This window comes from Streptomyces sp. NPDC034084, from assembly GCF_055575535.1.
Map to the genome: position 1 here is coordinate 1 of NZ_JBVISK010000006.1, position 54,875 is coordinate 54,875.

Annotated in this window: 59 protein-coding genes and 2 pseudogenes (1 of these 61 running past the window's edge); 30 read left to right on the plus strand and 31 right to left on the minus strand. The window is 71.5% G+C overall.

The genetic code is table 11. From position 1 onward, the window contains the following. Window positions 1-129 precede the first annotated feature (129 nt). The 3 genes and pseudogenes from ACZ51I_RS21630 to ACZ51I_RS21640 all read left to right on the plus strand — a co-directional run. A complete protein-coding gene (locus ACZ51I_RS21630; RefSeq protein WP_468878248.1) occupies window positions 130-663 on the plus strand; it encodes a hypothetical protein in 534 nt (177 codons plus the stop codon). A gap of 194 nt (window positions 664-857) precedes the next feature. Then, window positions 858-1,409 (plus strand): annotated as a pseudogene (locus tag ACZ51I_RS21635) (GNAT family N-acetyltransferase); the annotation flags it as partial. Between the two features lie 36 nt (window positions 1,410-1,445). After that, window positions 1,446-1,982: pseudogene (locus tag ACZ51I_RS21640) on the plus strand (GNAT family N-acetyltransferase); the annotation flags it as partial. A 22-nt stretch (window positions 1,983-2,004) separates the two neighbouring features. Here the strand turns inward: ACZ51I_RS21640 and ACZ51I_RS21645 are convergent. The 6 genes from ACZ51I_RS21645 to ACZ51I_RS21670 all read right to left on the minus strand — a co-directional run bounded on the left by ACZ51I_RS21645 (window position 2,005) and on the right by ACZ51I_RS21670 (window position 9,062). After that, window positions 2,005-3,528, minus strand: coding sequence for a type IV secretory system conjugative DNA transfer family protein (locus ACZ51I_RS21645; protein WP_468878251.1), 1,524 nt, complete (start codon window positions 3,526-3,528; stop codon window positions 2,005-2,007). Beyond that, complete coding sequence (locus tag ACZ51I_RS21650) at window positions 3,529-4,923, minus strand: ATP-binding protein (RefSeq protein WP_468878254.1); 1,395 nt, start codon at window positions 4,921-4,923, stop codon at window positions 3,529-3,531. 20 nt (window positions 4,924-4,943) lie between these two features. Next, a complete protein-coding gene (locus tag ACZ51I_RS21655; protein WP_468878256.1) occupies window positions 4,944-6,497 on the minus strand; it encodes an SCO6880 family protein in 1,554 nt (517 codons plus the stop codon). Next, a complete protein-coding gene (locus tag ACZ51I_RS21660; protein ID WP_468878259.1) occupies window positions 6,494-7,825 on the minus strand; it encodes a hypothetical protein in 1,332 nt (443 codons plus the stop codon). Before ACZ51I_RS21660 ends, ACZ51I_RS21655 begins: the two co-directional genes overlap by 4 nt. Next, window positions 7,815-8,654, minus strand: coding sequence for a DUF8175 domain-containg protein (locus tag ACZ51I_RS21665; RefSeq protein ID WP_468878260.1), 840 nt, complete (start codon window positions 8,652-8,654; stop codon window positions 7,815-7,817). The genes ACZ51I_RS21660 and ACZ51I_RS21665 overlap by 11 nt, the downstream gene beginning before the upstream one ends. Before the next feature lie 99 nt (window positions 8,655-8,753). Next, window positions 8,754-9,062, minus strand: a complete 309-nt coding sequence (locus ACZ51I_RS21670; protein ID WP_024757447.1) for a hypothetical protein — start codon at window positions 9,060-9,062, stop codon at window positions 8,754-8,756. Window positions 9,063-9,417: 355 nt separating this feature from the next. On the opposite strand from ACZ51I_RS21670, the gene ACZ51I_RS21675 reads away from it, so the two are divergent. Then, window positions 9,418-10,443, plus strand: coding sequence for a C40 family peptidase (locus ACZ51I_RS21675; RefSeq protein WP_468878263.1), 1,026 nt, complete (start codon window positions 9,418-9,420; stop codon window positions 10,441-10,443). Window positions 10,444-10,666: 223 nt separating this feature from the next. Continuing rightward, window positions 10,667-11,389: a phosphatase PAP2 family protein gene (locus ACZ51I_RS21680; RefSeq protein WP_468878266.1), complete on the plus strand. Its 723-nt coding sequence runs from the start codon at window positions 10,667-10,669 to the stop codon at window positions 11,387-11,389. Here the strand turns inward: ACZ51I_RS21680 and ACZ51I_RS21685 are convergent. Further along, a complete protein-coding gene (locus tag ACZ51I_RS21685; RefSeq protein ID WP_468878268.1) occupies window positions 11,386-11,541 on the minus strand; it encodes a hypothetical protein in 156 nt (51 codons plus the stop codon). The two genes, ACZ51I_RS21680 and ACZ51I_RS21685, sit on opposite strands and share 4 nt — an antisense overlap. 128 nt (window positions 11,542-11,669) lie before the next feature. On the opposite strand from ACZ51I_RS21685, the gene ACZ51I_RS21690 reads away from it, so the two are divergent. Both ACZ51I_RS21690 and ACZ51I_RS21695 read left to right on the plus strand, forming a co-directional pair. Then, entirely contained in the window at window positions 11,670-12,512 is an 843-nt protein-coding gene (locus tag ACZ51I_RS21690; protein WP_468878271.1) for an SCO4651 family lipoprotein, read from the plus strand. Between the two features lie 118 nt (window positions 12,513-12,630). Further along, a complete protein-coding gene (locus ACZ51I_RS21695; protein WP_468878273.1) occupies window positions 12,631-12,816 on the plus strand; it encodes a hypothetical protein in 186 nt (61 codons plus the stop codon). 24 nt (window positions 12,817-12,840) lie between these two features. Here ACZ51I_RS21695 and ACZ51I_RS21700 read toward each other — a convergent pair whose 3' ends face one another. Then, on the minus strand, window positions 12,841-13,194 hold the full coding sequence (locus ACZ51I_RS21700) for a metal-sensitive transcriptional regulator (protein WP_468878276.1): 354 nt from the start codon (window positions 13,192-13,194) through the stop codon (window positions 12,841-12,843). Between the two features lie 193 nt (window positions 13,195-13,387). Here ACZ51I_RS21700 and ACZ51I_RS21705 point away from each other — a divergent pair, with 193 nt between their 5' ends. Both ACZ51I_RS21705 and ACZ51I_RS21710 read left to right on the plus strand, forming a co-directional pair. Next, window positions 13,388-14,008 carry a DUF47 domain-containing protein gene (locus ACZ51I_RS21705; RefSeq protein WP_468878279.1) on the plus strand — a complete coding sequence of 207 codons (621 nt, stop codon included), beginning with the start codon at window positions 13,388-13,390 and terminating at the stop codon, window positions 14,006-14,008. A gap of 5 nt (window positions 14,009-14,013) precedes the next feature. Next, window positions 14,014-15,012 carry an inorganic phosphate transporter gene (locus ACZ51I_RS21710; RefSeq protein WP_468878282.1) on the plus strand — a complete coding sequence of 333 codons (999 nt, stop codon included), beginning with the start codon at window positions 14,014-14,016 and terminating at the stop codon, window positions 15,010-15,012. Window positions 15,013-15,108: 96 nt separating this feature from the next. Here the strand turns inward: ACZ51I_RS21710 and pstB are convergent, their stop codons facing one another. The 11 genes from pstB to mshD form a co-directional block, all read right to left on the minus strand. Beyond that, entirely contained in the window at window positions 15,109-15,885 is a 777-nt protein-coding gene (gene pstB / locus ACZ51I_RS21715) for a phosphate ABC transporter ATP-binding protein PstB (protein WP_468878285.1), read from the minus strand. A 28-nt stretch (window positions 15,886-15,913) separates the two neighbouring features. Next, window positions 15,914-16,987: a phosphate ABC transporter permease PstA gene (gene pstA, locus ACZ51I_RS21720; protein ID WP_468878288.1), complete on the minus strand. Its 1,074-nt coding sequence runs from the start codon at window positions 16,985-16,987 to the stop codon at window positions 15,914-15,916. Continuing rightward, the gene (gene pstC, locus ACZ51I_RS21725) at window positions 16,984-17,958 is read right to left on the minus strand and encodes a phosphate ABC transporter permease subunit PstC (protein ID WP_468878291.1); all 975 of its coding nucleotides are present in this window, start codon (window positions 17,956-17,958) and stop codon (window positions 16,984-16,986) included. Before pstC ends, pstA begins: the two co-directional genes overlap by 4 nt. A gap of 112 nt (window positions 17,959-18,070) precedes the next feature. Beyond that, the gene (gene pstS, locus ACZ51I_RS21730; protein WP_468878294.1) at window positions 18,071-19,213 is read right to left on the minus strand and encodes a phosphate ABC transporter substrate-binding protein PstS; all 1,143 of its coding nucleotides are present in this window, start codon (window positions 19,211-19,213) and stop codon (window positions 18,071-18,073) included. A gap of 225 nt (window positions 19,214-19,438) precedes the next feature. Beyond that, window positions 19,439-19,855, minus strand: coding sequence for an NUDIX hydrolase (locus ACZ51I_RS21735; protein ID WP_468878297.1), 417 nt, complete (start codon window positions 19,853-19,855; stop codon window positions 19,439-19,441). Continuing rightward, entirely contained in the window at window positions 19,852-20,829 is a 978-nt protein-coding gene (locus ACZ51I_RS21740; RefSeq protein ID WP_468878300.1) for a CHAD domain-containing protein, read from the minus strand. Before ACZ51I_RS21740 ends, ACZ51I_RS21735 begins: the two co-directional genes overlap by 4 nt. After that, complete coding sequence (locus ACZ51I_RS21745; RefSeq protein WP_468878303.1) at window positions 20,816-23,125, minus strand: RNA degradosome polyphosphate kinase; 2,310 nt, start codon at window positions 23,123-23,125, stop codon at window positions 20,816-20,818. Before ACZ51I_RS21745 ends, ACZ51I_RS21740 begins: the two co-directional genes overlap by 14 nt. Before the next feature lie 202 nt (window positions 23,126-23,327). Continuing rightward, a complete protein-coding gene (locus tag ACZ51I_RS21750; RefSeq protein WP_468878305.1) occupies window positions 23,328-24,311 on the minus strand; it encodes an ABC transporter permease in 984 nt (327 codons plus the stop codon). Continuing rightward, the gene (locus ACZ51I_RS21755; RefSeq protein ID WP_468878308.1) at window positions 24,308-25,150 is read right to left on the minus strand and encodes an ABC transporter ATP-binding protein; all 843 of its coding nucleotides are present in this window, start codon (window positions 25,148-25,150) and stop codon (window positions 24,308-24,310) included. The genes ACZ51I_RS21750 and ACZ51I_RS21755 overlap by 4 nt, the downstream gene beginning before the upstream one ends. Beyond that, window positions 25,147-25,536, minus strand: coding sequence for a GntR family transcriptional regulator (locus tag ACZ51I_RS21760; protein WP_468878311.1), 390 nt, complete (start codon window positions 25,534-25,536; stop codon window positions 25,147-25,149). Before ACZ51I_RS21760 ends, ACZ51I_RS21755 begins: the two co-directional genes overlap by 4 nt. Before the next feature lie 89 nt (window positions 25,537-25,625). Continuing rightward, entirely contained in the window at window positions 25,626-26,552 is a 927-nt protein-coding gene (gene mshD / locus ACZ51I_RS21765) for a mycothiol synthase (RefSeq protein WP_468878313.1), read from the minus strand. 153 nt (window positions 26,553-26,705) lie between these two features. Here mshD and ACZ51I_RS21770 point away from each other — a divergent pair, with 153 nt between their 5' ends. Continuing rightward, window positions 26,706-28,535, plus strand: coding sequence for a bifunctional metallophosphatase/5'-nucleotidase (locus ACZ51I_RS21770; protein ID WP_468878316.1), 1,830 nt, complete (start codon window positions 26,706-26,708; stop codon window positions 28,533-28,535). Window positions 28,536-28,642: 107 nt separating this feature from the next. Next, window positions 28,643-29,497 (plus strand): phosphatidylinositol-specific phospholipase C, encoded by an 855-nt coding sequence (locus tag ACZ51I_RS21775; RefSeq protein WP_468878317.1) that lies wholly within the window; start codon window positions 28,643-28,645, stop codon window positions 29,495-29,497. Window positions 29,498-29,746: 249 nt separating this feature from the next. On the opposite strand, the gene ACZ51I_RS21780 is transcribed toward ACZ51I_RS21775, so the two are convergent. The 5 genes from ACZ51I_RS21780 to ACZ51I_RS21800 all read right to left on the minus strand — a co-directional run bounded on the left by ACZ51I_RS21780 (window position 29,747) and on the right by ACZ51I_RS21800 (window position 34,949). After that, window positions 29,747-31,150 carry a sensor histidine kinase gene (locus tag ACZ51I_RS21780; protein ID WP_468878320.1) on the minus strand — a complete coding sequence of 468 codons (1,404 nt, stop codon included), beginning with the start codon at window positions 31,148-31,150 and terminating at the stop codon, window positions 29,747-29,749. Continuing rightward, window positions 31,147-31,890 carry a response regulator transcription factor gene (locus ACZ51I_RS21785; RefSeq protein ID WP_468878322.1) on the minus strand — a complete coding sequence of 248 codons (744 nt, stop codon included), beginning with the start codon at window positions 31,888-31,890 and terminating at the stop codon, window positions 31,147-31,149. Before ACZ51I_RS21785 ends, ACZ51I_RS21780 begins: the two co-directional genes overlap by 4 nt. A gap of 20 nt (window positions 31,891-31,910) precedes the next feature. After that, on the minus strand, window positions 31,911-32,990 hold the full coding sequence (locus ACZ51I_RS21790; protein WP_468878324.1) for a S1C family serine protease: 1,080 nt from the start codon (window positions 32,988-32,990) through the stop codon (window positions 31,911-31,913). A gap of 99 nt (window positions 32,991-33,089) precedes the next feature. After that, window positions 33,090-34,115: a LacI family DNA-binding transcriptional regulator gene (locus tag ACZ51I_RS21795; protein WP_468878326.1), complete on the minus strand. Its 1,026-nt coding sequence runs from the start codon at window positions 34,113-34,115 to the stop codon at window positions 33,090-33,092. 24 nt (window positions 34,116-34,139) lie between these two features. Further along, window positions 34,140-34,949 (minus strand): response regulator transcription factor, encoded by an 810-nt coding sequence (locus ACZ51I_RS21800; protein ID WP_468878328.1) that lies wholly within the window; start codon window positions 34,947-34,949, stop codon window positions 34,140-34,142. Window positions 34,950-35,171: 222 nt separating this feature from the next. On the opposite strand from ACZ51I_RS21800, the gene ACZ51I_RS21805 reads away from it, so the two are divergent. From ACZ51I_RS21805 to ACZ51I_RS21840, 8 genes are all read left to right on the plus strand, one after another. After that, window positions 35,172-35,978, plus strand: coding sequence for an alpha/beta hydrolase (locus tag ACZ51I_RS21805; protein WP_468878331.1), 807 nt, complete (start codon window positions 35,172-35,174; stop codon window positions 35,976-35,978). A gap of 45 nt (window positions 35,979-36,023) precedes the next feature. After that, on the plus strand, window positions 36,024-36,278 hold the full coding sequence (locus ACZ51I_RS21810; RefSeq protein WP_468878333.1) for a MoaD/ThiS family protein: 255 nt from the start codon (window positions 36,024-36,026) through the stop codon (window positions 36,276-36,278). A 10-nt stretch (window positions 36,279-36,288) separates the two neighbouring features. Then, on the plus strand, window positions 36,289-37,563 hold the full coding sequence (locus ACZ51I_RS21815) for a hypothetical protein (RefSeq protein ID WP_468878335.1): 1,275 nt from the start codon (window positions 36,289-36,291) through the stop codon (window positions 37,561-37,563). A 106-nt stretch (window positions 37,564-37,669) separates the two neighbouring features. After that, on the plus strand, window positions 37,670-38,356 hold the full coding sequence (locus ACZ51I_RS21820) for an LmeA family phospholipid-binding protein (protein ID WP_468878338.1): 687 nt from the start codon (window positions 37,670-37,672) through the stop codon (window positions 38,354-38,356). 194 nt (window positions 38,357-38,550) lie between these two features. Beyond that, on the plus strand, window positions 38,551-38,631 hold the full coding sequence (locus tag ACZ51I_RS21825; RefSeq protein ID WP_350497993.1) for a putative leader peptide: 81 nt from the start codon (window positions 38,551-38,553) through the stop codon (window positions 38,629-38,631). Between the two features lie 166 nt (window positions 38,632-38,797). Next, window positions 38,798-39,637: a sulfurtransferase gene (locus ACZ51I_RS21830; protein ID WP_468878341.1), complete on the plus strand. Its 840-nt coding sequence runs from the start codon at window positions 38,798-38,800 to the stop codon at window positions 39,635-39,637. A gap of 44 nt (window positions 39,638-39,681) precedes the next feature. After that, window positions 39,682-39,972, plus strand: a complete 291-nt coding sequence (locus ACZ51I_RS21835) for a DUF1416 domain-containing protein (RefSeq protein WP_468878343.1) — start codon at window positions 39,682-39,684, stop codon at window positions 39,970-39,972. A 161-nt stretch (window positions 39,973-40,133) separates the two neighbouring features. After that, the gene (locus tag ACZ51I_RS21840) at window positions 40,134-40,397 is read left to right on the plus strand and encodes a DUF3099 domain-containing protein (RefSeq protein ID WP_468878345.1); all 264 of its coding nucleotides are present in this window, start codon (window positions 40,134-40,136) and stop codon (window positions 40,395-40,397) included. A gap of 21 nt (window positions 40,398-40,418) precedes the next feature. Here ACZ51I_RS21840 and ACZ51I_RS21845 read toward each other — a convergent pair whose 3' ends face one another. Continuing rightward, entirely contained in the window at window positions 40,419-40,781 is a 363-nt protein-coding gene (locus tag ACZ51I_RS21845; RefSeq protein WP_468878348.1) for a DsrE family protein, read from the minus strand. Between the two features lie 103 nt (window positions 40,782-40,884). Here ACZ51I_RS21845 and ACZ51I_RS21850 point away from each other — a divergent pair, with 103 nt between their 5' ends. From ACZ51I_RS21850 to ygfZ, 6 genes are all read left to right on the plus strand, one after another. Continuing rightward, window positions 40,885-41,700 carry a hypothetical protein gene (locus ACZ51I_RS21850; protein ID WP_468878350.1) on the plus strand — a complete coding sequence of 272 codons (816 nt, stop codon included), beginning with the start codon at window positions 40,885-40,887 and terminating at the stop codon, window positions 41,698-41,700. 17 nt (window positions 41,701-41,717) lie between these two features. Then, window positions 41,718-42,533, plus strand: a complete 816-nt coding sequence (locus ACZ51I_RS21855) for a hypothetical protein (RefSeq protein WP_468878353.1) — start codon at window positions 41,718-41,720, stop codon at window positions 42,531-42,533. Continuing rightward, complete coding sequence (locus ACZ51I_RS21860) at window positions 42,530-43,378, plus strand: hypothetical protein (RefSeq protein ID WP_468878355.1); 849 nt, start codon at window positions 42,530-42,532, stop codon at window positions 43,376-43,378. The genes ACZ51I_RS21855 and ACZ51I_RS21860 overlap by 4 nt, the downstream gene beginning before the upstream one ends. Before the next feature lie 228 nt (window positions 43,379-43,606). Beyond that, window positions 43,607-44,179 carry a heme-binding beta-barrel domain-containing protein gene (locus ACZ51I_RS21865; protein WP_468878358.1) on the plus strand — a complete coding sequence of 191 codons (573 nt, stop codon included), beginning with the start codon at window positions 43,607-43,609 and terminating at the stop codon, window positions 44,177-44,179. Between the two features lie 42 nt (window positions 44,180-44,221). Then, entirely contained in the window at window positions 44,222-44,659 is a 438-nt protein-coding gene (locus ACZ51I_RS21870; RefSeq protein ID WP_468878364.1) for a Fur family transcriptional regulator, read from the plus strand. Between the two features lie 9 nt (window positions 44,660-44,668). Next, a complete protein-coding gene (gene ygfZ, locus ACZ51I_RS21875) occupies window positions 44,669-45,634 on the plus strand; it encodes a CAF17-like 4Fe-4S cluster assembly/insertion protein YgfZ (RefSeq protein ID WP_468878366.1) in 966 nt (321 codons plus the stop codon). A gap of 28 nt (window positions 45,635-45,662) precedes the next feature. On the opposite strand, the gene dtd is transcribed toward ygfZ, so the two are convergent. Next, window positions 45,663-46,088, minus strand: coding sequence for a D-aminoacyl-tRNA deacylase (gene dtd, locus ACZ51I_RS21880; protein ID WP_468878368.1), 426 nt, complete (start codon window positions 46,086-46,088; stop codon window positions 45,663-45,665). 138 nt (window positions 46,089-46,226) lie between these two features. Between dtd and ACZ51I_RS21885 the strand changes: the two genes are divergently transcribed. The 4 genes from ACZ51I_RS21885 to ACZ51I_RS21900 all read left to right on the plus strand — a co-directional run bounded on the left by ACZ51I_RS21885 (window position 46,227) and on the right by ACZ51I_RS21900 (window position 50,903). After that, complete coding sequence (locus tag ACZ51I_RS21885; protein WP_468878370.1) at window positions 46,227-46,871, plus strand: RsiG family protein; 645 nt, start codon at window positions 46,227-46,229, stop codon at window positions 46,869-46,871. 52 nt (window positions 46,872-46,923) lie between these two features. Next, window positions 46,924-48,168, plus strand: a complete 1,245-nt coding sequence (locus ACZ51I_RS21890; protein ID WP_468878372.1) for a GNAT family N-acetyltransferase — start codon at window positions 46,924-46,926, stop codon at window positions 48,166-48,168. A 43-nt stretch (window positions 48,169-48,211) separates the two neighbouring features. Further along, entirely contained in the window at window positions 48,212-48,835 is a 624-nt protein-coding gene (locus ACZ51I_RS21895; protein ID WP_468878374.1) for a TetR/AcrR family transcriptional regulator, read from the plus strand. Window positions 48,836-48,923: 88 nt separating this feature from the next. Beyond that, on the plus strand, window positions 48,924-50,903 hold the full coding sequence (locus tag ACZ51I_RS21900) for a HelD family protein (protein ID WP_468878377.1): 1,980 nt from the start codon (window positions 48,924-48,926) through the stop codon (window positions 50,901-50,903). A 52-nt stretch (window positions 50,904-50,955) separates the two neighbouring features. Here ACZ51I_RS21900 and ACZ51I_RS21905 read toward each other — a convergent pair whose 3' ends face one another. The 5 genes from ACZ51I_RS21905 to ACZ51I_RS21925 form a co-directional block, all read right to left on the minus strand. Next, window positions 50,956-52,389, minus strand: a complete 1,434-nt coding sequence (locus ACZ51I_RS21905) for an MFS transporter (RefSeq protein WP_468878379.1) — start codon at window positions 52,387-52,389, stop codon at window positions 50,956-50,958. An 88-nt stretch (window positions 52,390-52,477) separates the two neighbouring features. Then, a complete protein-coding gene (locus tag ACZ51I_RS21910; protein WP_468878381.1) occupies window positions 52,478-52,963 on the minus strand; it encodes a MarR family winged helix-turn-helix transcriptional regulator in 486 nt (161 codons plus the stop codon). 106 nt (window positions 52,964-53,069) lie between these two features. Next, complete coding sequence (locus ACZ51I_RS21915; protein ID WP_468878383.1) at window positions 53,070-53,648, minus strand: DinB family protein; 579 nt, start codon at window positions 53,646-53,648, stop codon at window positions 53,070-53,072. Between the two features lie 63 nt (window positions 53,649-53,711). Continuing rightward, on the minus strand, window positions 53,712-54,131 hold the full coding sequence (locus tag ACZ51I_RS21920) for a VOC family protein (protein ID WP_468878386.1): 420 nt from the start codon (window positions 54,129-54,131) through the stop codon (window positions 53,712-53,714). A 10-nt stretch (window positions 54,132-54,141) separates the two neighbouring features. After that, entirely contained in the window at window positions 54,142-54,603 is a 462-nt protein-coding gene (locus ACZ51I_RS21925; RefSeq protein WP_468878389.1) for a helix-turn-helix transcriptional regulator, read from the minus strand. A 223-nt stretch (window positions 54,604-54,826) separates the two neighbouring features. Here ACZ51I_RS21925 and ACZ51I_RS21930 point away from each other — a divergent pair, with 223 nt between their 5' ends. Beyond that, a protein-coding gene (locus ACZ51I_RS21930; protein WP_468878392.1) for a helix-turn-helix domain-containing protein crosses the window boundary here: on the plus strand, window positions 54,827-54,875 show its start. 386 nt of this gene lie beyond the right edge of the window; only the first 49 of its 435 coding nucleotides appear in the window; its start codon is at window positions 54,827-54,829; its stop codon lies off the right edge, out of view.

Below are 54,875 nucleotides of genomic sequence, written 5' to 3' on the forward strand. Positions count from 1 at the left end.
GCAGGGGGGACCCTGTGGGAGAGTAGGACACCGCCGAACAATTTTTAGCCTCAACCCCTGGACTCTGTCCGGGGGTTGAGGCATTTTTGCGTTCTCAAGGACGCGACTGAGCAGGACCCGGGGAGAATCGTGAACCGACCCTTGCTGTTTCTCGACGTGGACGGGCCTCTCAATCCCTATGCGGCTCAGCCGGAGAGGCGGCCTCACGGCTACACCACGATCAGGGTGCCCCGGAACGGGGGAACCCCTGAGGAGCACTGGGGGCTTTCTTCCGGCCGGCGACCCCTGCGGGTCTGGCTCAACCCGGGGCACGGGCCCTCCCTGCTCCAGCTCGGATTCGAGCTGTGCTGGGCCACCACGTGGATGGAAGACGCCAACCGGTGGATCGCTCCGGTGCTCGGGCTTCCGGAACTTCCCTTCGTCGACTTCGGCGATGCGCTGTTCCAAGAGCGACCGGACGGGGTCCACTGGAAGACCAGCGCCCTGGTGGACTACGCCAGGGGCCGTTCTTTCGCCTGGGTGGACGATGAACAGAGCGAGCTGGATGCGGCGTACGTGGCCGCCCATCATCGGGGAGCCGGGCTTCTGCACCACGTCAATCCTCGGGTCGGGCTGCGAGAGGACGACTTCCTCGCGCTCGCCGCGTTCGCTCGGATGGTGTAGCGCCCTTCGGACCGGGAGACAACGGTCCCGGGTCAGGCCGGTGTGACCAGATGGGTGTCGTAGGCCAGGATCACTGCTTGGACTCCGACCGGGGGCGGGCGTGCGGCGGCCGGCGTGGTACCCGGGTACGACGGGGGTCGGCGCCCCGGGAAAAGTCCTTGTCTGGGGGTGGGGACCTCGTCAGGATCGGCGGCATGGACTATTCGATACGCACCATCCGGGCCGACGAGTGGGAGCGGACCCGCGAGATCCGGCTGGCCGCGCTCCAGGACCCGATCGCGCACCTCGCCTTCCTCGACACGTACGAGGCGGCCGTCGCGCGCCCCGACGCCTTCTGGCGGGACAGGGCCGAGGCGGCGTCGGAGAGCGGTGACGGTGCGGCGCGGCAGTTCGTGGCCGAGGCCCCCGACGGGAGCTGGGCCGGCACGATCTCGGTCCTGGTGGAGCGGCCCACGGACGAGGTGCGGTTCGGGGAGCCGGCGAAGGTCCCCCAGACGCACATCGTGGGCGTCTACGTGCGCCCCGAGGCCCGTGGGACGGGCGTGATCGACGCCCTGATCCGGGCGGGCGTGGAGTGGTCCTGGTCGGTGGAGCCGGCGGTGGAGCGGGTGCGGCTGTACGTGCACGAGGAGAACGCGCGGGCGGTGGCCTTCTACCGGCGGTTCGGGTTCACGGCCTCGGGCGACCGGGTGCCGGTGCCGGGCGGCACGGGCGCATACGAGATCGAATACGAGCTGTCGCGGCCCGTGGTCCGGCACGGGGCGTACGTGCTCCGCGCGATCCGCTCCGGCGAGTGGGAGCGGGTGCGGGAGCTGCGTCTGGCGGCCCTTCAGGACCCGGTGGCGGCGCTGGCGTTCGTGGAGTCGTACGAGGAGGCTGCTGCCCGGCCGGACTCCTTCTGGCGGGAGCGGGCCGAGGGCGGGTCGGAGGACCGGGGCACGTGGATCCGGCAGTTCGTGGCCGAGGCGGCCGACGGGCGATGGGCCGGCACGGTGACGGTGCTGGTGGAGCGGCCGGAGGACGGGCGGACGGTCTTCGGCGACGAGGTGAGCGTGCCGCAGACCGACGTCGTGGGCGTGTACGTGCGTCCGGAGGCGCGCGGCGGCGGCCTGGTGGACGCGCTGCTGCGGACGGCCGTGCAGTGGTCCTGGTCGTTGGAGCCGGAGGTGGAGCGGGTCCGGCTGTTCGTCCACGAGGAGAACGCGCGGGCCGCGGCCGTCTACCGCCGGTTCGGGTTCGTGCCCACCGGAGGCCGGGCGGACACGGTGGGCTCGGGCGAGGCCCGCGATCTGGAGCACGAGCTGCGCCGGCCGGTCTAGTGCGGTTTGATCGGCAGGACGCCTAGGCGGTCGGCGAGTACTCCGGCCAGCGGGCCCTGGCCTGTTCGCGGGAGCGGAGCAGGGCGAGGGTCGGCAGTCCCTGGGTGCGGCCCGCCGCGAGGAGGTCCGGGAGCTGGGGGAGCGGGGCCACCGCGGCCACGTCGTCGAGGACGAGGGTCAGTGGTGGGTCGAGCCGACCGTCGGATGACCGTGCGGCCATGCGGCGGCCGTGCTCGACCACGCTTGCGGCGAGCGCCGTGAGCAGCGGCATCGCGCCGGGGTGGGTGCGGGGATCCTCGATCGCCTCGCCCACCACGTAGAGCGTGCCCCCTTCGGCGACGAAAGATGCCAGCGCCAGCGAATCAGTTCGATTCGGTACGCACGCTTCCCTGATGTGGATCGACGACAGCGCGCCCAGCGCACGTGCCGTCAGTTCCTGTGCCAGGCGACGGCTTTCCGGGTGCGCGGTGAGCGCCGACTCCAGGAGGCCCGCCAGGCCCGACGCGGCCTTCGGGTGGCTGCGGAGGATCCGTACGGGCTCGTGGGCTCCCGCGCCCTGCGCCCAGCGGTGGACCTGCCGGAAGGGCCGGCCGTCGACGGCGGAGGCGTGCAGCCAGCAGCGCAGCAGCGTTTCGGCGGTGTCGGCGGTGGCCGCGTCCAGGCGGGAGTGCGGGCGTACGGGGGCGAGCAGGGCGATCGCCCGCTCCTGCGCCACCGCGGGGTCCTCGCACTGCTCGGACGGTGACCAGTGGAGCCGGGCCGGGGTGTCGCAGAGGTGACCGGGGTCGTGGACCAGGACCGGGCCGAGTTTGCCGCGGGCGTCCTTGGTGGCGGACCAGACGGCGGGATCGGAGGTGACGACCAGGGCCGGGCCCTCCGCGTCCAGGACCGCCTGCACGGCGGCCGGGCGTCGGGCTTCCGGGGGGCCGTAGAGGGTGTGGGGGGTGTGGGGGGTGTTTATGGGGGCGATCACCGGGCCGGGGGTGGTGGTGGGCGGCGCCGGGGTCGGGGCCGGCGCGGGGGTCGGCGCCGGGGCGTGTTCTTCCGTCGGGCGGCGTGGGGGCGGAGGAGCGGTGGGCGGCTGTTGTACGGCGGCCGGAGACTCCCGTACCCCCGCGTCCTCCCGTACGGCCGCGTCCTGCCGTACCCCAGCGTCCTCACGTACCGGCGCGGTCTCGTACGTCCCCGCCTTCCGGTTCTCGCGGACCGCGCGCCAGCGGACCAGGGTGCCGAGGACGAAGACCGCGAGGACCATCAGGATCATCGCCTCGCCGATCACCAGGCCCCAGAAGAGGCCGTACCCCGAGAGCTGGTCGGGTGGGGTGGCCGGCCAGGCCGCCGGGAGGTCCGTCGGGGCCGTCGCGAGGGAGCGCAGGGCCGACGGGGTGCCCGTGAAGGCGACCCCCTGCGGCCAGGCGCCGTGGGCGAAGAGGCCCGCCAGGCCGGTCGCCGTCCACACCAGGACCGTGAGGCTGAGGAGGAGGGCGAACAGGCTGAGGAGCAGCCCGTCGGAGATCCCTCCGCCTCCTTTTCGTGCCGGTTCCATCTACGCCACCGTCGACTGTGAAGTGCCGTTCATCTGCTGCTCGATGAGGATCGCGCGCTGCTCGGTCTCCCACTCCAGCTCCGGGTCCCTGACGGAGGACTCCGTCATGGCGCGGTCGGTGTAGACGAGCGGGCGTTCCTTCTCGGTGATGAGGTGTTTGACCACCTGTACGTTGCCGTTGACGTCCCAGACGGCGATGCCGGGGGTGAGGGTCGGGATGATCTCGACCGCCCAGCGTGGCAGGCCGAGGACGCGACCCGTGTTGCGTGCCTCGTCGGCCTTCTGGGCGTAGATGGTCCGGGTGGAGGCCATCTTGAGGATTGCCGCCGCCTCCTTCGCCGCCGCTCCGTCGACGACGTCGGAGAGGTGGTGGACGACGGCGACGAAGGAGAGGCCGAGGCGGCGGCCGAACTTCAGGAGCCGCTGGAACAGCTGGGCCACGAACGGGCTGTTGATGATGTGCCAGGCCTCCTCGACGAGGAAGATGCGCTTCTTCCGGTCGGGGCGGATCCAGGTGTGCTCCAGCCAGACGCCGACGATCGCCATGAGGATGGGCATGGCGATGGAGTTGCGGTCGATGTGGGAGAGGTCGAAGACGATCAGGGGCGCGTCGAGGTCGATGCCGACGGTCGTCGGGCCGTCGAACATGCCCCGCAGGTCACCGTCGACGAGGCGGTCCAGGACCAGGGCGACGTCCAGGCCCCAGGCCCGTACGTCGTCTATGTCGACGTTCATCGCCTCGGCGGATTCCGCCTCGGGGTGGCGGAGGCGCTCGACGATGTCGGTGAGGATCGGCTGCCGGTCGGTGGTGTGCTCGGTGACGTAGGCGTGGGCGACCTTGAGCGCGAAGCCGGAGCGCTCGTCGAGGCCGTGGCCCATCGCCACCTCGATGATCGTGCGGAGCAGCGCGAGCTGGCCCGTGGTGGTGATCGAGGGGTCGAGGGGGTTGAGGCGGATCCCGGCGTCGTTGGCGACCATCGGGTCCAGGCGGATGGGGGTTATCCCCAGCTCCTGGGCGATGAGGTTCCATTCGCCGACGCCGTCCTCGCCCTGGGCGTCGAGGACGACGACCTGGCGGTCGCGGAAGCGGAGCTGGCGGAGCACGTACGTCTTCTCCAGCGCCGACTTGCCGTTTCCGGACTCGCCGAGGACCAGCCAGTGGGGGGCGGGGAGCTGCTGCCCGTACAGCTGGAAGGGGTCGTAGATGTAGCCCTTGCCGCTGTAGACCTCGCGGCCGATGATCACGCCGGAGTCGCCGAGGCCCGGCGCGGCGGTCGGCAGGTAGACGGCCTGGGCCTGCCCGGTGGAGGTGCGGACGGGCAGGCGGGTCGTCTCCACCTTCCCGAAGAGGAAGGAGGTGAAGGCTTCGGTGAGGACGGACAGCGGGTCTCGCATGGGTCTGTGCCCCTTCGGCCTTAGCGGCGGATGCCGGTCGCGAACGGCAAGGTGTTCACAAAGGCCCGGTGGTGCTCGCGGTCGCACCACTCCAGCTTCAGGTACGACTTGCCGGCGGAGGCCCTGATCGTGCGCTTGTCCCGGGCGAGGGCCTCGGGCGAACGCGACGACACCGTGATGTACCCGACGAGGTTCACTCCCGCCGCGCCGCTGGCGAGATCTTCACCCCGCTGGTCGAGCCGGCCGTGGGCGGCGATGTCGCGGGGGTCGACCGTGCGGTTCATCTTGGCGGCGCGGCTGGCGTCCGCCTCGTCGTTGGTCTTCTCGGTGAGCATGCGCTCGATGGCGACCTCGGTGGGCTCCAGGTCCATGGTCACGGCGACCGTGCGGATCACGTCCGGGGTGTGGACGAGGAGCGGGGCGAGGAAGTTGACGCCGACCGGGGTCATCGGCCATTCCTTCACCCAGGCCGTGGCGTGGCACCAGGGGGCGCGGGTGGAGGACTCGCGGGTCTTGGCCTGGAGGTAGGTCGGTTCCATCGCGTCGAGTTCGGCGGGCCAGGCGTTTCGCTTCGTCATGGCCTGGATGTGGTCGATGGGGTGGTCCGGGTCGTACATGGAGTGCACGAGGGACGCGAGGCGGGACTGGCCGAGGGGCTGGCGGACGCGGATGTCGGCCTCGGCGAGGCGGGCGCAGATGTCGGTGAGCTCGCGGGCCATGACGACGGCGAGGCCGGCGTCGCGGTCGAGCTTGCGGGCGCCGGAGGCGTGGCGGGCGGCGCGGGCCATGGCGTTGGCCTCGGCGGCGAGCTCGCGGGTGTAGTGCATGCAGGCGACGAGGTAGGCGCGGTGCTGCTCGCTGGAGGTGGAGACCATCGACTGGAGCTGGTCGTACGACTCCTGGAGCCACGCGGGCGCGCGCGGGTCGCCGCGCTGGGCGACGTCCTTGGCGTGCGCGTCGGGGTCGGCGGGGAGCGTGCGGGCGAGCATCTGGAGGCGGGTGACGAAGCCGTCGCCGTTGGCCACGTGCTTGAGGAGGGTGCCGAAGCGGTCGACCAGGGCCTCCTGGTCCTCGCTGTCGCGCAGGCCGACGCCGGGGCCCTCGATCTCGATGGCGGCGGTGACGGTGCGGCGGTCGGCGTGGAGGAGGACGGCGATCTCGTCGGGGCCGAAGGGGGCGGCGAGCCAGCCGATGCGGCCGATGCCGGGGGGCGGGCCGACCTCGACCTCGCGGCCGTCGAGGCGGGTGCCGGCCTCGGAGGCGACGGAACGGTAGGCGGTGCCGCGCTTGAGCATCCGCTTGTAGCTGCGGTTGATCTCGAACCACTTGTAGAACGTGCGGTGCTTGTACGGGAGGTACACGGCGGCGATCGCGAGCATGGGCAGGCCCGCGAGGAGGGCGATCCGCAGGGGGAGGAGGGGGACGAGGAGTCCGCTCATCATGCCGAGGAAGGCGCCGACGATGATCAGGGCGATCTCGCCGGTCTCGCGGTTCTTGCCGACGATCGCGTTCGGCCGGGCGCGGCCGATGAGATACGTGCGGCGGGGCGCGACCGGCTGGGACTGGGTCGTCAACGCCCTGCACCTCCAGAGTTCTTGCGGTTGCTGTGCGGGGTACCCGCGGTGGGACTGCTGCTACGGGGCGGGGGCGTCGCTCCGCCGGTGCCGCCGGTGCCGCCGCCTCCGCCACGGCTGCTGTGCGCGGCCATCCCGCCGGAGACGGGGTTGGCGGGGCGGGGGGCGGAGCCCTGGGAGCCGCCTCCGCCGCTGTCGCGGGTGCTGTGGGTCTTGATGCCCTGGGAGACGAGGGAGGCGGGGGAGGAGATGACGGCGGCGGCCGCGTTCTCGCCGGCGCGGTGGAGGCGGTTGTCGCGGGAGGCGGCGATCTCGTCGCCGAAGCCGGGCACGAAGCGGTAGATCATCGCGGAGGCGAAGATGGCGAGCAGGATGATCGAGAGCCCGGACACGACGGCGGAGACGGAGTCCGCGCCGGTGCCGGAGGAAAGGGCGCCGGCCAGGCCGAGGACGATCACGATCACCGGTTTGACCAGGATGATCGCGATCATGATGCCGGCCCAGCGGCGGACGTGGCCCCACATGTTCTTGTCGACGAGTCCGGAGTAGACGACGACGCCGAGGAGAGCGCCGACGTACAGCAGGACGGCGCGGAGGAACAGCTCCAGGTAGAGCACGCCGGCGGCGAGGACGGTCACCAGGGAGACGATGATCAGCATGATGGGGCCGCCACCGATGCTGTCGCCCTTCTGGAGGGCCTCCTTGAAGCTGCCGAAGAAGATGTCGGTCTGCTGTCCGGTGCCGGAGGCGATGACCTCGGTGATGGCGTCGGTGGCGTTGACGACGGTGTAGAGGATCAGGGGCGTGAACGCGGAGGCGAGGACCGTCAGCCAGAGGAAGCCGATGGCTTCGGAGAGGGCCGTGGTGAGGGGGACGCCGCGGACGGCCCGCTTGGCGACGGCGAGGAGCCAGAGGAGGAGGGTGAGGAAGGTGGCGGCGGCGAAGACGATGGCGTACCGGCCGAGGAACTGCATGTTGGTGAAGTCGACGTCGGCGGTTTCTTTGACGGCCTTGGAGAGTTCGTCGACGACTTTGATGGCGGCGTCGGCGAAGCCGCGGGAGAGGGACGTGAGGGGGTCCAGGGCGGTGGTGGGGTCGGCGACCCCGCTCTTGTCGGCTCCGCCGCCGGTTCCGGCCCGGCCGTTCTCGCAGTAGTCCCGTGCGGGGCCGCGGATCAGGTCGCAGGGGTTGTCGCTGCCGCTCGGGCTCGGGCTCGGCGTGGGCGTGGGTGCGGCGAGGGCGCGGCCGGCGAAGAGTACGACGGCTGTCTGGGCCGCGCCCAGCGCGGCGGCGATCCTGGTGCCGCGCGGGAGGCGCTTACCGGGCATAGGTGAAGCCTCCGAACTGACCGACTGCGTCGCTCATCTCCTCCGCCGTGGACGCCCGCTGGTCCCGGCCGACGGGGACCGGGCCGTCCTTCTGGCTGAAGCCGGTGACCTTCCAGTCTCCGTCGACCCACTCCAGCTCGTACGAGCCGGTGTACCAGGCCTCGGAGACAGGGTTCTTGGATCCCTCACCGGCCATGCCGAACAGCGACGAGTACCAGACCGAGACCGTGGCCTTGTCGTCCGTGTAGTTGTCCACCTTCGAGCCCACGGGGACGACGCGGGAGATGAACGTCAGGCCCTGCGGCGGGGTGCCGTCGTCCTTGAGGCCGATCCGGCTGAGGAAGCCCTTGTCGGCGTAGACCTTGTCGAGATCGCCCTGGCGCGAGGTCACGACGGCGGGCGCGTAGACGGTGTGCACGATCTCGTTCCGCGCCGAGGCGTCGAACATCTCCGCCGACCCCAGCGCCACCGCGTAGTTCGTCGCCGCGCTCTGCGCCCCCTGCTCGTCGTGGGCGTAGCCCGTGGGGATCGCGCCGTTCTTGCCGGTGACCGGGCGGACGCCCGTCGCGGCCGTGGGGGCCGCCTTGCCCGGGGTGCCGGAGGGGGAGCCGGCCGGGTCCGCCGGTTCGCCTCCGCCGCGGTTGGCGAAGGCGATGGCGGCGATGAGGAGGACCACCACGCCCACGACCGTGATGAGGGACCGGGAGCTGCGGGCGGGACGGCGGGCGCCGCCGTAGACGTCGCCGCTGTTGCCCTCGGGCAGGCGGGTCCGGGTCTGGCCCGAGCCGCCCACGCCGCCGAAGCTGTCGTGCTCGTCACCGGGACTCATGCCGGGTACGCCCCCTCACTCGTTCGCGGGTACGGCCGTGCTTCAACATGACTGGGCATCAGGGAACGCAATCTCAGGAGAGTCGGGTCCGAAGGGAGATCAGACGGCCATCCCGTAGACGATGGTGAACAGCGTCCCCAGTGATCCGATGATGAAGACGCCGGTCAGACCGGCGACGATCAGGCCCTTGCCCTGTTCCGCGCTGAACGTGTCGCGGAGGGCGGTCGCGCCGATGCGCTGTTTGGCCGCTCCCCAGATGGCGATGCCGAGGCAGAGCAGGATGGCCACGGCCATCACGACCTCGATCATCACCTTGGCTTCGTTGCCCAGGCTCCCGAAAGGTCCCCAGTTGGGGGCGATTCCACCGATGATGGTGGTGATGTCGCCCTTTTCGGCCGCCAGGTACATGTAACTCACCGCCCCTGTTGGTTACTTGGTCGCCCCTGCCGGACGGCATGGGTCATCGCCCTATCTTCGCTGATGAAACCGCTCACGTGTGACGGCTTGACGGCTCTCTTTACCCGATCCCCGCACACTTGACCGATCTGACCGTCTTGACCTGCGGTGGTGTGGCCGGTTTCCATGCGAAGAAGCGTATGGTCACTCTGTGTATCACGGAGAGTGACTCCGGGCAATGATTGTCGTTGTTCCACTCTTGGGGCGGCGTCAGGCGCGCGAAGCCCCCGGAGCCATCCCCTCGGGGTGACTCGACGCCTAGACTGAGCCCCGGGGCGTACTGCCATGAACCAAGGGGTGGTTGACGGTGCGTAGGGCTGGCAAGGCGTGGCTGGTGGCCGGTGGGGTCCTGGGGGTCTGTCTCGGCTTTGTCGCACTGCTCGTCGTCGGTACGTACTCCGCCGCGGCCGGGATCGCCGGTGGCGCGGGTGCCAGGGGTGGGGCCGTCGCTCTCGCCAAGGGGGCCGTTCCGGCTCTCTACCAGGGGCTCGTGCAGCGGTGGGGGAACCTGTGTCCCGCCATCAACCCGGCGCTGCTCGCCGCCCAGCTGTACCAGGAGAGCGGGTGGAACCCGCGGGCCGTCTCCCCGGCCGACGCGCGGGGCATCGCCCAGTTCATCCCCGGCACCTGGGCCGGGCACGGCATCGACGGTGACGGGGACGGCGACCGGGACATCTGGGACCCGCAGGACGCGATTCCCTCGGCCGCCTCGTACGACTGCGAGCTCGCCGGGTACGTGAAGGACGTGCCCGGGGACCCGGCGAGCAACATGCTGGCCGCGTACAACGCGGGCGCGTACCGGGTGATCCGGCACGGCGGCGTGCCGCCCATCAGCGAGACCCAGAACTACGTCCGCATCATCCGGTCCCTGGAGAAGAGCTTCGCCCGGCCGGTGGGCCGGGTCGCGCCCTCGCAGCAGGCCGCGGCCGCCATCCACTACGCGCAGCAGAAGCTCGGCACCCCGTACCTCTGGGGTGGTACGGGCACGGCCGCGCAGAACGGGCGCTTCGACTGCTCCGGGCTCACCCAGGCCGCGTACGACAGCGTCGGCGTGCGGCTGCCGCGCGTCGCCAACGACCAGTACAACGCCGGCCCGCACCCGGGCCGGGACGAGCTGCTCCCGGGCGACCTCGTGTTCTTCTCGGACGACCTGACCAACTCGCGGGCCATCCGGCACGTCGGCATCTACGTCGGCGGCGGCTACATGATCGACGCCCCGCGCACGGGCGCGGTGATCCGCTTCGACCGGATCGACACCCCGGACTACTTCGGCGCCACCCGGGTCACCAGGGAGGGCGCGGCGGCGCTGCCCACCCATCTCCCGCAGGCCTGACCGGAACAGACGGGCCGTCGGATGCCCTTAGGGGCTTATCGGGCATGGCTGGAACTCTCCGTCATGCACAGGCCCTGAGCTGCGGTGCACCGTCACTCTTCGATAACGTCGGCATGATCCACCGGAGAGAGCGGAACGTGCGCCTCAGGCGGTTCGTTCCCTGATCCGACCGCTCTGACCACGGGGGTTGGAAACCAGACACGAGAGCAAGGGGCCGCAGCAGATGGCTGGACTCGCATCGGACGGCTCGAACCCCGATGTCGGCCTGCTCTACGACATCAACGGACTGGCCAAGGCCGCTCCGCCGTGGTTCGACCGTGTCATGGAATTCGTCGGTGAGTACGGGATCGTGCTCGGGATGGTCCTCGTCGTGCTCTGGTGCTGGTGGAGCGTCCGCCGACGCGGAACCCTCGCCGACTCCGTCTCGGCCGTCGCAGGCCTCGTCTGGGCCCCGTTGGCCGCCGGCATCGCCCTTCTCGTCAACATCCCCATCCGCGGCTTCGTCGAGCGCCCCAGACCCTTCAAGGACCACCAGGGGCTCGAAGTCCTCGTCGACGGGAAGACCGACTTCTCCTTCGTCAGCGACCACGCCACCCTGACGATGGCGCTCGGCGTCGCCCTCTTCGTCGCCCACCGCAGGTTCGGCCTCGCCGCCATCGGCCTCGCCCTCGCCGAGGGCTTCGCCCGGGTCTACATGGGAGTCCACTACCCGACCGACGTCATCGGCGGCTTCGCCCTCGGCACGGCGGTGGCGCTGCTCCTCGCCCCGGTCGCGCTCGCCCTGCTGACGCCCGTCGTCTCCGCCGTCGCCCGCTCCGGCCGCGGCGCCCGGCTCGTCCGCTCCCGCCGGGCCGACGCGGCCCGCCGCCCCGAGGCCGTCGGCATCCCCGAGCCCCGCCTCGGCGGCCCGGCCACCGGAACCGGCCAGAACGACCTCGCCGCCTAGGACCCGTTCGTACGCAGGTGTTCCGCCGCGTCCGTGCGGGCCTTGTCGCGGGATCTGCGGGCCGGGCCGGTCCAGCCGCAGCTGCAGCGTGCCAGCGCGAACGAGCCGCGCTCCGTCGTCGTGGTGGTGTGGGTGGAAGCCTGCGCGTACACCCCACCACCGTACTGCGCGTGACGGCACGCCCCCACCGTCGTTATGCGGATCGGGTGTCCCCGGGCCCGAGGCTCCGGGGAGGGCGGGTCCCGGGCGAACAGCGGTCAGGCGTTGGGGGTTGGCGGCGATGGTGATGCAGCGGTACGGGCGTCCGCGCGGTCTCGGGAGCGGGGCGCTCGCCGTCACCGCCGTCCTGGCCGTCTCCCTCGTCGGGGCCGTGGCGGTCACGGGCTGCGCCGCCCCCGAGGACCCGAAACCGGCGGCCGACCCCGCCCTCGCCGTACGGAACGCCGCCGACGCGCTGGCGACGGCCGGCACCTCCAAGGCGAGCACCTCCATGGAGATGGCCGCCGGCGGGACCCGGGTCACCATCAGGGGCGAGGGCGGCTACGACTTCCGGCGCCGCACCGGACGGCTCGAGGTGCTGCTGCCGAAGGACCCGGCCGGGGCGAGTGAACACCGGCCGATCACCGAACTCCTCGTCCCCGGCGCGCTCTACATGAAGAACCGCGGGGCCGGAGTCCCCGCCGACAAGTGGGTACGGGTCGACACCACGACCCTCGACGACGGCAACCTCGTCACCGGCGGAGCCACCGACCCGGCCGCCGCGGCCGAGCTGCTCCGGGGCGCCCAGGACGTCACGTACCTCGGCGAGGTCGATCTGGCAGGGGTGAAAGTCGGCCACTACCGGGGTGTGACCGACATCGCACACGCCGCCCGGGCCGCCTCACCGCAGCTGCGCGGGGCGCTCACCGCGGCGGCGAAAGGGTTCGCCACGGACACCGTCCCGTTCGACGCGTACCTCGACGTGGAGGGGCGGCTGCGGAAGGTGCGCCACCAGTTCAGCTTCAGCAACCAGGGCCGGACGGTCGCGGTCGCCTCGACGACCCTGCTCTACGGCTTCGGCGTCCCGGTCGAGGTGACGCTGCCGGACCGCCGGGACATCTACGCCGGGAAGATCAAGGCCTGACCTGGGCCGGGGGTGGCGCGGACCATCGGCAAATGGTCCGGACGTGTCATGCGCGGCGCGTGGCGCCGTCCCTACGCTGGGAGACCGCTGGGAGACCGACGCCGGCAGGAAGAGGTGGATGCGCGTGGCCCCGCCCGGTACAGCAACCATGCCCGCAGACCCGGAGTGCGTCGCCCTCGCCGAGATCGAACTCTGCGGCGAACTGATCATCGCGGCGTCGGCCGCGGACGGGGAACGGCTCAGCGCCGACCGGATCGACGAGGTACTGAGAGTGGCGGCGGAGCGGGCCGCGGAGGACCGCTGACGGCACGGACCCGCCCCGGCCGCCTCAGGTGCGCAGCATGCGGGCGATGGCCTTCGTGGCCTCCTCGACCTTCTCGTCGATGCCCGAGCCGGTGGCCGCCGCGTCCGCCACGCAGTGCCGCAGGTGCTCCTCCAGGAGCTGGAGGGCGAAGGACTGGAGCGCCTTCGTCGAGGCGGAGACCTGGGTGAGTATGTCGATGCAGTAGACGTCCTCGTCGACCATCCGCTGGAGGCCGCGGATCTGGCCCTCGATCCGGCGGAGCCGCTTGAGGTGCTCGTCCTTCTGCTTGTGGTAGCCGTGCACGCCGTGTCCGTGGTCGGCCGGCTCGACGGCCGCGACGGCCTCGGGGGTGGCCTGGTCCGTCTCGGTGGTCGTCATCGCGTCCTCCCGCTGTCCAGAAAAGGGGGTGTATACCCCTCGTGGGTATAGGGTACCGATCCCCGCCGGTCAGGGCGGGGGCCCGTGCAGTTCACTGTGCCTGATGGGCGACACTGAGAGACGCCGGTTAGCCGTGGCCGGATGATGCGCCTAGCATCAGCCTGACCGAAACCCAGCACCCCGAGGACCTCACGTGCGATTTCGTCTGACCCCCAGGGAGACGAGCTTCTACGACATGTTCGCCGCTTCCGCGGACAACATCGTCACGGGCTCCAAGCTCCTGATGGAACTGCTCGGCGCGGAGCACTCCGCCCGGGCCGAGATCGCGGAGCGGATGCGGGCAGCGGAGCACGCCGGTGACGACGCCACCCACGCGATCTTCCACCAGCTCAACTCCTCCTTCATCACGCCCTTCGACCGCGAGGACATCTACAACCTCGCGTCGTCCCTCGACGACATCATGGACTTCATGGAGGAGGCCGTCGACCTGGTCGTCCTCTACAACGTCGAGGAGCTCCCCAAGGGCGTCGAGCAGCAGATCGAGGTCCTGGCGCGGGCGGCCGAGCTGACCGCCGAGGCCATGCCGAACCTGCGGACGATGTCCAACCTCACCGAGTACTGGATCGAGGTCAACCGGCTGGAGAACCAGGCGGACCAGATCCACCGCAAGCTGCTCGCGACGCTCTTCAACGGCAAGTACGACGCCATCGAGGTGCTCAAGCTCAAGCAGATCGTCGACGTGCTGGAAGAGGCGGCCGACGCGTTCGAGCACGTGGCCAACACGGTGGAGACCATCGCGGTCAAGGAGTCCTGAGCTTCGTGGACACCTTCGCTCTGATCGTGACCATCGGTGTCGCGCTCGGCTTCACGTATACGAACGGCTTCCACGATTCCGCCAACGCCATCGCCACGTCGGTGTCGACCCGGGCGCTGACGCCCCGGGCCGCGCTCGCCATGGCGGCGGTCATGAACCTCGCCGGTGCCTTCATGGGCAGCGGGGTCGCCAAGACCGTCAGTGAGGGGCTCATCGAGACCCCGACCGGTGACAAGGGGATGGGCATCCTCTTCGCCGCGCTCGTCGGCGCGATCATCTGGAACCTGGTCACCTGGTACTTCGGTCTGCCGTCCTCCTCCTCGCACGCCCTCTTCGGCGGCATGGTGGGCGCGGCGCTCGCCGGTGGCACCGAGGTGATCTGGGGAGGCGTGCTCGACAAGGTCGTCATCCCGATGTTCATCTCGCCGGTGGTCGGCCTGGTCGTCGGTTACCTGGTGATGACGGCGATCCTGTGGATGTTCCGCAAGGCCAACCCGCACAAGGCCAAGCGCGGCTTCCGGATCGCGCAGACGGTGTCGGCGGCCGGCATGGCGCTCGGCCACGGTCTGCAGGACGCCCAGAAGACGATGGGCATCGTGGTGATGGCCCTGGTCATCGCCGATGTGCAGGAGTCCGGCGACGAGATCCCGGTGTGGGTGAAGATCGCCTGTGCGGTGATGCTCTCGCTCGGTACGTACGCGGGCGGCTGGCGGATCATGCGGACGCTCGGCCGCAAGATCATCGAGCTGGACCCGCCGCAGGGTTTCGCTGCGGAGACCACGGGCGCGTCGATCATGTTCGGCTCGGCGTTCCTCTTCCACGCCCCGATCTCGACGACGCACGTCATCACCTCCGCGATCATGGGCGTCGGCGCGACGAAGCGCGTCAACGCGGTCCGGTGGGGTGTCGCCAAGAACATCATCCTGGGCTGGTTCATCACCATGCCGGCGGCGGCGATCGTGGCCGCGGTGAGCTATTACGTGGTGCAGCTGGTCTTCGGCTGAGTCCGCTCGTACGGAAAATGGGCCCGGCTCCCCTGTGGGGGAGCCGGGCCCTGCGTCTTGCGGTGGCACCGCCATGCAGCACCACAAGACGGGCTCTTATCCGAAGCGGCCGGAGATGTAGTCCTCGGTCGCCTGGACGCTCGGGTTGGAGAAGATGCGCTCGGTGTCGTCCAGCTCGATCAGCTTGCCGGGCTGGCCGACGGCCGCCAGGTTGAAGAAGGCCGTACGGTCCGAGACGCGGGCGGCCTGCTGCATGTTGTGCGTCACGATGACGATCGTGAAGCGTTCCTTGAGCTCGCCGATCAGGTCCTCGATGGCCAGGGTGGAGATCGGGTCGAGGGCCGAGCAGGGCTCGTCCATCAGCAGCACGTCGGGCTCGACCGCGATGGCGCGGGCGATGCACAGACGCTGCTGCTGGCCGCCGGAAAGGCCGGAGCCCGGCTTGTTGAGGCGGTCCTTGACCTCGTTCCAGAGGTTGGCGCCCTTGAGGGACTTCTCGACGATGTCGCTCAGCTGGGATTTCTTGTAGTTGCCGTTGAGCCGCAGGCCCGCCGCCACGTTGTCGAAGATCGACATGGTGGGGAAGGGGTTCGGGCGCTGGAAGACCATGCCGACCGTGCGGCGCACGGCGACCGGGTCGACGTGCGTCCCGTACAGGTTCTCGTCGTCGAGCATCACCTTGCCCTCGACGCGGCCGCCGGGGGTGACCTCGTGCATCCGGTTCAGGGTGCGCAGGAAGGTGGACTTGCCGCAGCCGGACGGGCCGATGAAGGCGGTCACGGAGCGGGGCTCGACGGTCATCGAGATGTCGTCGATCGCCTTGTGGGCGCCGTAGTAGGCCGAGAGGCCGCTGACGTCGATTCGCTTGGCCATGTGAATCACTGCTTCCATGTGGCCGCGGTCAGCGGCCGGTCTTCGGGGCCTTCCAGCGGGCGATGCCGCGGGCCACCAGGTTGAGGATCATGACGAAGGCGATCAGGACGAGCGCGGCGGCCCAGGCGCGGGCCACGGCGGCGTCGGTGCCGACCGCGTACTGCTCGTACACGTAGAGCGGCAGGGAGGACTGGGCGCCTTCGAAGGGGTTCGGGTTGATGAGCTTCGTACCGAACACGAGGAGCAGGACCGGGGCTGTCTCGCCGGTGATGCGGGCGATCGCGAGCATGACGCCCGTGGTGATGCCGCCGATCGCGGTGGGCAGGACCACCTTCAGGATGGTGCGCCACTTGGGGATGCCGAGGGCGAGGGAGGCCTCGCGGAGCTCGTTCGGGACGAGCTTGAGCATCTCCTCGGTGGAGCGGACCACGACCGGCATCATCAGGATGGCGAGGGCCATCGCGCCGGCGAAACCGGAGGGGCCGAAGCCCAGCATCAGGTTCCAGGTGGCAAGGATGAAGAGGCCGGCGACGATCGACGGGATGCCCGTCATGACGTCGACGAAGAAGGTGACGGCCTGGGCGAGCCTGCCGCCGCCGTACTCGACGAGGTAGACGGCGGTCAGGAGGCCGATCGGGGCGGCGATCAGGGTCGCGATGCCGACCTGCTCGATGGTGCCGAGCAGCGCGTGGTAGACGCCGCCGCCGGCCTCGGCGTCGAGGACGCCGTTCATCGAGTGGGTCAGGAAGTAGCCGTCGAGGGCGGTCATGCCCTTGCTGATCGTGACCCAGGCGAGGGAGAGCAGCGGGACGACGGCGAGGACGAAGGAGACCCAGACGAGGCTGGTGGCGACGCGGTCCTTGGCCTGGCGGCTGCCCTCGACCCTGGTGGTCACGGTGAAGGTGACGAGGACGAAGAGCAGCGCGGCGATCAGGCCCCACTGGACCTTGCTGTGCCAGCCGGCTCCGAGGCCGATGCCGATGCCTCCGGCGATCGAGCCGGCGGCGACGGCGGCCGGCGTCCAGCGCGGGAGGCGGGCGTGGGAGAGGGACCCGGGGCGCGGGGCCACCGAGACCGGACGTTCCTGTATGGCGTGGCTCATGCCGCGGCCCCCGAGTACTCCTTGCGGCGGCCGATGATCCAGCGGGCGGCGCCGTTGACCAGCAGGGTGATGGCGAAGAGGACGAGACCGGAGGCGATCAGCGCGTCCCGGCCGAACTCGTTGGCCTCGTTGAACTTGGCGGCGATGTTCTGCGCGAAGGTGCCGCCGCCCGGGTCGAGCAGGTGGCCCGAGACGAGGAAGCTGGGGGAGAGGACCACGGCGACGGCCATGGTCTCGCCGAGTGCGCGGCCGAGGCCCAGCATCGAGGCGGAGATGATGCCGGAGCGGCCGAAGGGCAGCACCGAGATGCGGATGACCTCCCAGCGCGTGGCGCCGAGGGCGAGGGCGGCTTCCTCGTGCATCTTCGGGACCTGGAGGAAGACCTCGCGGGTCACGTTGGTGATGATCGGAAGGATCATGATCGCCAGCAGGATGCCCACGGTGAAGAGGTTGCGGGCGACGCCGTCGCTGGACTTGTCGAAGATGTACGTCCAGCCCAGGTACTGGTCGAGCCACTGGTTGAGGCCGTCCAGGTACGGGACGAGGAAGATCGCGCCCCAGAGGCCGTAGATGATGCTGGGCACGGCGGCGAGCAGGTCGACGACGTACGCGAGGGGCTTGGCCAGCCTGCGCGGGGCGTAGTGCGAGATGAAGAGGGCGATCCCGATCGCGACGGGCACGGCGATGAGCATCGCGATGACCGAGGAGACGACCGTGCCGAAGGCGAGGACGGCGATGCCGAAGACCGGCGGGTCGGCGGCCGGGTTCCACTCGAAGGTGGTGAAGAAGTTCGTGCTGTCGTCGGAGATGGCGAGGACGGCGCGGTAGGTGAGGAAGACCGCGATCGCGGCCATGATCACGAGGAGGGTGATGCCGGAGCCTCGGGACAGGCCGCTGAAGATGCGGTCCCCGGGGCGGGACGCGCCCTTGGCGGGCCGGCCCCTCTGTATGTCTGGTGTGGTGGAAGCCATCGGTTTTCTCCGGTCTGCGGGTCCCGTACGGGTACGGGGGCCCTGGCGGCGGTGCACCGGATGCCGGGGCCGGCCCCTGCACGGGAGGTGAGGGGCCGGGCCCGGCCGGGGGTCAGGACAGGGTGGGGACGATCGCGCGGACCTTGGCCGCGATCTCCGCCGGGAGCGGGGCGTAGCCGGCCTCGGAGAGGACCTTCTGGCCCTCCTCGCTCGCGGTGTAGGTGAGGAAGGCCTTCAGGGTGGACAGGGTCTCCGCCTTGTTGCCCTTGTCGCAGGCGATCTCGTACGTGACCAGGGTGAGCGGGTAGGCGCCCTCGGCCTTGGTCTCGTAGTCGAGGGAGAGGGCCAGGTCGCTGCCGGTGCCCTTGACCTTGGCGGCGGCGATGGCCTTCGAGGCGTTCTCCGTGGTGGCGGCGACCGGGGCGGAGGCGCCGGTGTTGATGCTGACCGTGGAGATCTTGTTGGCCGCCGCGTAGGACAGCTCGAAGTAGCCGATGGAGCCGTCGGCGTCCTTGACGGCGGTGGCGACACCGGAGGAGCCGTTGGCGGCCTGGCCACCCGGGGCGGGCCACGACTTCGTCTTCGGGTCGTACTTCCAGTCGGCCTTCGCGGTGGCCGAGAGGTACTTGCCGAGGTTCTGGGTGGTGCCCGACTCGTCCGAGCGGTGGAAGGCCTGGATGGTGGTGTCGGGGAGCTTCGCGCCCGGGTTCAGCTTGGCGATCGCCGGGTCGTTCCACTTGGTGATCTTCGTGTCGAAGATCTTGGCGAGGGTGGGGGCGTCCAGGACCAGGTTGTCCACGCCGTCCAGCTTGTAGCCGATGGCGATGGGGCCGCCGACCATCGGCAGGTTGATGCCCTTGCCGCCCTTGCAGATCTTCTGCGACTCGGCGACCTCTTCGTCCTTGAGGGCGGAGTCGGAGCCGGCGAAGGTGACCTGGCCCTGGTTGAACTTGGTGATGCCGCCACCGGAGCCGATGGCCTGGTAGTTGACCTCGACGCCGGAGCACGCGGCCTGGAAGTTCTTGACCCACAGGTCCATCGCGTTCTTCTGCGCGGAGGAGCCGGCGGCGAGCAGCTGACCCTTCGCACCGTCACACGTGATGTCCGACGCGGCGGCGGAGGTCTTGGTGCCGCCGTCCTTGGCCGGGGCCTCCGTGTTGTTGTCGGAGCCACACGCCGAGAGGACGAGCGCACTGGAGACGACGAGGGCACCGATCGCGGAGGCGCGAAGCCCGTTGTTGCGCGAAAGCTTCACTTTCGGGTGTTCCTTCCAGAAGCCGCCCTGTCACGGACCGTGTGTCCTGAACGTTCTACGGCGGCGTGTGTCGGTGGGTGGTGCATCGCTGTGCTCTGTGCACCGTGTAAGGCCGAAATTAGGCAGGACAGGTGAAGCGGTCGACGGGGAAGGGTGAACGGGAAGTGAACCGTGCGGTAAGCCCGAGTGCGGGGCCGTGCCGTCGCGGGCGGGGCGCGCCGTCCGTCAGTCGTGCGGGGTCGACAGGGCCGCGTCCAGGAGGCTGCGGTCTCTGGGGTGGGTCAGGCGGTGACGGGCCGTGGGCGGCGGGAGCCAGAGCAGGGCGTCGACCTCCTTCGTCGGGACGAAGCCGCCGTCCAGGGCGCGGGCCCACCAGTACGCGACCTCCTTGGGGCGGCCCGACACCGAGTAGCGGACCGTCGGCAGGCGCGGGCCCAGCTCGCAGCGCCGGCCCGTCTCCTCGAGGACCTCGCGCCGCGCGCACTCCTCCGCCGTCTCGCCCCGCTTCCGCTTGCCCTTCGGGTGCGACCAGTCGTCCCACTTCGGCCGGTGGATGAGGGCGATCTCGATGCCCTGGCCGGAAACCGCCGGGCGCCACAGGACGCAGCCCGCCGCCAGGATCGGGCCCGGGTCGTCGGTCATGGGACCGGGGCCGTCGTTCTCCGCCAGGCGCGCTGGAAGGCGAAGCGCGCGGCCTCGACCTCGTGGCGCTGGTCGGCGTGGAGGACCCCGAGGGCGTACGCGGTCGCCGGGGCGATCCGGGGGGTGCGGGCGGCGGTGGCCGCCGCCGTCGCGGCCTCGGCGGCGTCCCGGTGCCGGTCCAGGGCCCGGGCGGCCTCGTACAGCACGGAGTCGGGTTCGCCGCCGGTGTGCAGGGCCTCGGTGGCGTACCGGTGCAGGCGGAGCAGGGCCCGGGTGTGGTGCCAGGGCGCGTCCTGCGTCTCACTCGCGGCGAGGGCGTCCGCGTTGTACGGGTGGGCCGCCCTGGAGAGCGGGAGCGCCGCCACCGCGTCGAGGAGCCGCCGCTCGGCGAGTTCGGCGGGGCCGTCGATGACCTCGATGGCCGGGGCCGCGCCCGCCGGCCCGAGCGGCACCTCGGAGGCGAGGAGGGCGACGGCGTCCGCGACGGCGTGGAAGCGGGCGGAGCCGAGCGCCTGGAGGGAGGCCGAGTGGGCGCGCGTACGGGCCAGGGTCAGCTGGCGTTCGAGGAGCGCGCCCGCGCGGGCGGCTCCGACCGCGAGCCCCGCGCTCTCCGAGCCCCGGGCCGCCGGCACCGGACCGCTGCCGCTCGACAGGCGGGACAGCGCGTCCACCAGGCGGACGAGCCGGGAGGTGCAGGCCTGCTCCAGGGCCAGGGTGCCGGAGAGCCAGGCGAGCTCCGTGCGCAGCTGGTCGGCCCAGGCCGCGTCGAGCAGCGGCCGGAAGGTGTGGAGGGTGCCGCTGATCCGGCGGGCCGCGCTCCGCAGCGTACGCGCGGCCTCCTCCGCCCCGGCCGTGTCGGAGCCGCTCTCGGTGTGCAGGCGCAGGCCGCGGAGGAAGTCCGCGGCCCGCGCGTGCAGGTAGGGGGCCAGGACCTCGCCCGCCGTGACGTCCTGGAAGTGGTCAGGGTTGTGCACGCCGGCGCCTCCGCGCGTCGATGAGCATCTCCTGGACGTGCCGCAGGGGCCGGCCCTCGGGGTCGGTCGCGTGGCGCGTCCAGTTCCCGTCGGGTCCGAGGTGCCAGGAGGAGGTGGTGTCGGACATCCCGGTCTCCAGGAACCGGGTGAGCGCCGCCCGGTGCGCCGGGTCGGAGACCCGTACGAGGGCCTCGATCCGGCGGTCCAGGTTGCGGTGCATCATGTCGGCGCTGCCGAGCCAGACCTCGGGCTCGCCGCCGTTGCCGAAGGCGAAGATCCGGGAGTGCTCCAGGAAGCGGCCGAGGACCGAACGGACCCGTATGTTCTCGGAGAGGCCGGTGACCCCGGGGCGTACGGCGCAGATGCCGCGGACCCAGATGTCGACGGGGACGCCGGCCCGCGAGGCCTGGTAGCAGGCGTCGATGACCGCCTCGTCGACCAGCGAGTTGACCTTGATCCGTACGTACGCGGGCCGCCCGGCGCGGTGGTGCGCGATCTCCTTGAGGATCCGGGAGACCAGGCCGTCGCGGAGCGACTTGGGGGCGGTGAGCAGACGCCGGTAGGTCTCGCGGCGGGAGTAGCCGGAGAGCCGGTTGAACAGGTCGGAGAGGTCCGCGCCGACCTGCGGGTCGGCGGTGAGGAGGCCCAGGTCCTCGTAGAGCCGGGCCGTCTTCGGGTGGTAGTTGCCGGTGCCGACGTGCGAGTACCGGCGCAGCAGCTCGCCCTCCTGCCGTACGACGAGCGACAGCTTGCAGTGGGTCTTCAGGCCGACGAGGCCGTACACGACGTGGCAGCCGGCCTCCTCCAGCTTCCGCGCCCACTTGATGTTGGCCTGCTCGTCGAAGCGGGCCTTGATCTCGACGAGGACGAGGACCTGCTTGCCGGATTCTGCGGCGTCGATGAGGGCGTCGACTATGGGGGAGTCGCCGGAGGTCCGGTACAGCGTCTGCTTGATCGCGAGGACGTCCGGGTCGGCCGCCGCCTGCTCCAGGAAGGCCTGCACGGACGTCGAGAACGAGTCGTACGGGTGGTGCAGGAGCACGTCCCGCTCGCGCAGCGCCGCGAAGACGTCGGGCGCGGACGCGGACTCGACCTCGGCGAGGTCCCGGTGGGTGCCGGCGATGAACTTCGGGTACTTCAGCTCCGGCCGGTCCTGCCCGGAGATCCCGAAGAGGCCGGTGAGGTCGAGCGGGCCGGGCAGCGGGTACACCTCGGCGTCGGAGACCTTCAGCTCGCGCACCAGCAGGTCGAGGACGTACGGGTCGATGGACTCCTCGACCTCCAGGCGCACCGGGGGGCCGAAGCGGCGCCGCATGAGCTCCTTCTCCAGGGCCTTGAGCAGGTTCTCCGCGTCGTCCTCCTCGACCTCCAGGTCCTCGTTCCTGGTCACCCGGAACATGTGGTGCGCGAGCACCTCCATGCCGGGGAACAGCTCCTCCAGGTGCGCCGCGATGACGTCCTCCAGCGGCACGTACCGCTGCGGGGAGGCCTCCAGGAAGCGGGAGAGCAGCGGCGGCACCTTCACGCGCGCGAAGTGGCGGTGGCCGCTGACCGGGTTGCGGACGACCACGGCGAGGTTGAGGCTGAGCCCGGAGATGTACGGGAAGGGGTGCGCCGGGTCCACGGCCAGCGGGGTCAGGACCGGGAAGATCTGCTGCCGGAAGAGGGTGAAGAGCCGCGCCTGCTCCTTCTCCGTGAGCTCGGGCCAGCGGATCAGGTGGATGCCCTCGTCGGCGAGGGCCGGGGCCACGTCCTGCTGGTAGCAGGCGGCGTGCCGGGCCATGAGCTCGCGCGAGCGCGTCCAGATCAGGTCCAGGACCTCGCGGGGCTGGAGGCCGGAGGCGGAGCGGGTGGCGACGCCGGTGGCGATGCGGCGCTTGAGGCCGGCGACGCGGACCATGAAGAACTCGTCGAGGTTCGAGGCGAAGATCGCGAGGAAGTTCGCCCGCTCGAGGAGGGGGGTCGTCGGGTCCTCGGCGAGCTCCAGGACCCGCTCGTTGAACGCGAGCCAGCTGCGCTCCCGGTCGAGGAAGCGCCCCTGCGGCAGGTCCTCGCCGAGCGCGCCGTCGTCCTCGTACGTGTCGGGGTCCGAGTCCAGGTCGGCGTCGATGTCGGTGACGACGGTGCCGTTGACGACGTGCGCGCGGTGCGCGGTGATGGAACCGAGGGGCGGCGCGACGGGCGCGGACGCTGTGCCGGAGGCGGTTCCGGAGGTGGTTCCGGAGGCGTTTCCGGACGGCGGGGCGGACGGCGTGGCGGAGGACTGGACCGGGACCTCGGCGGGCTGCTGGCTCATGGCCCCATTCTTCCGCGCGAAGGGGTGTCCGGGCGCGTCGGAGCCTGCCGTGGGGGAGGGAAGTCTCCCCTTGGGGAGAGCGGACACGGAGCGCTTCATTGCGTGAGCGTCGCAAGCGCGTCTGAATGGCCGGTAACGGGGACGTGTCGTACGGGAATCGGGGGCGGGGCCCTTGATCAGGGCCCCGCGCCCCTTGTTCTTCCTACGGCAGCCGGGCGCGCAGGACGCGGAAGGCGACGAAGGCCGCGAGGGCGGCGAGGGCGAGGAGGATGCCGGACTCGATGAGCTGGGTGGGCCAGTAATGGGACCGGGGGTGGTAGTCGATGTACTGGCTGGTGACGCCGTGCTGGGTGAGGCAGCGGTCGAACAGCTTCATCGCCCCGTCCTGCATGCTGTCCAGGTCGGGGGTCCTGTTCACCTGGTCCCAGCAGATCGACTGCTCGAAGCGGGCGCCGGAGGACGTGAGCAGCCCGCTGTCCATCATCATGCCGTTGTCCGGCATCCAGAGCGTGGGGCCGGCCGGGCCGGTGATCGTCTTCACGGTCAGGAAGTTCCAGCGCAACTCGCCCAGGACGAGCAGGACCACGCCCACGACGACGCCCGTGACCGCCATGGCGACGAGGGTGCGGCGGATCAGCTGGCCGACGAGGGCGCCGACGGCGACGGCGGCCAGGACGTACGCGAAGAGCACGACGCCGGTGGCCTCGTACGACCCGGCGTCGGACCAGTGGAGGCCGTAGCTGCCGGATACGCGGCCCCAGCCGATCCGGAAGACGCCCATGAGAGCGATCAGGGTGAGGAAGGCGGCGACGGTCGTGCAGAGGAGCTTGGCGCGGAGCCAGGCCACCGGGCTCACCGACTGGGTGAGGGCGAGCTTGTACGTCCCCGACTCGAATTCGCGGGCGACGAGCGGACCCGCGACGAAGGCGCCGACGAGCAGCGGCAGGTAGAGCAGGTACACGCCGCCGTGCTCGATCGCCAGACGCAGCAGCTCGTAGCCGTGATTGCCGTCGGCGGCGTACCGCCGGCCGTCCTCGTAGTACCGGTCCGGCGTCTGCGCGTCCCAGATCCGCAGCCCGCCGATCACCGTCAGGGCCACGACCACCGCCGCGCCCGCCAGCCACAGCGTCCGCCGGTACTGGCGGACCGTCACCCAGGAGGAGCCCTTCAGGGCGAGGGTGCTCATGACGCAGCTCCTTCGGTGGTGCGGAGGTGGGCGAGGAGGAGGTCCTCCAGGGAGGGGTCCGCGGTCTCCCAGGGGCCTTCGACCGGCCCCTCGTGGCGTACCAGGGCGATGAGCTGACGGCCTGTCGTGCGGGACTCGACGACCGTGTGCGGGGCGAGGTCGGCGATCGGGCCGGTGAGCAGGGTGTGGGCGGCGAGGAGTTCGTCGACGGGACCGTCGAGGCGGACCTTGCCACCGTGGAGCAGGAGGAGGTGGTCGCAGGCGCCCTCCAGCTCGGTGAGGATGTGCGAGGACATGACGACGGTCGTGCCGCGTTCGGCGGCGTCGGCCATGAGCAGACCCATCAGCTGGTGGCGGGCGAGCGGGTCGAGGTCGGCCATCGGCTCGTCCAGGAGCAAAAGTTCGGGCCGCTTGCCGAGGGCGAGCGCGAGGGCGACGCGGGTGCGCTGGCCGCCGGAGAGGTGGCGTACGAGGGTGTCGGAGGAGAAGCCGCCGCCCTCGGTGATCCGCCGGGCGACGGTGTCGTCCCAGCGGCCGGGGTTGAGCTCGCGGCCCATGCGCAGGGTGTCGGCGACGCTGAGCCGGGGGTGGAGCGGCTTGTCCTGGGCGACGTAGGCGAGATGCTCGCGCGCCGGGGCCTCGATGCTGCCCTCGGTGGGGCGGAGAAGACCGGCCGCGAGGGCGAGGAGGGTGGACTTGCCGGCGCCGTTGGGGCCGACGAGGGCGCAGATCCGGCCGGCGGGGAGGGAGAAGTCGCACTCCCGCAGGGCCCAGCCGCGTCCCCTTCCCCCGTAGCGCTTGCCCAGGAGGCGGGCCTCCAGGGCGGTGTCCTTCGTCATCGGTCGTCGTCCCCCTCGAAGTGTTCCTTAAGTACGGATGTGAAGAGCGCGGCCACGTCCTCCCGCTCGAGCCCCGCGGCGCGTGCCCGGCGGGCCCAGTCGGTGAGTTCGCCGCGCAGGGGCGAGTCGGCGGGGCCGGTGCCGAGGGTGGCGCGGACGAAGGTGCCCAGGCCGCGGCGGGCCTCGACGAGGCCTTCGCGTTCGAGCTCCCGGTAGGCCTTGAGGACCGTGTTGGGGTTGATGGCCGTCGCCTCGACGACCTCGCGTGCGGTGGGCAGTCGGTCGCCGGGCTCCAGGAGGCCCATCCGGAGGGCCTGTTTCGTCTGCTGGACGATCTGGAGGTAGGTGGCGACGCCACTGCGCCGGTCGATGCGGTACTCGACCACGATCCCTTCCACCACCCTTTCACTAATCAAGTAGTGAAAGGGTGGTGCAAAGAAGGGGGCGGTGTCAACCGCCCCCTTCCGGCCGGGACTTACGACTCCGTGCGGTACATCAGGTCCACCTCGTGCGTCGTGAACCCGATCCCCTCGTAGACCCGCACCGCCGCCGTGTTGTCCGCGTCCACGTACAGCATCGCCGTCGGCAGCCCCTGCGCCGCCAGGTGCCGCAGGCCGATCGCGGTCAGCGCCTTGCCGAGGCCGCCGCCCTGGGCGTCCGGCAGGATGCCGACCACGTACACCTCGCCGAGCTGCTCCTCGGCGTGGGTCTTCGTCCAGTGGAAGCCGACCAGCTTCCCGTCCTTCTCCGCGAGGAAGAAGCCCTTCGGGTCGAACCACGGCTCGGCCATCCGGTCGTCCAGGTCCCGCTGCGTGAGCGAGCCCTGCTCCGGGTGGTGCGCGAAGGCCGCGCCGTTGACGGCGAGCCAGGCCTCGTCGTCCTGCCCGGGGGTGAAGGTGCGGACCCTGACGCCCTCGGGCAGCACCGGCTCCGGGATGTCGAGCGGCACCAGGGGGCGCCGCAGCTGCCGCAGTTCGCGGAAGAGCGTCAGGCCCAGGACCTGGGCGAGGTGCCGGGCCGCCGACTTGCCGCCGTGCGCCCAGACCCGCAGCCGCTTGCCGGAGGCGGCGAGCAGGGCGGTGCCGAGCGCCCGGCCGTGGCCGCGCCCCCGGTGGGAGGGGTGGACGACCAGCTCGGCGGCCGGGGCCTCGATCGGGTCGGTCTCCTCCAGCTGGGCGTAGCCGTACAGGTTCGGGCCGACGGTGAGGAGGAAGTGGCGCACGCCCTCGCGCCTGCCGTGACGCAGGTACAGCCGGCCCTGCTCGGACACGGCGTGCAGGCCGTCGGCGTGGTCGGCGGCCTCGAGCAGCTCCAGTACGTCCTGGATCTGCTCGGGCGTGAGCTCGTCATACGTGTGGATCTGCCGTCCCGGTTCAAGGGCCGGCGCCGTGTCGGAAGTCATGGCTACGAGCCTACGGCGACACTTCGTCAGGCAAGGGCAACTGTCTTGTAACCAGCCGACCCCTGTTGCGCTACGCGCGTTGACTCTAGGCTGCTCGCGCAACGGGGGAGCAGATCAAGGCCCGCGAAACGGGGCAAGGGGACTAGGGGAGAGATGGCAGCGACACCGAGGAAGAACAAGACGGCACGGCGAATTCTCGCCGCCGGAGCGGGGATCGCGACGGTCGGGGCGCTCGTCGCCGCGATGCCGTCGGCCGGGGCGGCCGGGGACTCGGTCGCCGCCGCTCACGGGAACGGCAAGGGCTGGGGCCGGATGGTCGACGTCCAGCTGCTCTCCTTCAACGACCTGCACGGCAACCTGGAGCCGCCGGCCGGTTCGTCCGGGCAGGTCACCCGGACCAAGGAGGACGGGACGACGGAGAAGATCGACGCGGGCGGCGTCGAGTACCTGGCCACGCACCTGCGCCAGGCGCGTGAGGGGAACCGTTACTCCATCACGGCGGCGGCCGGCGACATGATCGGCGCCTCGCCGCTGCTGTCCGGGCTCTTCCACGACGAGCCGACCATCGGGGCCCTGAACCAGCTGGACCTGGACGTCACCTCGGTCGGCAACCACGAGTTCGACGAGGGCGCGCGCGAGCTGTCCCGGATGCAGAACGGCGGCTGTCACCCGACCGCCGGCTGTTTCGTCGAGGGCAAGACCTTCGGTGGCGCCGACTTCCCGTACCTCGCGGCGAACGTGACGAACGAGAAGACCGGCAGGCCGCTGCTCGACCCGTACTTCGTCTGGGAGAAGGACGGGGTGAAGATCGGCTTCATCGGCGTCACCCTCGAGGGCACCCCGAACGTCGTCACCGCCGAGGGCGTCAAGGGCCTGAAGTTCGGCGACGAGGTCGAGACGATCAACAAGTACACGAAGATCCTGGAGCGCAAGGGCGTCAAGTCCATCGTCGCCCTGGTCCACGAGGGCGGGATGCCGGCCTCCGCCTCGTACAACTACAACTGCGACGGTGACGGGGACGGTGAGGGCGAGGGCGTCTCCGGCGCGATCGTCGACATCGCCAAGAACGTCTCCCCGCAGGTCGACGCGCTGGTCACGGGCCACACGCACCAGGCGTACGTGTGCACCGTCCCGGACCCGGCGGGCAAGCCGCGCCTGGTCACCTCGGCGTCCTCGTTCGGCAAGCTGTACACGGACACGACGCTGACGTACGACCGCGCCACCAAGGACATCGTGCGGACGGCCGTCGCCTCGGCCAACCACGTCGTCTCGCGTGACGTGCCGAAGGCCGCTGACATGACGAAGCTGATCGAGGACTGGCGCACGCTGGCCGCCCCGGTCGCGAACCGGCCGCAGGGCTTCATCGCCGCCGACATCAACGGCCGCGGCTCCACGGCGTACGAGAAGCCGCTCGGCGACCTGATCGCCGACGCGCAGCTGGAGGGCCTGGCCCCGGCGGACAAGGGCGGCGCGCAGCTGGCCCTGATGAACCCGGGCGGCATCCGCTCCGACCTCGTCTACAAGGCGTCCGGCGCCGAGGGCGACGGCGTGGTGACGTACGGCGAGTCGTTCACCGTGCAGCCCTTCACCAACATGATGAACGTGGTCGACCTGTCCGGCGCGAACCTGATCACCGCGCTGAAGCAGCAGGTCAGCGGCTCGAACCTGAACTCGATCAAGATCCTCCAGGTGTCGAAGGGCCTGACCTACACGCTCGACATGACGAAGACGGGCGCGGACCGCGTCGTCGACGGCACGATCAAGCTGAACGGTGAGGCGATCGACCCGGCGAAGACCTACCGCGTCGCGATGAACGAGTTCCTCGCGGGCGGCGGCGACGGCTTCGGCGCCCTGGCCACCGGTACGAACAAGCTGGTCGGCGCCTCGGACCTGGACGTCTTCAACGCCTACCTGGCGGGTCACTCCTCTGCGGCCAGCCCGCTGCAGGTGCCTGCGGCGGACCGCATCACGGTCGTGAAGTAACCCCGGAGAACCCCTGAGAGGGGGCGGCGGACCGTTCCGGCGGTGTGCCGCCCCCTTTCACGTACGGGCTCTGGTGGTGTTGTCGTGGACCTGCCATAGTCCCCGCCATGGACCGACGACGCTTTCTCATGGGGGCCGCGGCCGCCGGAGCCGCCCTGCTCGTGGGCGCCCCCGCCGCCTCGGCCGCGGACACGCGCGCGTGGATGGGGGCGCACGGGGACGCCACCGACCTGCGGCGGCTCACCATCCCCGGCACGCACGACTCGGGCGCCCGGTACGGCGGGCCCTGGAGCGAGTGCCAGAACACCACCATCGCCCAGCAGCTGGACAGTGGTGTCCGGTTCCTGGACGTGCGGTGTCGGGTGACCGGCGGGTCCTTCGCCATCCACCACGGCGCCTCCTACCAGAACATGATGTTCGGGGACGTACTCATCGCCTGCCGGGACTTCCTCGCCGCGCACCCCTCCGAGACCGTCCTCATGCGGGTCAAGCAGGAGTCCTCCGAGGAGTCCGACGCCACCTTCCGCGCCGTCTTCGACGACTACCTCGACCGGCGCGGATGGCGTTCTCTCTTCCGGATCGGGGACACACTGCCCCTCCTGGGCGAGGCGCGCGGCCGTGTGGTGCTCCTCGCCGACAACGGCGGTCTCCCCGGGCTGAGATGGGCCGACCCGGCCGTCTTCTCCGTCCAGGACGACTGGAACGCCCTGCCCGACGCCAAGTACCCCGAGATCCAGGCCCAGTTCCGCGCCGCCGTCGCACAGCCCGGCCGGCTCTACGTGAACTTCGTCAGCACCTCCGCCTACCTGCCGCCCCGCTGGAACTCCGACCGCCTCAACCCCTGGGTCCACGGCTTCCTGGACAGCGCCGAACTGTCCGGACGCGTCGGACTCGGCATCGTGCCCCTCGACTTCCCGAACACCCGCGCGGGGCTCGTCGAGGCGCTGCTGAGACACAACTAGCGCGGGGTCTTCTCGCCGAGCACGGCGGTGTACTCGGCCGCCGGCCACGGGGCCAGGTCCTCGATCAGCATCCGCAGGACCGCCGGATCCGGGGCCGGTCCGGACCGAACGTCTCGGGAATCCGGGCGCGTGCCGCCTCGAGGACCGGTGTGAACTCCGCCCGCACGCGGTCCGGAGCGCCCTCGCGCGCGATCGTTCCGTCGGGGTTCAGGCCGTGGTCGTCGTCCACGTCCCCGTCCTGGCCCCCGCTCACAGCTCCGGCGGTGGCGTCGGCGCCCCCGGGAGGCGTAGGCGGGCGATCGTGCCGCCGCCCTCCGCCGGTTCGAGGGACACCGTGCCGCCCGCCTGCTGGACCGTGCGCGCCACGATCGACAGGCCCAGGCCCGAGCCCGGCAGGCTGCGGGCCGACGGGGAGCGCCAGAAGCGGTCGAAGACGTGGGGGAGTTCCTCCGGGGCGATGCCCGGGCCGTGGTCGCGGACGGTCAGCTCGCCGCGCATCAGGGTCACCTCGACCGTGCCCCGGGGCGGCGAGAACTTCACCGCGTTGTCCAGGACGTTGACCAGGGCCCGTTCGAGAGCCGGCGTCTCCGCCCGCACGTACCAGGGCGCGAGATCCGTCACGAAGGTGAGCTCGGGGCCCCGCAGCCGCGCGCGGTCCAGGGCCGTCCGCAGGATGGTGTGGAGCGGGACCACTTCGAGCGGGCCGGGCGGCACCGCGTCCGGGCGGGCCAGCTCCTGGAGGTCGCCGATCAGCGCGGCCAGCTCCGTCATCTGCGCCTTCACCGAGGCCATCAGGGCCCGCCGGTCGTCCGGCGGGATCGCCCGGCCCGTCTCCTCGCTGCGCGCGAGCAGTTCGACGTTGGTGCGCAGGGACGTCAGCGGCGTCCGCAGCTCGTGGCCCGCGTCCGCGATGAGCTGCGCCTGCCGGTCGCGGGAGCTGGCGAGCGCCGCCGTCATCGCGTTGAACGAGCGGGACAGACGGGCGATCTCGTCCTCGCCCTCCACCGGGATGCGGACGGTCAGGTCCTCGGTCGCGGCGACGTGCTCGACCGCGTCGGTGAGCCGGTTCACCGGTTCCAGGCCGGTCCGCGCGACCCACAGGCCGGCCGCGCCCGCGCCGACGACGCCGATCCCGGAGACCAGGAGCAGCACCCAGCGGAGCGTGGACATCGAGTTGTCGATCTCGGAGAGCGGCCGGGCGACGGAGACCGCGAGCCCGACGGGGCCGTCCTGCGGGTAGGTGTAGACGCGCATCTCGCGGCCGGCGTCGTCCTTCACCGTGTGCAGGACGTTCTCCAGCTGCCCGCGCGCCACCGCGAGGTCCCCGGCCCCGGCGGGGATCGCGGCCTCGCCCGAGGTGCACACGCCGCCGTCGGCGAGGATGACCTGCACCGTGTACGAACCCGCCGCCGGCGGCGGCGTCGTGCCCTGACGGCACATCGCCAGCAGACTCTGCACGCCGTTCGCGTCCAGGCGGGTGCTGCGCAGCGAGGAGTCCAGCTCCGTCTCCAGCTGTGCCCGGGTCACGAACCAGCAGGCCAGCGACGCGGCCGCGACCGCGACCGCCACCGCGACGGCGGTGAGCAGCGCGAGCCGCGAGCGCAGTGGCCGCGAGCGGAACCAGGCCGACGGATTCCTCAGGGGGCCCGTCACTCCCCGCCTCCTCCGCGCAGCGCGTAGCCCACGCCCCGTACGGTGTGGACGAGGCGCGGCTCGCCGCCGGCCTCCGTCTTGCGCCGCAGGTACATCACGTACACGTCCAGCGAGTTCGAACTGGGCTCGAAGTCGAAGCCCCACACGGCCTTCAGGATCTGCTCGCGGGTCAGGACCTGGCGCGGGTGCGCCAGGAACATCTCCAGGAGCGTGAACTCGGTCCGCGTCAGCTCCACGGTCCGCCCGCCCCGGGTCACCTCGCGCGTGGCGAGGTTCATCCGCAGGTCCTCGAAGGCCAGGACGTCGTCCTCGGCGGGGGTCGCGGCCGACGCCGAGGCGTACGAGCTGCGGCGCAGCAGGGCCCGGATGCGGGCGAACAGCTCGTCCAGCTCGAAGGGCTTCACCAGGTAGTCGTCCGCGCCGGCGTCGAGCCCGGTGACCCGGTCGCCGACCGTGTCGCGGGCGGTGAGCATCAGGATGGGCACGGTCGAGCCGGCGGCCCGGATCCGGCGGGCCGCCGTGAGCCCGTCCATGCGGGGCATCTGGACGTCGAGGACAACGAGATCGGGGGCGTACGACTCCATCGCGGCGAGCGCGTCGAGCCCGTCGACGGCGTCGCGCGTCGCGTACCCCTCGAAGGCGAGGCTGCGGCGCAGGGCCTCCCGCACGGCGGGCTCGTCGTCGACGATGAGGATGCGCTCGGCTTCGTGCTGCTGTCCCGGCAAGGGCTGTCCCGTCATGGGGGCAGCGTCCCATGTGTTCAGCGGTCGCCGCCCGAGCGGAGGCTGTCCAGGTCGGCCTTCACCGTGTCGACCGGGATCGCGAATCCGAGGCCGACGCTGCCGGCGGTGGAACCGCTCGAAGAACTGGGCGCGTACATGGCCGAATTGATTCCGATGATCTCGCCGTTCATATTGATCAACGCGCCGCCGGAATTCCCCGGATTGAGCGAGGCGTCGGTCTGGATCGCCTTGTACGTGGTCTTCGACGAACCGGTGTCGCCGTTGAACCGCTGTCCGCCGAACTCGAACGGCCAGCCCTGCCGCGGGTCCCACTGCTGCCCGCCCTGCTGCTGGTCCTGGCCGCCGCCGTCGTCGTCCTTGGCGACGGTCACGTCCCGGTCGAGCGCGGAGACGATGCCGCTGGTGACGGTGCCGGTCAGGCCCTCGGGAGAGCCGATCGCCACGACCTCGTCGCCGACCCGCACCTTCGAGGAGTCGCCGAGCGCGGCGGCCTTGAGCCCGGAGGCGCCCTTGAGCTTGATCAGGGCGAGGTCCTTGTCGGGGTCGGTGCCGACGACCTCGGCCTCGTACGTCTTGCCGTCACTGAGCCGCACGGTGACCGAGGAGGCGCCGGAGATCACGTGGTTGTTGGTGACGATCTCGCCGTCGGAGGTGATGATCACGCCCGAGCCGGTGGACTTGCCGGAGTTCGAGGTCGCGGAGATCTCCACGATGGAGGGGGAGACGGCCTCGGCGACCCCGGCGACCGTGCCCTTGCTGCTCGCGGAGACGTTGGTGCCGCTGACCACGGGGGAGGAGGCGCTCGCGGTGCTGTCGGAGGTGAGCTGCTGCACCAGCGTCGCCGTGCCGCCGCCGACCGCCGCGGCCGCGATGGCCACCGCCGCCATCAGCCCGACCCCGCGCTTGGCGCGGCGGCGCGGCGAGGGGGCCGGACCGGGGACGGTCGCGGCGAGCGGCGGGTCCACCGGCGGCGGCACGTGGCCGCCGGACGGCCAGACGGTCGTGCCCGGCTCGGTGGTGATCGGCCGCGCCGGCTCGTACGGCGGCCTCGGCGGATAGTACGGCTGCTGCGGCTGCTGCTCCTGGAAGTCCGTCATGGCTATGACTCTCGGAGCCGTACATGAGAGCCGTCTGAGGACCGGCTGAGAAGCCCGACAGAACCCCGTATGTCCCGTATAAGGACAGGGAGGTTCGGTCTACTCGTGGCAGCCGCAGGAGCTGCGCACGACCAGGGCCGACGGGAAGAGCTTCACGCGCTCGCGGCGCGAGCCCGTCACGCGGAGGGAGTCGTCGAGGACCAGGTCCACGGCCGCCCGGGCCATCGCGGGGCGGTCCGAGGAGATCGTGGTCAGCGGCGGATCGGTGAGCGCCGCCTCCTTGACGTCGTCGAAGCCGGCGACCGCCAGCTCCGTCGGCACCTCGATGCGCAGCTCACGCGCCGCCCGGAGCACACCGAAGGCCTGGTCGTCGGTGGAGCAGAAGATGGCCGGCGGCCTGTCGGGGCCCGCGAGCAGCTTGAGGGCCACCTGGTAGGCGTCGTACCGGTTGTACGGCGCTTCGAAGAGCCGGCCCTCGGTCGAGCGGCCCGCCTCCAGCATGGCGCGCCGCCAGCCCTCGACGTGGTCGGCGACCGGGTCGCCGACGGCCGGGGTGTTCGGGACGCCGCCGAGGCACGCCACGTACGGGTGGCCGTGCTCCAGGAGGTGCCGGGTGGCGAGCTGGGCGCCGCCGATGTCGTCGGTCACGACCGCCACGTCGTCGATCGCCTCGGGCCGCTCGTGCAGCAGCACCACGCGCGCGTCCCAGGCCTCGATCTCGCTCGCGGCCTGCTCGCTCATGCCCTGGCTGACCAGGATCAGTCCGGAGACCCGCATCCCGAGGAAGGCCCGAAGGTAGTGGACCTCGCGCTCGGTCCGGTAGTCGGAGTTGCCGACGAGCACCATCTTCCCGCGCTCGGCGGCGGCCTGCTCGACCGCGTGCGCCATCTCGGCGAAGAACGGCTGCCGCGCGTCCGGGACGATCATGCCTATGAGGTCGGTGCGGCGCGAGGCCATCGCCTGGGCCACCCGGTCGGGGCGGTAACCCAGCTCCTTGATGGCGGCGAGGACACGCTCGCGCGTGGCCGGGGCGACCGGCCGGGGTCCGTTGTTGATGACGTAGCTCACGACCGCGGTAGAAGTACCTGCCAGTCGAGCTACGTCATCCCGCGTCACCTTGGCCACGCGCGGAAGTCTACGCGGGGGGACCTACCTACCGGCAGGTCGCACTGTGGCATCCGCCACGTTCCTGTCCTCCGAGGGGGTGATGCCCTCCGCGGCCCCCTTGACGCGGGCGCCCGCGCGGGCCTCTCCCTTGGCGCGGGCCTCCTCCGCGGCCCGCTCGACCTTCTCGGGGGTGACGAACCGGTAGCCGACGTTCCGGACGGTGCCGATGAGCGACTCGTGCTCGGGGCCGAGCTTGGCCCGCAGCCGCCGTACGTGGACGTCGACCGTACGGGTGCCGCCGAAGTAGTCGTATCCCCACACCTCCTGGAGGAGCTGGGCGCGCGTGAAGACCCGGCCCGGGTGCTGGGCCAGGTACTTGAGCAGCTCGAACTCCTTGAAGGTCAGGTCCAGGACCCGGCCCTTGAGCTTCGCGCTGTACGTCGCCTCGTCGACCGACAGGTCGCCGTTGCGGATCTCCATCGGGGAGTCGTCCGCGACGATCTGCTGGCGGCCCATCGCGAGCCGGAGCCGCGCCTCGACCTCGGCCGGGCCGGCGGTGTCGAGGAGGACGTCGTCGATGCCCCAGTCGGCGGTGACGGCCGCGAGACCGCCCTCCGTGACGACGAGGATCAGCGGACAGCCGGGCCCGGTGGACCGCAGCAGCTGGCAGAGGGAGCGCACCTGCGGGAGGTCGCGCCGCCCGTCGACGAGGATCACGTCCGCGCCGGGGGTGTCCACGAGGGCGGGGCCCTCGGCCGGGGCGACCCGGACGTTGTGCAGCAGCAGGCCGAGTGCGGGGAGCACCTCGGTCGACGGCTGGAGGGCGTTCGTCAGGAGCAGCAGAGAACTCATCGCGCCGTACCTGCCTCGGTCGTCGTCGATCCGTCGGTCGTCGTTCGCTCGTCCATGACGTCGGTTCCTCCTCGGTCCCTGCGAGGACGTCTATGTGTGTTGTTCACGTGCGGCTCTCGCGCCCTGAGAGCTTTCGTTCATCCATCCGTAACAACGGTCGGAAAACACAAAAGGACCCGGGGGCTGCGTTGCCCGGATCCTCTGCCAAGGAGAATAGCCCACATGACTTCCGAGGCAGAGGGTCGATTTCACATCGTGGATGTCTCCTCGCTCACTTCCCGTCCTTCGCGGGCCATGCTGCGTACCGATGACGGTGTCCGGATCGAGGCGGTTTGCGAACCCTCACGGGCAAGTGTCACCGATACGGCCGTCGTCCTCGCCCACGGCTTCACCGGGTCGGCCGACCGGCCCGCCGTCCGGCGCGCCGCCCGGGTCCTCGCCGGGCGCGGCACGGCCGTGGTCACCTTCTCCTTCCGCGGGCACGGCCGCTCCGGCGGCCGCTCCACCGTCGGTGACCGGGAGGTCCTCGACCTGTCCGCCGCCGTCCGCTGGGCCCGCGAGCTCGGCCACGCGCGCGTGGCGACGCTCGGCTTCTCCATGGGCGGCTCCGTGGTCCTGCGCCACGCGGCCCTGGAGCGCGGGACGGCCGGCCGTGCCGACGCGGTGGCCGCCGTGTCCGCGCCCGCCCGCTGGTACTACCGGGGTACGGCCCCGATGCGCCGCCTCCACTGGGTGGTCACCCGGCCGGCGGGCCGGCTCGTCGGCCGGTACGGCCTCGGCGTCCGGATCGAGCGCCGGGCCTGGGACCCCGTGCCCCTCTCGCCCGTGGACGCGGTGCCGCTGATCGCGCCGACCCCGCTCCTGATCGTGCACGGCGACCGGGACCCGTACTTCCCGCTCGACCACCCGCGCATGCTGGCCGCCGCGGGCGACGCGGAACTCTGGCTGGAGCGCGGGATGGGGCACGCCGAGAACGCGGCCGGCGAGGAGCTCCTCGCCCGGCTCGGGGACTGGCTCACGCGCGCATAGCCCATCATGGGGGGCGGCGCGCACACGAACGAAGGGAGCGCCGCTATGGCAGCGGGAACCATCCGCTACTGGGCCGCGGCCAAGGCCGCCGCCGGAGTCGCCGAGGAGCCGTACACGGCCGAAACGCTGGCCGAGGCCCTCGACGCGGTCCGCGCGAACCACCCGGGCGAGCTCGTCCAGGTCCTCAGGCGGTGCTCGTTCCTGGTCGACGGCGACCCCGTCGGGACCCGGAGCCATGAGACGGTACGGCTTGCCGAGGGCGGCACCGTCGAGGTGCTCCCCCCGTTCGCAGGAGGGTGAACCCCACAGCATGAGCAACGACCAGTACGACGGCGGGCAGCAGTACGACCCGTACGCGAACGGGCAGCAGAACCCTGATGTCACGCAGACCTGGGAGGGCCAGACCTGGGACACCTCGTACCAGCCGGCCGTCTCGTACGACCAGGTCAGGGCCGCCCGGGCTGCTCAGGCGCGGGGGGAGACCCCGGTGGCGGAGGGGGCCGGGGCGTACCGGCAGCCGTACGAGGAACAGCAGTACCGGCAGCCGCAGTACCCGCAGTCGCACGGGCACCAGCAGCCGCAGGGACAGCAGGACTACCAGCAGTCGCAGGGACAGCAGGAGTACCAGCAGTCGCACGGGCAACAGCAGTACCCGCAGCAGCATGGTCAGCAGTACCAGCAGCAGTACGAGCAGTCGTACGCGTCGCACGGGGAGCCCGCCGGGTACTACGCGGAGCCCGCAGCCGAGCCCGAGCCCGTCGCCGCCCCCGCGCCCGTGGGTGACGCCGGCCCCGCCTACTCCCCGCCCACCACCGCGGGGAACGCCCGCGTCACCGACGCCCAGCGCGCCCGCGCCGAGGGCCGCTCGCCCGTGATCGAGCCCGGCATGCGACCCGCCGCCCTCACCGCAGTCCTCGGTCTGCTGCTCGCGGGCGGCGCCTCCCTCGGCTCGTACGGGCTGCTCGTCCCGCTCGTCCTGCTCCAGGGCCTCACCGCCGCCGGCTGGTTCCGGCTCAACGGCATGTGGCCCGCCCGGCAGGGCATCGCCCTCGCGTTCCTCGGCGGCCTGGTCGCCGACGCCGCCCTGCTCGTCGCCGGCCGGGAGCACGCGGCCGCCGCGATCCTGGGCACGCTCGGCGCCTGGGTGCTGCTCTGCCTCGTCCTCCAGCTGCGCAGCCACGCCGACCCCGACGAGCGCATGTACGGCCTGATGGCCACCATCGCCTCCGCCGCCCTGACCGTCGTCGCCACCGGGCACCTCGGCGCCGCCCCGGACGCGGTGGTCGTCGGCGGGATCGCGGTCGCCGCGGCCGTCCTCGCGCGGGCGCTGCCGCTGCCCGGACCGGTCTCCCTGGTCGTCGCCCTGCTCGCCTCGGCGGGCGCCGGGATCGCGGCCGGCGGCCTCACCGACCTGGGCACCTCCGGGGCGCTGCTCGGCCTCGGCGCCGGGGTCTGCGCACTGGTCGGACTCCGGGTGGCCAGCTACGACTACCCCTCGCGCTTCGTCCACATGACCGCGGGTGTCGCGCTGCCGCTCACCGCAGCCGCGCCCGCCGTCTACCTGCTGGGCCGCGCGCTGGTCTGACCGCGCTCCGTTCCGGTACGGGAACCAACCGGCCCCCCGACACGTCGATCTTCGTGTCGGGGGGCCGGAAGTTTTACGGGAAGCGATACGGGGGGAAGCGCAGCCCATGCGAGCACTGCGGATTCTGTTGGTCGTGGCCGTCGTGCTGGGCGGGGTCTTCGTCGGGATCGACCGGCTGGCCGCGTCGTACGCCGAGTCGGAGGCGGCGAGCCGGGTGAAGCTGTCGGGCACGACCGTCACGTCGGTCGAGGTCGACATCAAGGGCTTTCCCTTTCTCACCCAGGTGGCGGACAAGCGGTTCGACGAGGTCGACGTGAAGGCGGCCGGCGTCACCGCGACGGCGGGCGACCGGGACATCAGGGTCGGCGAGCTGACCATGGACCTGCGGGACGTGACCGTGACCGGCGACTGGGCGGGCGCGAAGGCCGGCTCGGCGAACGGCACGGCCCTCATCTCGTACGCGGACCTCACCGCCGCCTCCGACCGCGAGGCCACCGTCGCCTACGGCGGGAACGGCAAGGTGAAGGTGACCGGCAGCGTGAAGATCCTGGGACGCAGCCTGACCCGTTCGGTCCTGTCCACGGTGTCCGTCGTGAACGGCGACACCATCCGGGTCCGCGCCGACGAGGTGCCGGGCGCCGGCATCCCGGGCGTGGAGGAGCTGGTCCGCGCGCGCACCGACTTCGAGCGCCCGATCGGCGCGATCGCCGGCATGAAGGTGCAGAAGGTCGAGCCGCGCCCGGAGGGCCTGGCCGTCACGGTGACCGGCAAGGACGTCGTCCTGGCGGGCTGACGGGGCCCGGACGGCACCTTTGGTCACATGCTGAGACGGGGCCGTCCGATCCGCAGATGGTGAAGCGGACACCTCGGTGCGGAGGCGTCCGGAGCCGACGTGCGGGGTGATCGCGTCTCGCATCTCGGACGATCGCGTCTCAAAATACGACACACCGGTGACACGGCCGCCTGTCCGTCCCTACGATCGAGGGCATGAAGCGACAGGCGGATCTCACGAAGCGGCGGGCAGTAGACCTGTGCCGCGTCGCCGCCATGCTCTGTCGCTCGGTCTGAGCGGGACGCCAACTCCCGTATCCCGCAGGCCCGTCGACCGATGTCGGGGCCGCCCTGTGCAGAGCCGTACGCCCGTCCGCTGTCGTACGCACGCGACGACGCCTACCGCACCGCACACCCGCACCACCGCAGCACACCCCCGCACACTGCCCCGGAGGAGAACAACATGGCTCGCAGCGACGTCCTGGTCGACGCGGACTGGGTCGAGGCCAACCTCGACAACCCGCAGGTCGCCATCGTCGAGGTCGACGAGGACACCTCGGCCTACGAGAAGAACCACATCCGCAACGCCATCCGGATCGACTGGACGAAGGACCTGCAGGACCCGGTCCGCCGCGACTTCATCGACCAGGAGGGCTTCGAGAAGCTCCTCTCGGCCAAGGGCATCGCGAACGACACCACGGTCGTCCTCTACGGCGGCAACAACAACTGGTTCGCCTCCTACGCCTACTGGTACTTCAAGCTCTACGGCCACCAGGACGTCAAGCTCCTCGACGGCGGCCGCAAGAAGTGGGAGCTCGACTCCCGCGACCTCGTCGCCGAGGTGCCGTCCCGCCCGGCCACCCAGTACAAGGCCAAGGCCCAGGACGCCTCGATCCGCGCCTTCCGCGACGACGTCGTGGCCGCGATCGGCGCCCAGAACCTGGTCGACGTCCGCTCGCCCGACGAGTTCTCCGGCAAGCTGCTCGCCCCGGCGCACCTCCCGCAGGAGCAGTCGCAGCGCCCCGGCCACGTGCCGAGCGCCCGCAACATCCCGTGGTCGAAGAACGCCAACGACGACGGCACCTTCAAGTCGGACGACGAGCTCAAGGCCCTCTACGAGGCCGAGCAGGTCGACCTGGCGAAGGACACCATCGCCTACTGCCGCATCGGCGAGCGCTCCGCGCTGACCTGGTTCGTCCTGCACGAGCTGCTCGAGGTCCCGAACGTCAAGAACTACGACGGCTCCTGGACCGAGTACGGCTCCCTCGTCGGCGTGCCGATCGAGCTCGGCGCCAACAAGTAACCCGCCTCCGCGACCCCCGATACCTCTAGGACAGGACAGAGAACATGTGTGGAGCTCAGGTCGGCGGCCCCGACGTCAGCACGCTCAAGCCCGGTGAGACGGCCATCCAGGGCCAGGTGACGAAGGACGGCGAGCCCGTCAGCGGTTACGTGCGCCTCCTCGACGGTTCCGGCGAGTTCACCGCCGAGGTCCCGACCTCGGCCACCGGCCAGTTCCGCTTCTACGCGGCGACCGGCGAGTGGACCCTCCGCGCCCTGGTCCCGGGCGCCCAGGCCGACCGCAAGGTCGTCGTCACGGAGACCGGGAGCCTGACGGACGTGGCCATCGCGGTCTGATCCGCGAGCGCGGTGACACACCGCACCCGAACGGCCGGAGGGCCGTGCCTCCTGGGGGGTTGGACGCCATTCCAGGACCTGAGGCACGGCCCTCCGGTCTCCTTCTTCTCCGGGCTCCGGCCGTCGGTGACGGGGGGCCCGTCCGGCCGTACGCTGAAGGTGTGTACGCGCGACGTCGGCACGTCTACTTCTGGATGATGGGCGCCTGTCTGGCCCTGTTCGTGGGCGCCTGGGCCGTCGTGCGGCTCTTCTCGATGCCGGTCGCCATCGGCATGTGCGTCGTCGCCATGGTCATCCCCCCGGTCGCCGCGATGGTGGCGAACCGCCGGGGCCCGGAGGACCGCTGGTGGGACGATCCCTCGGGCGACCCGAAGTCGGACGAGTGGTGGGACGAGCTGGACGGCAAGAAGCGCCGCGAGCCGTAGGTCCTGCGCATCAGCGGGGGATCAGTAGACGAGCGCCTGGGTCTCGTCCCCGAGGGCCTCCTGGACGAAGACCTGGGCGCCGGCGATGCGGACGCCGGGCAGGACGTCCTTCTCCGTGATCTCGCGGCGGGCCGCGCACTGCGTGCACAGCGTCACGCGGCCGGCGGCCAGGATCGAGTCGATCAGGTCCGGCAGCGGCGCGGCGTGCGGGAGTTCGAACTCCGCCGCGCGGCCGGGCAGGGCGAACCAGGAGGACTCGCCGGTCAGCCAGAGCGAGACGTCGACGCCGCTGGCGACGGCGACGGCGGCCACCGTGAAGGCCTGGGAGCAGCGTTCGGGGGCGTCCGCCCCTGCGGTCACCTTGATCACGAGCTTCTTCGCCATATGCCGAACTGTAATGCGGGGCACTGCAACCTCATGCGCCCCTCGCGGGTCAGCTGTGTGCGCGGGTGACGGAATCCGCGCTTCAGGTCTCGTGGGGGGACTCTTGAGTATTGAAGAAAGTATCCGAAATACGGATACAACATCCACGCCGGAGCCGGACAGGGTCACGGAAACCGCGCCTCCGGTCCGGCGACCGCGCCGCCGTGTCCTCCGTACCGTCGGGCTGATCGCCGTCGCCGCCGTCATCGGCCTCGTCGGCGGCACCGCCGTCGGCTACGGCATCCAGGCCGACCGTGAACCGACCGCGCTCCCGCCGCTGAACCAGCCGGGCCTCGCGTACCCCGCGAAGCCGCTCCCGAAGGGCCAGGAGCCGGAGCCGCTGTCGGCGAAGGAGGACCTGCAGGCGAAGGCGCGGGGCGACCTGCGGAAGCTGCTGGTGCCGAAGCCCGCCGGTGCGAAGAAGGACGAGTTCGGCGACGACGACGGCTGGATGCCTGTCTACGAGTTCGCCTCGACGTTCACGCGTCCGGGCGACGCCCTCGACCGCCAGCTGGATCTGGGCATCCGGCGGGTCGCGGCCACGGCCTGGAAATCGGGCGAGTACAAGTCGACCGAGGTCCGGTTGATCCAGTACCGCGCGGGCGACACCATCGGCGCGGAGGAGTTCGTCGACGGCCAGCAGGCCTACCTGCCGGGCGAGGAGTACGCCGGCAACGAGGGCAAGGAGCTGAAGGGCTCGACGAACGGCCGCTACTACGTCTTTCCCGTGAAGCGGAAGGCCGGCTACCTGGACATGTACCAGGCGAGGGCCGTCTTCCACCGCGGTGACATCGCGGTGGAGATCTTCATCAGTGACACGAAGAAGATCTCCGAGAAGGAGATCCGTTCGCTGGCCGAGCGACAGCTGGGGCGCCTGTGAGTGAGGACCGGAACGACGTGACCGAAACAGTGGCCGAGCCCTCGGAGCCGACCGAGCCGACGACGAAGAAGCGGGGTGCCCGTCGGGTCCTGCTCGGCGTCGTCCTGCCCTCCGCGCTCGTCCTCGGCCTGATCGGTGGCGGCGTCACATACACCGCCGTCGCCGTCTCCTCGGCCGACCGCACCGCGCCGACGCAGCTGTGGGGAACGGCGGAGAAGGCCGGCAAGAACGAGGACCCGGCCGCCGCCCTGGCGCGCGGCAAGGCCGGCACGCCGCTGAGCAAGCTCCTGCTGCCGCTGCCGGAGGGGTACGAGTTCGGCCCCGACGAGGAGCTGTACGGCAACGACGGCGAGCTCGGCGCCGCAGCGGCCACCGCGCTGATGAAGCAGGCGGGCGAGGGGCTCTCCGGGAAGAAGCGTCGCGCGTTCGAGAAGGACGTCGACAAGCTCGGCGTCGAAGGCATCGGCGTCCGCACCTTCGCCGACACCGACAACGACGTCGTCGTCACGTTCCAGCTCGCGCGGATGAAGGACAAGAAGCAGATCAAGAACAGCTACCGGCTCACCAAGGAGGTCATGGACGCCCTGGAGTTCCCGAAGGGACCCAAGGTGAAGGACCACCGGAACGCCGTCTGCTACACGGCGCCCGTGAACGACTCGCTGGACAAGAAGGAGCGGGCCGTGGCGCTGGACGAGATGATCTGCCTCGCGTACGACTCCGAGGTCCTCGTCACCATGACGGCGGCGGGCGCCAAGCCGTTCGACAAGGCGGCCGTGGTGAAGCTGCTGACGCAGCAGCTCGACCACATCGCATCCCCGGGGGAGTACGTATGACCGAGCAGACGCAGACCGAGACGCCGATCCCGGCGCAGGTCGAGCCCGTGCCCGCTCCCCCCGCACCGGAGCAGCCCGTGAAGCCGAGGAGGTCCCGGAAGCCGCTGCTCCTGGGCATCGCCCGCTGGACCGCCGCCGTACTCGTCTGCGGTGGGATCGGGGCCGGTACGGCGATGGGGATCACGGCCATGGAGCGCACCGACGTGCCGGGGCTCGCGACCGAGTCCGACGGGCGCTGGGAGTACCCGGAGCTCGCCCTTCCGCCGCTGCCCGAAGGGGCCCTTCGGCCGTTCACCGAGGGCAACGAAGGCGAGATCCACCACGCCGACGTGCGGAAGCTCCTGCTGCCCGCCCCGGCGGGCGCCACGGCCGACCCGGAACTGAACGGCGGCTGGGCGGGCGTCGACTCGTACCTCGCGCTGCTCGCGGAGAAGGACCGGGGCACGGCGAAGGAGTACCTGGCCGACTCGGCACTCCGGCACGTCGCCGCCCGCGGCTGGACCACGCCCGACGGCACGACCACCCGGATCCACCTGTTGCGGTTCTCGTCGGTGGCGTACGCGGAAGCACTCAAGGACGAGGCCACGGGCGAGGTCTTCCGCGGGAGGCGGCTGCCGGCCGGGGTCGGGGAGGCGGAGATCGACATGGGCACCCAGGGCGTCGACGTGCCGTACCTCTCCGTCTACGCCTACAAGGAGAAAGCGCCGTACGGCCCCGACCAGACCCGCTGGGCCTACATCCAGGCAGGGGACACCTTCGCGGTCGTCACCCAGACCCGGAAGGGCGGGGTGCTCACGGTGCCGTTCCAACAGACGGTCGCGCTCCAGGCGCAGCTGCTCGGCTAGCCGTGCCCCGCTAGACCCACCTCACAGGGTGGGCCGGACCCCCGCCCACTAAGCTGGGGTCCGGCCCGTTCCGCCTTCACCGCTCAGTCGAGGAGCACCCCGTGATCGTTTTCTTCGAAACTCTCCTGGTCCTGGTCGCCGTCGGCGTGATCGCCTTCGCCGGTCTGACCGTGAAGAAGCTGTACCAGGGCCAGCGGTAACCACCTCTAGAGAACGCCAGAGCCACTCATGATCGAGATCCCGTCCGACCTCAACCCGGACCTCGTCCCCCTCGCGTTCCTGCTCGGTACGTGGGAGGGCGCGGGCGTCTCCGACTTCCCCGGCGCCGAGAAGTGCAACTTCGGCCAGTCCGTGACCTTCAGCCACGACGGCCGGGACTTCATCGAGTACCGCTCCCACTCATGGGTCCTGGACAACGACGGCAACAAGGTCCGTCCGCTGGAGAGCGAGAGCGGATACTGGCGGATCGACAAGGACCGCAAGGTCGAGGTCGTCATGGTCCGTGACCAGGGCATCGTCGAGATCTGGTACGGCGAGCTCGCCGACCAGAAGCCGCAGATCGACCTGGCGACGGACGCCGTCGCCCGGACCGCGGCCTCGGGGGCGTACAGCGGCGGAAAGCGGCTCTACGGCTACGTGAAGGGCGACCTCATGTGGGTCGGCGAGAAGGCGACCCCCGAGGTCCCGCTCCGCCCCTACATGTCGGCGCACCTGAAGAAGGTCGTCACGCCGGAGGAGGTCGCGGAGATGGCCCGCAACCTTCCCGACATGCCGGACGACGGCATCGCCTTCTTCCGCTAGACACATCGGGATGGCGCGCCGCGCCCTCCTAGACTGGAGGGCGTGGTGAGCACCGACTGGAAGAGCGACCTGCGGCAGCGCGGCTACCGGCTGACGCCGCAGCGCCAGCTTGTCCTGGAGGCCGTGGACAAGCTGGAACACGCGACGCCCGACGACATCCTGGTGGAGGTCCGCAGGACCGCCTCGGGGGTGAACATCTCCACGGTGTACCGGACCCTGGAGCTCCTGGAGGAGCTCGGGCTCGTGAGCCACGCGCATCTGGGGCACGGCGCCCCGACCTACCACCTCGCCGACCGGCACCACCATCTGCACCTGGTCTGCCGGGACTGCTCCGGGGTGATCGAGGCGGACGTCGAGGTGGCCGCCGAGTTCACCGGGAAGCTCCGCGAGACCTTCGGCTTCGAGACGGACATGAAGCACTTCGCGATCTTCGGCCGCTGCGAGGACTGCGCCAGGAAGGCAGCGGACGCGGAGTCGTAGGCTCTTCTTATGAAGAGCCCTCTGTTGTCCCTGCCCGGCGCCGTCCCCGCCGAAGGCCGCGACGAAGGCGTCGCCGCGCACTACGGCGACCTGTTCCGCGAGCAGCGCGCCCTGTCCGAAGGCAACGGTTTCGTCGACCTCTCGCACCGGGGAGTCGTCGCCGTCTCCGGTGACGACCGGCTGAGCTGGCTGCACCTGCTCGTCACCCAGCACGTGACCGAGCTGCCGGCGGGCCGGGCCACCGAGGCGCTGATCCTCTCCGCGAACGGGCACATCGAGCACGCCCTGTACCTCGTCGACGACGGCGAGACGGTGTGGGCGCACGTCGAGCCGGGGACGCGGGAGGAGCTTCTCGCGTACCTGGAGTCGATGAAGTTCTTCTACCGGGTGGAGGTCGCCGACCGTACGGAGGACGTCGCGGTCGTCCACCTCCCGGCCGGCTCCATCGCCGAGGTGCCCGAGGGCGTCGTCGTACGGGAGACCCCGCACGGCCGTGATCTGTTCCTGCCCCGCGCCGACCTGGAGTCCTTCGCGGCCTCGCACGGCCCGGCCGCCGGGATCCTCGCGTACGAGGCGCTGCGGGTCGAGGCGCACCGGCCGCGGCTCGGCTTCGAGACGGACCACCGGACCATCCCGCACGAGGTCGGCCTCATCGGCAGCGCCGTCCACCTCCAGAAGGGCTGCTACCGGGGCCAGGAGACCGTCGCCCGGGTGCAGAACCTGGGGAAGCCGCCGCGCCGCCTGGTCTTCCTGCACCTGGACGGCAGCGAGGTGCTGCTGCCCGGCCACGGCACGCCGCTCCGGCTCGCGGCCGACGGCGAGGAGGGCCGGCAGCTCGGCTTCGTGACGACCGCCGTCCGCCACCACGAGCTGGGTCCGATCGCGCTGGCCCTGGTGAAGCGGAACGTCCCGGTGGACGCCCCGCTGATCGCCGGCACGACGGCGGCCGCGCAGGAGACCGTCGTCGAGCCGTAGGCGCTCGCGCCCGTCGGGTCCTGGGGGTTCAGACCTCGATCAGTACGGTGAACGGGCCGTCGTTCGTGAGGGAGACGCGCATCTTCGCTCCGAAGCGGCCCGTCTCGACGTGGGCGCCCAGCTGTCGCAGCTGTGCGACGACCTCGTCGACGAGGGGTTCGGCGACCGGGCCCGGGGCGGCGGCGTTCCAGGTGGGGCGGCGTCCCTTGCGGGCGTCTCCGTAGAGGGTGAACTGGGAGACGACGAGCAGCGGCGCGTTCACGTCGGAGCACGACTTCTCGTCGTTCAGTACCCGGACGGACCAGAGCTTTCTGGCCAATTGGGCGGCCTTCTCCGGGGTGTCGTCGTGGGTCACCCCGACCAGGACGCACAGCCCCTCGCCGGTGATCTCACCGACGGTCTCCCCTGCGACGACGACGCTCGCGCCGTCGACCCTCTGCACCACAGCTCGCATGCGCACCAACCTACCGAGCGGGCCGTGGCCCGGAACGCGAGGGGCCGAACGGGTGCAGACCGCCTGCCGCGCGCGGGCAGGAGTGGCACCATGCGTGTCAGGCGGTGCGGTTCCGCACCGGTCGAGGGGACGATTCTCATGAGTGCACCTGGCACCGGGCCGACGCCGTCCGGTCCCGTACCGCTGACCCGCTCCGGCAGCCGGGGTGGAGGACCGGGCGGAGGTCCCGTGACGCGCCCACCCGTGCAGCGGTCCGCCGACGCGGCGGACCGGGCCCCGTCCGGCCGGGCGCAGGCCGACCGGCCGCAGCCCGACCTCGGCGCGCTTCGGCTGCCCGAGCTGCGTGCGCTGCGCCGGGACGCGCAGAGCGACGAGGCCGATCTGAGTTACGTCCGCCGGATGCTCCAGGGCCGGATCGACATCCTGCGGGCCGAGCTCGCGCGACGGACCGATCCGGAGGCCCCGGTCCTCGACCGCCTCTCCGAGATCCTCGCCGACGTGCCCTCGCGGCACCGCAGCTCGGCGCGGCACGTGACGCTGTCGACGCCGCGCGGCGAGGAGTACCGGCGGCTGGCGAGCGAGATGCTGTCGGAGGTCGAGCTGTCGGACCTGACGGCCCGGACGGACGACGAGCTGCACGCGGCGATGGGGCGGCTCGCGGGGTACGAGCAGCAGGTCTCGCGGCGCCGGCAGCACCTCCAGCGGACCGCCGACGACTGCAGCGCGGAGATCGCCCGCCGCTACCGGGAGGGTGAGGCGCAGGTCGACGACCTGCTGGCCTGAGCCCGGGAAAAGTCGGGTGCGGGGCCGTCAGGGCCGTGCGTAGGGTCGGGGGATGACTGTCGACGTACGCGCGGTGGCGGAGTCCGAGTTCCACGACTGGCAGCGGGCGCTGCGCACCGGGTTCCTGAAGGTCCCGGTCGTCTCCGACGAGGAGGTCGCCGACCGGCTGGCCCACGCGGACCTCGCGCGGACGCTCGGCGCCTTCGACCGTGACCGGATCGTCGCCACCTTCCGGTCCTTTCCGCAGGAGGTCAGCACGGTCGGCGGGGGCAGTCTCACCGCCGACGCGATCACGCAGGTCACGGTCTCGCCGACGCACCGCAGGCGCGGGCTGCTCAGCCGGATGATGTCCGCCGACCTCGCCGCCGCGAAGGAGCGGGGCGACGCGATCGCGACCCTGATCGCCGCCGAGTACCCGATCTACGGGCGGTTCGGCTTCGGTCCGGCGAGCTGGGCCGCCGAATGGAGCGTGGACGTGCGCCGGGCCGGTCTCGACCCCCGCCGCTCGGGCCGCCCGGAGGACGGCGGCCGGATCGATCTGGTGGACGGCGACGAGATCCGCAAGACAGGCCCCGAGGTGCACCGCCGGCTGGCCGGCATCCGCGCCGGCGTCACGAACCGGGACACGCGCGGCTGGGAGCAGGGCACCGGCCTCGGCCACCAGAGCGAGCCGTGGCGCGAGCCGTACTACGCGATGTACCGGTCGGAGTCCGGCGAGGTCGAGGGGTACGTCGCGTACACCGCCGACGACAAGTGGGACGACGCGAAGCAGCCGGTGAACACGGCGACGGTACGGGACCTCATCGCCGTCACCCCGGCGGCCGAGCGCGCCCTGTGGCACTACCTCTGCTCGATCGACTGGATCACCACGGTCCGCTCCGGCTACCGGGCCCCCGACGACCTGCTGCCCTTGCTCCTTCCGGACCCGCGCGCGGCCAGGATGCTGACGTACGCGGACATGCTGTGGGTCCGGGTCCTGGACGTGGTCCGGGTCCTGGAGAGCCGGACGTATCCGGTGGAGGGGAGCCTCGTGGTGGAGGTGCGGGACGCCGACGGCCTGGCCGGCGGGCGCTTCCGGCTCGACGCCTCCCCGGCGGGCGCGGCCTGTGTCCGTACCGCCGAGCCTGCCGATCTCGCCCTCGGCACAGCGGAGTTGGCCACGCTCGCGTTCGGCGACGAGTCGGCGGTGCGGCTGTCCCGGCTCGGGCGTCTGGAGGAGCTGACGCCCGGTGCGGCCGGCCGTGCCGAACTGCTGTTCCGCACGCCGCAGCGGCCGTTCTCGCCGGACATCTTCTGACGCTCTCTTCACTAGGATGGACGTCTCTCAAAGGAGATGTCGTGTGAAGCCGGAGTACCCGACGGGGCTGCGTGAGCGGAAGAAGGAGCGGACCCGGCAGGCTCTGTCGGACGCCGCCATCGCGCTCTTCATGGAGAAGGGGTACGACGGGGTCTCCGTCGCGGAGGTGGCCGCCGCCGCCGAGGTCTCCAAACCGACCCTCTTCCGGTACTTCCCCGCCAAGGAGGACCTGGTCCTCCACCGGTTCGCCGACCACGAGGGCGAGCCCGCGCGGGTGGTGGAGACGGGGCGGACCCACGGCACGGCGCCGCTCGACGCGCTGTACCAGCACCTCCTCGACGGGCTTGAGCGGCGCGATCCGGTCACCGGGCTCTGCGACGTTCCGGCGGTCCTGGCGTACCACCGGCTCCTGTACGGGACGCCGGCCCTGCTCGCCGCGATCCACGGCTACCAGCAGCGGTCGGAGGAGGTCCTCGCGCGGGCGCTCGGCGGTGATCCGCTGACGGCGCGGCTCGCGGCCGGGCAGATCGTGGCCGTGCTGAGGATCCTGGCGAACGAGAACGTGGCGCGGCTCGCGGCGGGTGAGACGGTCGCGGACGTGGAGCCGGACGCGGTGGCGGCGGCGGGGGAGGCGTTCCGGTCGCTGAGGCGGGGGCTGCCGTACTGACGGGCAGCCGTACCGATGCCGCCCGGACGGCTTCTTGTGGCCGAGTAAGAAATGTAACCCAGTAACGTTTTCGGCTACGCTTGCCGGAATGACGTCACTGGACCTCGAGCTCGCCCGCGAACGCTCCCACCACGACGCCTGCCGCGCCGCCCTGATCCGGATGACCGAGGACGTGTCCGGGCAGGTCGTCATCGGTGAGGACGTCGCCGCCTCCGGCGCCGACGCCGAAGCGCTCGGCCGCCACCTGCGCAGCCGCGCCAAGGAGATGCGCGAACAGCCGCCCGGGCCGCTGTTCTTCGGCCGCCTCGACCGCGAGGACGGCCAGATCCACCACATCGGCCGCCGCCGGATCGCCGAGCACCCGGCCGCGCCGCCGCTCGTCGTCGACTGGCGCGCGCCCGTCTCCCGCGCCTACTACCAGGCCGGCGCGCACGACCCGCAGGGCGTCCTCCGCCGCCGCCGCTTCGGCTGGGCCCCCCACAGCGAGGGCGCGACCGAGGACCTGACCGCCCTGGAGGACGAACACCTCGCGGACGGCGGGACGGGGACCCTGAGCGCCCTCGTCACCGGGGAGATCGAGCGCCCCCGGGTGGGCCCCATGCGGGACATCGCCGCCACCATCCAGCCCGAGCAGGACGATCTCGTACGCTCCGGGCCGGCCGCCTCCCTGTGCGTGCAGGGCGCCCCCGGCACCGGCAAGACGGCGGTGGGCCTGCACCGGGCCGCGTACCTCCTCTACACGCATCCGCAGCGGATCCGCCGCTCCGGGCTGCTCGTCCTAGGCCCCCACCGGGCCTTCCTCTCGTACATCGGCGAAGTGCTGCCCTCGCTCGGCGAGACCGGGATCCGGCAGGCCACCCTCGACGAGGAGATCGCCCGCCACCCGGTCCGGGCCGAGGACGGCGAGGCGGCGGCCCGGGTCAAGCACGACGCCCGGATGGCGCAGGTGCTGCACCGCGCGCTGTACGGCAGGGTCGACCCCGACCCGGCGGAGGACCTGACCGTCCGCGACGGCTCGTACCACTGGCGGCTTCCGGCCGCCCGGCTCGCGGAGATCGTCGCGGCGGTACGGGAGGAGGCGCCGCCCTACGCGACCGGCCGTGAGCGGGTCCGCGCCCGGGTCCTCCGGGCCCTCCAGCTCCGGGCCGAACGTCGCTCGGGGCCCCTGGGCGCGGCCTGGGCGCGGCGGATCGAGCGGGCGCGGGCGGTGACGGCGTTCCTGGACGCGTGCTGGCCGAAGACCACCCCGGAGGAGGTCCTCGCGGAGGTCCTGACGGACCCGGCGGACTCCGCGCTCACGGAGGCCGAGCGTGCGGCGATCCGCTGGGCGCGGCCGCCGCGCTCGTACCGCTCCGCGCGCTGGACCGCCGCCGACCTCGTGCTCCTCGACGAGCTGGCGGGTTTGATCGAACGCCCCGAGAGCTACGGGCACGTCGTCGTCGACGAGGCTCAGGACCTCTCGCCGATGCAGTGCCGGGCCATCGCCCGCCGCACCGCGTTCGGTTCGCTCACCGTGCTCGGCGACCTCGCCCAGGGCACCACCCCGTGGGCCGCCCGCGACTGGCACGAGCAGCTGGCCCACCTGGGCAAGGCCGGGACGCCCGTCGTGCCGCTCACCCTCGGCTACCGCGTGCCGGCGGCGATCGTCGACCTCGCCAACCGGCTGCTGCCGGAGCTCGGTGCCGACGTGCCCGCCGGGCGTTCGGTGCGCGGGGACGGCGAGGTGACGGTCCACCGGACGACGGACCTGGCCGCCGGGGTCCGCGGGGCGGTGCGGGCCGCGCTCGGAGCGGAGGGCTCGGTGGGGGTGATCACGGCCGACGGGCTCGTCGAGACGGTGACCGAAGCGGTGGCGGGGTGCGGGGAACGGGTGACCGTTCTGCCCGCGTCCGTCGTCAAGGGCCTGGAGTTCGACCACGTCGTGGTCGTCGAGCCGGCCGCGATCCTGGCGGCCGAGGCGCGCGGCGCGAACCGGCTGTACGTGGTGCTGACCCGGGCGGTGTCGCGCCTCGCGCTGGTGCACCAGGAGGAGCTGCCGGAGTTCCTCGATCCGCGTACGGGGCGGTGAGTTCGGCGGCAGGGGCGGAGGAGGGGCGGGGCGGTGACGAGTCGGCCGGCTCTCATGCCGCCATGGTCATCTGCCGGGACTTCGCGGCGGCGGTGGGGCGCAGGACGGTGAAGGCGAGGGCGAAGGCGAGGAGGAGGAGACCGGTGCCGACGCCGAAGGCGAGGTGGTATCCGCCGGTCAGCGCCTCGGGTCCGGCCTTTCCGGCCGCCGTGAGGGACTCGGTGCGGGTGGCGGCCAGGGTGGAGAGGACCGCGACGCCGATCGCCATGCCGATCTGCTGGGTGGTGTTGAAGAGCCCGGAGGCCAGGCCCGCGTCCGCCTCCTCCGCGCCGGACATGGCGAGCCCGGTGAGGGCGGGGAGCGCGAGGCCGAAGCCGGCGGCGAGCAGCATCACGGGCAGCAGGTCGACGGCGTACGAGGCGTGGACGGGGACGCGGGTCAGCAGGCCGAGGACGCCGACGAGCAGCACGAGGCCGGTGAGCAGGACGTTCCGCTCGCCGAAGCGGGCGATGAGGGGGGCCGAGACGCCGAGGGAGACGGCGCCGATGACGAGGGCCGCGGGCAGCATCGCGAGACCGGTCTCGGCGGCTCCGTACCCGAGGACCTTCTGCAGGTAGAGGGCGACGAGGACCTGGAAGGAGAAGAGCGCGGCGACCATCACCATCTGCACGGCGTTGGCGCCGGCGACGCTGCGGGAGCGGAGGATCCGCAGCGGCATGAGGGGGTTCGCCGCCTTCGCCTGGCGGAGCAGGAAGCCGGCCAGGAGGGCGACGCCGAGGGCCCCGAAGCCCAGGGTGTGCGCCGAAGTGGCCCCGTACTCCTCGATCTTGACGACCGCGTAGATCCCGGCCATGAGGCCGGAGGCCACGAGCAGCGCGCCGGTGACGTCGGCGCCGGCCTTGAGGCCCAGGGCGCGGTCGGCGGGGAGGGCGCGGAGGGCGACGAGGAGGGTGGCGACGCCGATGGGCAGGTTGATGAAGAAGATCCAGTTCCAGGCGAGGGCGTCGGTGAGGACACCGCCGAGGACCTGGCCGAGGGAGGCGCCGGCGGCGCCGGTGAAGCTGAACACGGCGATGGCGCGGGCGCGTTCGCGGGGTTCGGTGAAGAGGGTGACGAGGATGCCGAGGCCGACGGCGGAGGACATCGCGCTGCCGACGCCCTGGAGGAAGCGGGCGGCGATGAGGAGGGCGGGGGAGGCCGCGACGCCGGCGAGGAGGGAGGCGGCGGTGAAGATCGCGGTGCCCGCGAGGAACATCCGCTTGCGGCCGATGAGGTCGCCGACCCGGCCGGCGAGGAGGAGGAGCGAGCCGAACGCGATCAGGTAGGCGTTGACGACCCAGCTGAGGCTGACGGGGGTGAAGCCGAGGTCGCCCTGGATGGCGGGCATCGCGACGGTGACGATGCTGCCGTCGAGGACGGTCATCAGCATGCCGGTGGCGAGGACGCCGAGGGCGAGGCGGGGGCGGAGGGGTGTGCTGGCAGGCATGGGGATCTCTCCTGTTCGACGGAGCCGACAGGAAAGACGTTAGCAGAAGGTTTTGTTGCAGACTATTTTTTACGGGAGCGGTTTGCGTTCAGGCTCGCTGGCGGGCCCTCCGGGCGGGCCTGGGGCTCTCGACGGGGGTCGCCAGGTGGCCGGTGACCAGCCGGTTCATGGCGCGCAGCAGGGCCTCGCGCTCGTCGTCCGGGAGGGAGGCGAGGGTGCTCTCGTGGACCCGGTCGACGATCTGCTGGCTCTGCCGCGCGACCTCGGCCCCCGCCTCGGTCACGGCGATGATCCGCGCCCGCCGGTCGGTGGTGGACGGCCTGCGCTCGGCGAGCCCGGCCTTCTCCAGGGCGTCGACGGTCACGACCATCGTGGTCTTGTCCATGTCCCCGATCTCCGCGAGCTGCGCCTGCGTCCGCTCCTCCTCCAGCGCGTGCACCAGTACGCAGTGCATCCGCGCGGTGAGCCCGATCTCGTCGAGCGCGGCCGCCATGCGCGTCCGCAGGACGTGACTGGTGTGGTCGAGGAGGTAGGAGAGGTCGGGTTCGGTGCGGGTGGGGGCCATGGAAGTCATACGCCCCAGCGTAACGAGAACCGATCCGTGACGGATGGTCGCGAAGCGGACGAGTCCTGTGGGGGTTCGGCTGGGCGAGGGGCCCGCCACGGACACCACCCCCGCCCTACAGCCCCCGCGCCCCGTCGATCCGCTCGCGCAGCAGATCCGCGTGGCCGTTGTGCCGCGCGTACTCCTCGATCAGATGGACGAGCACCCAGCGCAGGGAGACCGTCCCGCGCCACGCGTCATGGCCCGAGACGTCGAGGTTCGGGGCCTCGCGCGTGAAGCGGTCGGAGAATTCCACCGCCGCCCGCCAGGCCTCCCAGGCCTCCTCGACGGCCGCCGGGGCGGGCGTGACGCCGTCGAAGTCCCCGTCCGGGTCCTCCGGGGAGGAGAAGAGGGGGCGCGTGCCGCCCTGACCGGCGAGGATCTCCCGGAACCAGTGGCGCTCGACGTCGGCCATGTGCCGGACGAGGCCCAGCAGGGAAAGGGTCGAGGGTTCCACTGCCCTGAGGGCCAACTCCTCGCCCAGGCCGGCGCACTTCAGCGCCAGCGTCGCCCGCTGGTCCGCGAGGAAGCCCGCGAGCATCGGAAGCTCGTCCCCCGTCGCGGGCCCGGTGAAGCGCCCCGGCCCGGGGAGCGCGGCGTCGTCGAGGACGTCCGCGCGCCGCCGGGGGCTTTCCCGGACGTGCTCCACCGTCATGCCGTACCTCCCCGTCGGACCTCCGCCCCATGCTGGCACGGCGGCGCGTCCGCCCGGGGGTGTTCAGGCCTTGCGGGGCTGGGCGAAGCGGATCATGTTGCCGGCCGGGTCGCGGAAGGCGCAGTCGCGGACGCCGTAGTGCTGGTCGACCGGCTCCTGGAGCACCTCGGCGCCGGACGCCCGGACGCGTTCGAAGGTGGCGTCGACGTCGTCCGTGGCGAAGATCGCGGCCCGCAGCAGGCCCTTGGCGAGGAGGTCCCGGACCGCGTCCCGGTCGGCCTCCGAGGCGCTGGGGTCGGGGAGCGGGGTCTCGAGCACGACGGAGACGTCCGGCTGCGCCGGCGACCCCATGGTCACCCAGCGCATGCCCTCGTAGCCGACGTCGTTGCGGACTTCCAGGCCGAGAGCGTCGCGGTAGAAGTCGAGCGCCTTGTCGGCGTCGTCGACGGTGATGAAGGTCTGTGAGAGCTTGATGTCGTCCATGCCGTCGACGCTACGGCGAGGCGGTCGTTCCCGCTTCTCCGTTCCTGATCGCTTCGGTACGGAGGGCGGGCGGGGGTCCGCCGTTCTTCACGGGCCGGGTGAGCACCTTGGCGACGCACGCCGGCATCGCGGCGCCCTCGTCGTGAGCGCGGGCCCGGTAGGCGCTCGGTGTCTCGCCGACCAGCTCGGTGAAGCGCGAGCTGAAGGACCCGAGCGATGTGCACCCCACCTCGAAGCAGACGTCGGTCACGCTCAGGTCCCCCCGCCGCAGCAACGCCTTCGCCCGCTCGACGCGGCGGGTCATCAGGTAGCTGTAGGGCGTCTCGCCGAACGCGGCGCGGAAGCTGCGGGCGAAGTGCCCCGTCGACATCAGGGCGACCCTGGCCAGGGCCGGCACGTCGAGCGGCGAGGCGTAGTCACGGTCCATCGTGTCCCGCGCGCGGCGCAGTCGTTTCAGGTCCTCCAGGTCCACGCTCCTCAGCATGTCACGGCGTGCCGGACCCGGGACCTCACGCGGACAGGCCCGAGCACCTGCCGATCTCCCGGGCGGTTCCGGTCGACTCGGAGGGCAACGGGTGCTGCCTCCTCGCACCTCGCTGACCTTGAGCGACGACTCCGGCCTCCAGGGCGACCGGCGCGACACACTTGCAAGCTCGGTGCTTGCAATAGTTAGCGATGGCTGGCATGGTCGGAGCATGGCATCGCTCAACGTCGGCAATCTCGGTGAGTACCTCCGCGAACAGC

Coding starts and splice junctions, on each gene's coding strand:
- ACZ51I_RS21645 (WP_468878251.1), bottom strand. CDS start 3,528: ATGGAACCGGCACGAAAAGGAGGCGGAGGGATCTCCGACGGGCTGCTC.
- ACZ51I_RS21650 (WP_468878254.1), bottom strand. CDS start 4,923: ATGCGAGACCCGCTGTCCGTCCTCACCGAAGCCTTCACCTCCTTCCTC.
- ACZ51I_RS21660 (WP_468878259.1), bottom strand. CDS start 7,825: ATGCCCGGTAAGCGCCTCCCGCGCGGCACCAGGATCGCCGCCGCGCTG.
- ACZ51I_RS21665 (WP_468878260.1), bottom strand. CDS start 8,654: ATGAGTCCCGGTGACGAGCACGACAGCTTCGGCGGCGTGGGCGGCTCG.
- ACZ51I_RS21670 (WP_024757447.1), bottom strand. CDS start 9,062: ATGTACCTGGCGGCCGAAAAGGGCGACATCACCACCATCATCGGTGGA.
- ACZ51I_RS21680 (WP_468878266.1), top strand. CDS start 10,667: ATGGCTGGACTCGCATCGGACGGCTCGAACCCCGATGTCGGCCTGCTC.
- ACZ51I_RS21690 (WP_468878271.1), top strand. CDS start 11,670: ATGGTGATGCAGCGGTACGGGCGTCCGCGCGGTCTCGGGAGCGGGGCG.
- ACZ51I_RS21695 (WP_468878273.1), top strand. CDS start 12,631: ATGCGCGTGGCCCCGCCCGGTACAGCAACCATGCCCGCAGACCCGGAG.
- ACZ51I_RS21700 (WP_468878276.1), bottom strand. CDS start 13,194: ATGACGACCACCGAGACGGACCAGGCCACCCCCGAGGCCGTCGCGGCC.
- pstB (WP_468878285.1), bottom strand. CDS start 15,885: ATGGCCAAGCGAATCGACGTCAGCGGCCTCTCGGCCTACTACGGCGCC.
- pstA (WP_468878288.1), bottom strand. CDS start 16,987: ATGAGCCACGCCATACAGGAACGTCCGGTCTCGGTGGCCCCGCGCCCC.
- pstC (WP_468878291.1), bottom strand. CDS start 17,958: ATGGCTTCCACCACACCAGACATACAGAGGGGCCGGCCCGCCAAGGGC.
- ACZ51I_RS21735 (WP_468878297.1), bottom strand. CDS start 19,855: ATGACCGACGACCCGGGCCCGATCCTGGCGGCGGGCTGCGTCCTGTGG.
- ACZ51I_RS21745 (WP_468878303.1), bottom strand. CDS start 23,125: ATGAGCCAGCAGCCCGCCGAGGTCCCGGTCCAGTCCTCCGCCACGCCG.
- ACZ51I_RS21750 (WP_468878305.1), bottom strand. CDS start 24,311: ATGAGCACCCTCGCCCTGAAGGGCTCCTCCTGGGTGACGGTCCGCCAG.
- ACZ51I_RS21755 (WP_468878308.1), bottom strand. CDS start 25,150: ATGACGAAGGACACCGCCCTGGAGGCCCGCCTCCTGGGCAAGCGCTAC.
- mshD (WP_468878313.1), bottom strand. CDS start 26,552: ATGACTTCCGACACGGCGCCGGCCCTTGAACCGGGACGGCAGATCCAC.
- ACZ51I_RS21770 (WP_468878316.1), top strand. CDS start 26,706: ATGGCAGCGACACCGAGGAAGAACAAGACGGCACGGCGAATTCTCGCC.
- ACZ51I_RS21775 (WP_468878317.1), top strand. CDS start 28,643: ATGGACCGACGACGCTTTCTCATGGGGGCCGCGGCCGCCGGAGCCGCC.
- ACZ51I_RS21785 (WP_468878322.1), bottom strand. CDS start 31,890: ATGACGGGACAGCCCTTGCCGGGACAGCAGCACGAAGCCGAGCGCATC.
- ACZ51I_RS21790 (WP_468878324.1), bottom strand. CDS start 32,990: ATGACGGACTTCCAGGAGCAGCAGCCGCAGCAGCCGTACTATCCGCCG.
- ACZ51I_RS21800 (WP_468878328.1), bottom strand. CDS start 34,949: ATGAGTTCTCTGCTGCTCCTGACGAACGCCCTCCAGCCGTCGACCGAG.
- ACZ51I_RS21805 (WP_468878331.1), top strand. CDS start 35,172: ATGACTTCCGAGGCAGAGGGTCGATTTCACATCGTGGATGTCTCCTCG.
- ACZ51I_RS21810 (WP_468878333.1), top strand. CDS start 36,024: ATGGCAGCGGGAACCATCCGCTACTGGGCCGCGGCCAAGGCCGCCGCC.
- ACZ51I_RS21815 (WP_468878335.1), top strand. CDS start 36,289: ATGAGCAACGACCAGTACGACGGCGGGCAGCAGTACGACCCGTACGCG.
- ACZ51I_RS21820 (WP_468878338.1), top strand. CDS start 37,670: ATGCGAGCACTGCGGATTCTGTTGGTCGTGGCCGTCGTGCTGGGCGGG.
- ACZ51I_RS21825 (WP_350497993.1), top strand. CDS start 38,551: ATGAAGCGACAGGCGGATCTCACGAAGCGGCGGGCAGTAGACCTGTGC.
- ACZ51I_RS21830 (WP_468878341.1), top strand. CDS start 38,798: ATGGCTCGCAGCGACGTCCTGGTCGACGCGGACTGGGTCGAGGCCAAC.
- ACZ51I_RS21835 (WP_468878343.1), top strand. CDS start 39,682: ATGTGTGGAGCTCAGGTCGGCGGCCCCGACGTCAGCACGCTCAAGCCC.
- ACZ51I_RS21845 (WP_468878348.1), bottom strand. CDS start 40,781: ATGGCGAAGAAGCTCGTGATCAAGGTGACCGCAGGGGCGGACGCCCCC.
- ACZ51I_RS21860 (WP_468878355.1), top strand. CDS start 42,530: ATGACCGAGCAGACGCAGACCGAGACGCCGATCCCGGCGCAGGTCGAG.
- ACZ51I_RS21865 (WP_468878358.1), top strand. CDS start 43,607: ATGATCGAGATCCCGTCCGACCTCAACCCGGACCTCGTCCCCCTCGCG.
- ygfZ (WP_468878366.1), top strand. CDS start 44,669: ATGAAGAGCCCTCTGTTGTCCCTGCCCGGCGCCGTCCCCGCCGAAGGC.
- dtd (WP_468878368.1), bottom strand. CDS start 46,088: ATGCGAGCTGTGGTGCAGAGGGTCGACGGCGCGAGCGTCGTCGTCGCA.
- ACZ51I_RS21885 (WP_468878370.1), top strand. CDS start 46,227: ATGAGTGCACCTGGCACCGGGCCGACGCCGTCCGGTCCCGTACCGCTG.
- ACZ51I_RS21890 (WP_468878372.1), top strand. CDS start 46,924: ATGACTGTCGACGTACGCGCGGTGGCGGAGTCCGAGTTCCACGACTGG.
- ACZ51I_RS21900 (WP_468878377.1), top strand. CDS start 48,924: ATGACGTCACTGGACCTCGAGCTCGCCCGCGAACGCTCCCACCACGAC.
- ACZ51I_RS21905 (WP_468878379.1), bottom strand. CDS start 52,389: ATGCCTGCCAGCACACCCCTCCGCCCCCGCCTCGCCCTCGGCGTCCTC.
- ACZ51I_RS21910 (WP_468878381.1), bottom strand. CDS start 52,963: ATGACTTCCATGGCCCCCACCCGCACCGAACCCGACCTCTCCTACCTC.
- ACZ51I_RS21915 (WP_468878383.1), bottom strand. CDS start 53,648: ATGACGGTGGAGCACGTCCGGGAAAGCCCCCGGCGGCGCGCGGACGTC.
- ACZ51I_RS21920 (WP_468878386.1), bottom strand. CDS start 54,131: ATGGACGACATCAAGCTCTCACAGACCTTCATCACCGTCGACGACGCC.